The organism is Micromonospora sp. DT44 (assembly GCF_049841635.1).
GTDB lineage: Bacteria > Actinomycetota > Actinomycetes > Mycobacteriales > Micromonosporaceae > Micromonospora.
Window position 1 is genome coordinate 1 of record NZ_JBNCKS010000009.1, and the last position, 55,923, is coordinate 55,923.

55 protein-coding genes (1 of these 55 only partly in view) are annotated in these 55,923 nt (G+C 71.7%); 28 read left to right on the top strand and 27 right to left on the bottom strand.

Annotated elements, in window-relative coordinates; translation table 11 throughout:
- The first annotated feature begins 181 nt into the window (after nt 1–181).
- Nucleotides 182–1,735 carry an LPXTG cell wall anchor domain-containing protein gene (locus ACLQ25_RS07160; protein ID WP_425730105.1) on the top strand — a complete coding sequence of 518 codons (1,554 nt, stop codon included), beginning with the start codon at nt 182–184 and terminating at the stop codon, nt 1,733–1,735.
- Between the two features lie 58 nt (nt 1,736–1,793).
- Here the strand turns inward: ACLQ25_RS07160 and ACLQ25_RS07165 are convergent, their stop codons facing one another.
- The gene (locus ACLQ25_RS07165; protein WP_425730106.1) at nt 1,794–2,858 is read right to left on the bottom strand and encodes an LCP family protein; all 1,065 of its coding nucleotides are present in this window, start codon (nt 2,856–2,858) and stop codon (nt 1,794–1,796) included.
- A complete protein-coding gene (locus tag ACLQ25_RS07170) occupies nt 2,855–3,340 on the bottom strand; it encodes a SigE family RNA polymerase sigma factor (protein ID WP_357129616.1) in 486 nt (161 codons plus the stop codon). Before ACLQ25_RS07170 ends, ACLQ25_RS07165 begins: the two co-directional genes overlap by 4 nt.
- A gap of 181 nt (nt 3,341–3,521) precedes the next feature.
- On the opposite strand from ACLQ25_RS07170, the gene ACLQ25_RS07175 reads away from it, so the two are divergent.
- Both ACLQ25_RS07175 and ACLQ25_RS07180 read left to right on the top strand, forming a co-directional pair.
- Nucleotides 3,522–5,072, top strand: a complete 1,551-nt coding sequence (locus ACLQ25_RS07175) for an LPXTG cell wall anchor domain-containing protein (protein ID WP_425730107.1) — start codon at nt 3,522–3,524, stop codon at nt 5,070–5,072.
- Between the two features lie 121 nt (nt 5,073–5,193).
- Complete coding sequence (locus ACLQ25_RS07180; protein ID WP_425730108.1) at nt 5,194–6,009, top strand: DedA family protein; 816 nt, start codon at nt 5,194–5,196, stop codon at nt 6,007–6,009.
- 171 nt (nt 6,010–6,180) lie between these two features.
- Here ACLQ25_RS07180 and ACLQ25_RS07185 read toward each other — a convergent pair whose 3' ends face one another.
- From ACLQ25_RS07185 to ACLQ25_RS07225, 9 genes are all read right to left on the bottom strand, one after another.
- On the bottom strand, nt 6,181–6,558 hold the full coding sequence (locus ACLQ25_RS07185) for an ArsR/SmtB family transcription factor (protein ID WP_425730109.1): 378 nt from the start codon (nt 6,556–6,558) through the stop codon (nt 6,181–6,183).
- Nucleotides 6,559–6,615: 57 nt separating this feature from the next.
- Nucleotides 6,616–7,155, bottom strand: coding sequence for an orotate phosphoribosyltransferase (pyrE, locus tag ACLQ25_RS07190; RefSeq protein ID WP_425730110.1), 540 nt, complete (start codon nt 7,153–7,155; stop codon nt 6,616–6,618).
- Between the two features lie 168 nt (nt 7,156–7,323).
- Nucleotides 7,324–8,133 carry an SDR family NAD(P)-dependent oxidoreductase gene (locus ACLQ25_RS07195; protein WP_425730111.1) on the bottom strand — a complete coding sequence of 270 codons (810 nt, stop codon included), beginning with the start codon at nt 8,131–8,133 and terminating at the stop codon, nt 7,324–7,326.
- A gap of 9 nt (nt 8,134–8,142) precedes the next feature.
- On the bottom strand, nt 8,143–8,799 hold the full coding sequence (locus ACLQ25_RS07200) for a hypothetical protein (protein WP_425730112.1): 657 nt from the start codon (nt 8,797–8,799) through the stop codon (nt 8,143–8,145).
- 72 nt (nt 8,800–8,871) lie between these two features.
- A complete protein-coding gene (locus tag ACLQ25_RS07205; RefSeq protein ID WP_425730113.1) occupies nt 8,872–9,669 on the bottom strand; it encodes a hypothetical protein in 798 nt (265 codons plus the stop codon).
- 90 nt (nt 9,670–9,759) lie between these two features.
- A complete protein-coding gene (locus ACLQ25_RS07210; protein ID WP_425730114.1) occupies nt 9,760–10,338 on the bottom strand; it encodes a DUF4178 domain-containing protein in 579 nt (192 codons plus the stop codon).
- Between the two features lie 138 nt (nt 10,339–10,476).
- Nucleotides 10,477–10,854, bottom strand: coding sequence for a hypothetical protein (locus ACLQ25_RS07215; protein ID WP_425730115.1), 378 nt, complete (start codon nt 10,852–10,854; stop codon nt 10,477–10,479).
- Between the two features lie 101 nt (nt 10,855–10,955).
- Nucleotides 10,956–13,544: an ATP-dependent chaperone ClpB gene (clpB, locus tag ACLQ25_RS07220; RefSeq protein ID WP_425730116.1), complete on the bottom strand. Its 2,589-nt coding sequence runs from the start codon at nt 13,542–13,544 to the stop codon at nt 10,956–10,958.
- A gap of 85 nt (nt 13,545–13,629) precedes the next feature.
- Nucleotides 13,630–14,274, bottom strand: a complete 645-nt coding sequence (locus ACLQ25_RS07225) for a TetR/AcrR family transcriptional regulator (protein WP_425730117.1) — start codon at nt 14,272–14,274, stop codon at nt 13,630–13,632.
- Between the two features lie 84 nt (nt 14,275–14,358).
- Here ACLQ25_RS07225 and ACLQ25_RS07230 point away from each other — a divergent pair, with 84 nt between their 5' ends.
- Nucleotides 14,359–15,495 (top strand): epoxide hydrolase family protein, encoded by a 1,137-nt coding sequence (locus ACLQ25_RS07230; protein WP_425730118.1) that lies wholly within the window; start codon nt 14,359–14,361, stop codon nt 15,493–15,495.
- Between the two features lie 99 nt (nt 15,496–15,594).
- Here the strand turns inward: ACLQ25_RS07230 and ACLQ25_RS07235 are convergent, their stop codons facing one another.
- Nucleotides 15,595–16,671 carry a hypothetical protein gene (locus ACLQ25_RS07235; protein ID WP_425730119.1) on the bottom strand — a complete coding sequence of 359 codons (1,077 nt, stop codon included), beginning with the start codon at nt 16,669–16,671 and terminating at the stop codon, nt 15,595–15,597.
- A 42-nt stretch (nt 16,672–16,713) separates the two neighbouring features.
- Here ACLQ25_RS07235 and ACLQ25_RS07240 point away from each other — a divergent pair, with 42 nt between their 5' ends.
- The 3 genes from ACLQ25_RS07240 to ACLQ25_RS07250 all read left to right on the top strand — a co-directional run bounded on the left by ACLQ25_RS07240 (nt 16,714) and on the right by ACLQ25_RS07250 (nt 19,066).
- Nucleotides 16,714–17,214 (top strand): cation:proton antiporter regulatory subunit, encoded by a 501-nt coding sequence (locus ACLQ25_RS07240; RefSeq protein ID WP_425730120.1) that lies wholly within the window; start codon nt 16,714–16,716, stop codon nt 17,212–17,214.
- 5 nt (nt 17,215–17,219) lie between these two features.
- The gene (locus tag ACLQ25_RS07245) at nt 17,220–18,425 is read left to right on the top strand and encodes a cation:proton antiporter (RefSeq protein ID WP_425730121.1); all 1,206 of its coding nucleotides are present in this window, start codon (nt 17,220–17,222) and stop codon (nt 18,423–18,425) included.
- A 209-nt stretch (nt 18,426–18,634) separates the two neighbouring features.
- The gene (locus ACLQ25_RS07250) at nt 18,635–19,066 is read left to right on the top strand and encodes a hypothetical protein (protein ID WP_425730122.1); all 432 of its coding nucleotides are present in this window, start codon (nt 18,635–18,637) and stop codon (nt 19,064–19,066) included.
- Between the two features lie 72 nt (nt 19,067–19,138).
- Here the strand turns inward: ACLQ25_RS07250 and ACLQ25_RS07255 are convergent, their stop codons facing one another.
- The 5 genes from ACLQ25_RS07255 to dnaK all read right to left on the bottom strand — a co-directional run bounded on the left by ACLQ25_RS07255 (nt 19,139) and on the right by dnaK (nt 23,870).
- The gene (locus tag ACLQ25_RS07255; RefSeq protein ID WP_425730123.1) at nt 19,139–19,321 is read right to left on the bottom strand and encodes a hypothetical protein; all 183 of its coding nucleotides are present in this window, start codon (nt 19,319–19,321) and stop codon (nt 19,139–19,141) included.
- Nucleotides 19,322–19,451: 130 nt separating this feature from the next.
- Nucleotides 19,452–19,892: a heat shock protein transcriptional repressor HspR gene (locus tag ACLQ25_RS07260; RefSeq protein ID WP_425730214.1), complete on the bottom strand. Its 441-nt coding sequence runs from the start codon at nt 19,890–19,892 to the stop codon at nt 19,452–19,454.
- A gap of 30 nt (nt 19,893–19,922) precedes the next feature.
- Entirely contained in the window at nt 19,923–21,110 is a 1,188-nt protein-coding gene (gene dnaJ / locus ACLQ25_RS07265) for a molecular chaperone DnaJ (protein WP_425730124.1), read from the bottom strand.
- An 85-nt stretch (nt 21,111–21,195) separates the two neighbouring features.
- Nucleotides 21,196–21,954 carry a nucleotide exchange factor GrpE gene (gene grpE / locus ACLQ25_RS07270; RefSeq protein WP_425730125.1) on the bottom strand — a complete coding sequence of 253 codons (759 nt, stop codon included), beginning with the start codon at nt 21,952–21,954 and terminating at the stop codon, nt 21,196–21,198.
- Nucleotides 21,955–22,001: 47 nt separating this feature from the next.
- Nucleotides 22,002–23,870: a molecular chaperone DnaK gene (dnaK, locus tag ACLQ25_RS07275; RefSeq protein ID WP_425730126.1), complete on the bottom strand. Its 1,869-nt coding sequence runs from the start codon at nt 23,868–23,870 to the stop codon at nt 22,002–22,004.
- Nucleotides 23,871–24,090: 220 nt separating this feature from the next.
- Here dnaK and ACLQ25_RS07280 point away from each other — a divergent pair, with 220 nt between their 5' ends.
- The 3 genes from ACLQ25_RS07280 to ACLQ25_RS07290 are packed head-to-tail and all read left to right on the top strand — an operon-like array spanning nt 24,091 to nt 28,852.
- Nucleotides 24,091–25,908, top strand: a complete 1,818-nt coding sequence (locus ACLQ25_RS07280) for an ABC transporter (protein WP_425730127.1) — start codon at nt 24,091–24,093, stop codon at nt 25,906–25,908.
- The gene (locus ACLQ25_RS07285; protein ID WP_425730128.1) at nt 25,905–27,590 is read left to right on the top strand and encodes a GTPase; all 1,686 of its coding nucleotides are present in this window, start codon (nt 25,905–25,907) and stop codon (nt 27,588–27,590) included. Before ACLQ25_RS07280 ends, ACLQ25_RS07285 begins: the two co-directional genes overlap by 4 nt.
- 38 nt (nt 27,591–27,628) lie before the next feature.
- Nucleotides 27,629–28,852, top strand: a complete 1,224-nt coding sequence (locus ACLQ25_RS07290) for a hypothetical protein (protein ID WP_425730129.1) — start codon at nt 27,629–27,631, stop codon at nt 28,850–28,852.
- Nucleotides 28,853–28,957: 105 nt separating this feature from the next.
- On the opposite strand, the gene ACLQ25_RS07295 is transcribed toward ACLQ25_RS07290, so the two are convergent.
- Nucleotides 28,958–29,581 carry a phosphoesterase PA-phosphatase gene (locus ACLQ25_RS07295; RefSeq protein ID WP_355048472.1) on the bottom strand — a complete coding sequence of 208 codons (624 nt, stop codon included), beginning with the start codon at nt 29,579–29,581 and terminating at the stop codon, nt 28,958–28,960.
- 388 nt (nt 29,582–29,969) lie between these two features.
- On the opposite strand from ACLQ25_RS07295, the gene ACLQ25_RS07300 reads away from it, so the two are divergent.
- From ACLQ25_RS07300 to ACLQ25_RS07335, 8 genes are all read left to right on the top strand, one after another.
- Complete coding sequence (locus ACLQ25_RS07300) at nt 29,970–30,485, top strand: hypothetical protein (RefSeq protein WP_425730130.1); 516 nt, start codon at nt 29,970–29,972, stop codon at nt 30,483–30,485.
- Between the two features lie 18 nt (nt 30,486–30,503).
- Nucleotides 30,504–30,710, top strand: a complete 207-nt coding sequence (locus ACLQ25_RS07305; RefSeq protein WP_425730131.1) for a hypothetical protein — start codon at nt 30,504–30,506, stop codon at nt 30,708–30,710.
- A gap of 588 nt (nt 30,711–31,298) precedes the next feature.
- Nucleotides 31,299–32,474, top strand: coding sequence for a pyruvate dehydrogenase (acetyl-transferring) E1 component subunit alpha (gene pdhA / locus ACLQ25_RS07310; protein ID WP_355048474.1), 1,176 nt, complete (start codon nt 31,299–31,301; stop codon nt 32,472–32,474).
- On the top strand, nt 32,474–33,463 hold the full coding sequence (locus tag ACLQ25_RS07315) for an alpha-ketoacid dehydrogenase subunit beta (RefSeq protein ID WP_425730132.1): 990 nt from the start codon (nt 32,474–32,476) through the stop codon (nt 33,461–33,463). Before pdhA ends, ACLQ25_RS07315 begins: the two co-directional genes overlap by 1 nt.
- A 5-nt stretch (nt 33,464–33,468) precedes the next feature.
- Nucleotides 33,469–35,022 carry a dihydrolipoamide acetyltransferase family protein gene (locus ACLQ25_RS07320; RefSeq protein WP_425730215.1) on the top strand — a complete coding sequence of 518 codons (1,554 nt, stop codon included), beginning with the start codon at nt 33,469–33,471 and terminating at the stop codon, nt 35,020–35,022.
- A gap of 218 nt (nt 35,023–35,240) precedes the next feature.
- A complete protein-coding gene (locus ACLQ25_RS07325) occupies nt 35,241–35,381 on the top strand; it encodes a hypothetical protein (RefSeq protein ID WP_425730133.1) in 141 nt (46 codons plus the stop codon).
- A gap of 370 nt (nt 35,382–35,751) precedes the next feature.
- Nucleotides 35,752–38,304 (top strand): LppU/SCO3897 family protein, encoded by a 2,553-nt coding sequence (locus tag ACLQ25_RS07330; protein ID WP_425730134.1) that lies wholly within the window; start codon nt 35,752–35,754, stop codon nt 38,302–38,304.
- A gap of 122 nt (nt 38,305–38,426) precedes the next feature.
- Nucleotides 38,427–40,265 carry an NHL domain-containing thioredoxin family protein gene (locus tag ACLQ25_RS07335; RefSeq protein WP_425730135.1) on the top strand — a complete coding sequence of 613 codons (1,839 nt, stop codon included), beginning with the start codon at nt 38,427–38,429 and terminating at the stop codon, nt 40,263–40,265.
- 60 nt (nt 40,266–40,325) lie between these two features.
- On the opposite strand, the gene ACLQ25_RS07340 is transcribed toward ACLQ25_RS07335, so the two are convergent.
- The 3 genes from ACLQ25_RS07340 to ACLQ25_RS07350 are packed head-to-tail and all read right to left on the bottom strand — an operon-like array spanning nt 40,326 to nt 42,647.
- Nucleotides 40,326–41,075, bottom strand: coding sequence for a LamB/YcsF family protein (locus tag ACLQ25_RS07340; RefSeq protein WP_425730136.1), 750 nt, complete (start codon nt 41,073–41,075; stop codon nt 40,326–40,328).
- Nucleotides 41,059–41,922: a biotin-dependent carboxyltransferase family protein gene (locus ACLQ25_RS07345; protein ID WP_425730137.1), complete on the bottom strand. Its 864-nt coding sequence runs from the start codon at nt 41,920–41,922 to the stop codon at nt 41,059–41,061. The genes ACLQ25_RS07340 and ACLQ25_RS07345 overlap by 17 nt, the downstream gene beginning before the upstream one ends.
- Nucleotides 41,919–42,647 (bottom strand): 5-oxoprolinase subunit B family protein, encoded by a 729-nt coding sequence (locus ACLQ25_RS07350; RefSeq protein ID WP_425730138.1) that lies wholly within the window; start codon nt 42,645–42,647, stop codon nt 41,919–41,921. The genes ACLQ25_RS07345 and ACLQ25_RS07350 overlap by 4 nt, the downstream gene beginning before the upstream one ends.
- A gap of 172 nt (nt 42,648–42,819) precedes the next feature.
- Between ACLQ25_RS07350 and trhA the strand changes: the two genes are divergently transcribed.
- Nucleotides 42,820–43,497: a PAQR family membrane homeostasis protein TrhA gene (gene trhA, locus ACLQ25_RS07355; RefSeq protein WP_425730139.1), complete on the top strand. Its 678-nt coding sequence runs from the start codon at nt 42,820–42,822 to the stop codon at nt 43,495–43,497.
- 69 nt (nt 43,498–43,566) lie between these two features.
- Here the strand turns inward: trhA and ACLQ25_RS07360 are convergent, their stop codons facing one another.
- Entirely contained in the window at nt 43,567–43,851 is a 285-nt protein-coding gene (locus tag ACLQ25_RS07360) for a DUF6458 family protein (protein ID WP_357129517.1), read from the bottom strand.
- A gap of 113 nt (nt 43,852–43,964) precedes the next feature.
- Between ACLQ25_RS07360 and ACLQ25_RS07365 the strand changes: the two genes are divergently transcribed.
- Complete coding sequence (locus ACLQ25_RS07365) at nt 43,965–44,504, top strand: SixA phosphatase family protein (RefSeq protein ID WP_425730140.1); 540 nt, start codon at nt 43,965–43,967, stop codon at nt 44,502–44,504.
- A gap of 46 nt (nt 44,505–44,550) precedes the next feature.
- On the opposite strand, the gene ACLQ25_RS07370 is transcribed toward ACLQ25_RS07365, so the two are convergent.
- From ACLQ25_RS07370 to ACLQ25_RS07385, 4 genes are all read right to left on the bottom strand, one after another.
- A complete protein-coding gene (locus ACLQ25_RS07370) occupies nt 44,551–44,820 on the bottom strand; it encodes a DUF6458 family protein (RefSeq protein ID WP_007454197.1) in 270 nt (89 codons plus the stop codon).
- 231 nt (nt 44,821–45,051) lie between these two features.
- Nucleotides 45,052–46,908, bottom strand: a complete 1,857-nt coding sequence (locus ACLQ25_RS07375; RefSeq protein WP_425730141.1) for an acyl-CoA dehydrogenase — start codon at nt 46,906–46,908, stop codon at nt 45,052–45,054.
- Nucleotides 46,909–47,036: 128 nt separating this feature from the next.
- Nucleotides 47,037–48,164 carry a PP2C family protein-serine/threonine phosphatase gene (locus ACLQ25_RS07380; RefSeq protein ID WP_425730142.1) on the bottom strand — a complete coding sequence of 376 codons (1,128 nt, stop codon included), beginning with the start codon at nt 48,162–48,164 and terminating at the stop codon, nt 47,037–47,039.
- A 101-nt stretch (nt 48,165–48,265) separates the two neighbouring features.
- The gene (locus tag ACLQ25_RS07385; protein ID WP_425730143.1) at nt 48,266–48,901 is read right to left on the bottom strand and encodes a septal ring lytic transglycosylase RlpA family protein; all 636 of its coding nucleotides are present in this window, start codon (nt 48,899–48,901) and stop codon (nt 48,266–48,268) included.
- Nucleotides 48,902–49,088: 187 nt separating this feature from the next.
- Between ACLQ25_RS07385 and ACLQ25_RS07390 the strand changes: the two genes are divergently transcribed.
- Genes ACLQ25_RS07390 through ACLQ25_RS07400 form a run of 3 tightly spaced genes read left to right on the top strand, consistent with a single transcriptional unit; the run spans nt 49,089 to nt 51,224 of the window.
- The gene (locus ACLQ25_RS07390) at nt 49,089–49,640 is read left to right on the top strand and encodes a phosphoribosyltransferase family protein (protein ID WP_425730144.1); all 552 of its coding nucleotides are present in this window, start codon (nt 49,089–49,091) and stop codon (nt 49,638–49,640) included.
- Nucleotides 49,641–49,673: 33 nt separating this feature from the next.
- Nucleotides 49,674–50,735, top strand: a complete 1,062-nt coding sequence (locus ACLQ25_RS07395; RefSeq protein ID WP_425730145.1) for a questin oxidase family protein — start codon at nt 49,674–49,676, stop codon at nt 50,733–50,735.
- A 57-nt stretch (nt 50,736–50,792) separates the two neighbouring features.
- Nucleotides 50,793–51,224 (top strand): ASCH domain-containing protein, encoded by a 432-nt coding sequence (locus ACLQ25_RS07400; RefSeq protein WP_425730146.1) that lies wholly within the window; start codon nt 50,793–50,795, stop codon nt 51,222–51,224.
- Between the two features lie 7 nt (nt 51,225–51,231).
- Here the strand turns inward: ACLQ25_RS07400 and ACLQ25_RS07405 are convergent, their stop codons facing one another.
- A complete protein-coding gene (locus tag ACLQ25_RS07405) occupies nt 51,232–52,137 on the bottom strand; it encodes an LLM class flavin-dependent oxidoreductase (RefSeq protein WP_425730147.1) in 906 nt (301 codons plus the stop codon).
- 107 nt (nt 52,138–52,244) lie between these two features.
- Between ACLQ25_RS07405 and ACLQ25_RS07410 the strand changes: the two genes are divergently transcribed.
- From ACLQ25_RS07410 to ACLQ25_RS07430, 5 genes are all read left to right on the top strand, one after another.
- On the top strand, nt 52,245–52,949 hold the full coding sequence (locus tag ACLQ25_RS07410; protein ID WP_396800809.1) for a dihydrofolate reductase family protein: 705 nt from the start codon (nt 52,245–52,247) through the stop codon (nt 52,947–52,949).
- Nucleotides 52,950–52,968: 19 nt separating this feature from the next.
- Complete coding sequence (locus tag ACLQ25_RS07415; protein WP_425730148.1) at nt 52,969–53,613, top strand: dihydrofolate reductase family protein; 645 nt, start codon at nt 52,969–52,971, stop codon at nt 53,611–53,613.
- Between the two features lie 166 nt (nt 53,614–53,779).
- On the top strand, nt 53,780–55,408 hold the full coding sequence (locus tag ACLQ25_RS07420; RefSeq protein WP_425730149.1) for a hypothetical protein: 1,629 nt from the start codon (nt 53,780–53,782) through the stop codon (nt 55,406–55,408).
- Nucleotides 55,409–55,515: 107 nt separating this feature from the next.
- Nucleotides 55,516–55,827, top strand: coding sequence for a hypothetical protein (locus ACLQ25_RS07425; protein WP_425730150.1), 312 nt, complete (start codon nt 55,516–55,518; stop codon nt 55,825–55,827).
- A gap of 13 nt (nt 55,828–55,840) precedes the next feature.
- A protein-coding gene (locus ACLQ25_RS07430) for a phosphotransferase family protein (protein ID WP_425730151.1) crosses the window boundary here: on the top strand, nt 55,841–55,923 show its beginning. 742 nt of this gene lie beyond the right edge of the window; 83 of the gene's 825 nt are visible here — the first part of the coding sequence; it begins with the start codon at nt 55,841–55,843; the stop codon falls past the right edge of the window.

Sequence of the window (55,923 nt, forward strand, 5' to 3'; positions counted from 1 at the left end):
GTCGATTCTGACGTAGAGTGCGGTCGCGAGGGTGTCCAGATCGGTGTGCACGGGGCCTCCATGGTCTCGTTGCCTAGGCAACGCCGATCATGGACGCCCTCGCGTCTACTTGCGGTCCCACATCCCTTGGAATCGATCATCTAGGTTGTACGAGCGTCGTCTACTCCCCGGGAGGGCCCTCGTGCTCAAGCACTCGATCCGCTGGCTGGTCGGGCTGGGTGCCGTGGGCGCCGTGGTCGCCACATCCGCAGCCCCCGCCGTCGCCGCGGCCACCATCGAGCCGTACTTCCAGGACTCCACCCTGGCCGTCGGCTCGGAGAAGGTCAGAAGCCTGTTTCTGTACGCCGACGAGCCGGCGAACCTCGACGACGTCTCCGTGCGGTACGACTACCGCTCTCTCGCCAACAAAATCAGCCTCGCGCCGGCCGACCAGCAGGCGTGCACGACTCCGGAACCGGGCGTTCTCGTCTGCGCGGAGGAGTTCGGTGTCGCCCTCAATGAGCTACCGCCGCTCGGCAGCGGGATCTACCGCGGCGTTACCAAACGGGTGAAGATGGCCGCCACCGAGGAGGCGCAACTCGGCGACTCTGGCGACCTCGTGGTCAGCTTCGAGGCGGCCGGTGGGAAGCGGGGCAGCTACACCTCGCGGGTCCGCGTTGGCGAGGGCGTCGACCTGGCCGGCGGGCCGTTCACCGAACATTCCTCGAAGCCGGGCGGGAAGGTTTCGGTGCCGCTCGCCGTGTCCAACGTCGGCGACAAGACGATCACCGGATTCGTCGCGGTCTTCGACCTTCCCTATCCGATCCGGACCAAGGATCGGTTCAGCAACTGCGTCTACTCCGACGACCACCTGATCTCCTGCCAGTTTGACGAGGAGATCCCGGTGGGCGAAGGCCTCACCGGCACACTGAACCTCGAGCTCGCCAGGGATGCCTACGCCCCGACCAACCTCTCCGGCTATGCCCAGTTCATGACCGTTGCCGACTTCGAGGACCTGACCCGGGTGCGCGAAGCCGTCGGCGCTCGCGGAGGCGCGCGTGGCAGCGGTCCCAAGCTGACCCTGACCTCGGCACCCAGCAGGATGCGGCAGGCCGATCAGACCGACGTCGGCCCGGGCTACGACTACACCGGCTGGATCATCAAGGTCACCGGCAGGAACGGCACCGACCTCGCGGCGATCGGCGCCACGCTCAAGGGCAGGGCTGGCGCTGTCGTCACGGCCACCGTCGGTTTCCGGAACAACGGCCCGGCGACGCTCGACGCGACGAACGCCGACTGGGAGGCCGCCACCCACACGGACGTCGAGCTGCCGCCCGGCACCACCGCCGTCGAGGTTCCCGACAGTTGCTGGCTGCGCCAGGGCACCCGGACGTACCTGTGCGCCTCGGAGATGCTCCTGGTGGCGGGCGAGAGCTACACCGTGGAGTTCCGGCTGCGCATCGACAAGGTCATCCGCAACGCCACGGGCGCGGTGCGGGTCAACGCGTCGTGCGAATGTCCCGCCGGCGGAAGCTTCAAGGACGACATCAAGCCGGCCAACGACCGGGCCACGATCCTGGTCAACCCGGGCCAGATCGGCGGCAGCGGTGACGGTGGAGGCAGCGGTGGCGGTGGTTCGCTGCCCATCACCGGCACCCCCACGAGCCTGCTCGCAGGCCTCGGTGGCCTACTGCTCGCCGCCGGCCTCGGCGCTTATCTGCTCGCCCGACGTCGCAGCAGCCACTTCGTCGCCTGACCGGCACCCCGCTGCCGTTCGCTCCCTGGGCGGCGGGGTGCCGTCGCAGTCCACCGAGTCACCGGGCTTGGTCGATAAGCTTCGGGTGACGGGCCGCCCAGTCGCCGAGGCGGTCCTCCCGCAGCGCGGTCAGGAACTCCGGCGCGAGCTTCGGGTCGGTACGCAGGTAGCGGTTCTTCCCGCTCGGCCCGACGACCGGCAGGCCGATCCCGGCCGGCTCGACCGACCGCAGCGTGGGCACGAGCCGCATCAGCTCCAGCACGGCCGCCCGGTCGGGTGACACCACGAGGTCGGGGCCGACGGTGGCCAGCAGTCTGGCGAGGCGTACCGGATCGGTGAGCACGCCTTGGTCGGTGGTCTGGCGGACGAGACCGGCGGCGAAGAGCCGGGCGTTGCGGTCCCGGTCCTGGCTCCCCCCGGGCAGCGTGTAGCGCTGCCGGAGCAGGTCGATCGAAGCGGCACCGTCGAGACGTTGGCAGCCGGCCGGGAAGACCCGCCTCGTGTGGACGGAACGCACCTGGTCAGGCAGGCAGACCGGCACGCCGCCCACGGTGTCCGTCACCGTGCTCACGGCGCGGTACGTCAGCACCACGCCGGCATCCACCCGTACCCCGGTCAGCTCGGCCACCGTGCGCCGGGTCAACTCGTACCCCTTGGTCATTTCCGGCCGGGTCGATCCGACGCCGAGCGGGAACGCGGCGTTCAGCTTGTCGCTCTCGTGGCCGGGGACCGGCACCCTCAGATCGCGCGGCAACGACACCAGGTAGGGCCGACTGCGGTCGGCCGGGATGTGCACCAACAGCACCGCGTCGGCCCGCGGCGCCGGCGACCCGTCGCCGTCGATGCCGAGCAGCAGGATGTTCAGAGCGCCGGTTGGCACCGGCCGGGCGGACTCACCGAGCAGTTCGGCGGCCGGCGGCGGCCCCGCGCGCTCCGGAGTCAGCAGCGGCACGCCGATCCCCAGCACCCCGAGCAGGGCCAACGCCATGCCACCGGCCTGCCAGCGGCGACGCCGCCGGCGACGGCGGATGGTCAGGCGGTCGATCGCGGCGCGCAGCGGGCCGGTCGGCGGGGTCAGCGGCTCGTGCCGGGCGAAGGCGGCACGCAGGTCATCCTCGATCATGAGGGAACCTCCACGTACTCGGCCCGGAGCGTGGCAAGGGCCCGGGAGATGGACGAACGGACGGTCCCGACGGCACAGCCGAGGATGTCGGCGATCTCGGCGTCGGGCAGATCCTCGTAGTAGCGCAGCACGAGGGTGGCGCGCTGCCGGCGGGGCAGCCGGGACAGCCAGGTCCAGATCTGGTCCCGGTCCACGGCGGACTGGGCGTGGTCGGCGGACGCCGGGAGGGATTCGTCGGGCTCCCCGCGCAGCAGCACCCGACGCATCCACGAGCCGCGCTTCCAGTCGACGTACTGGTTGGTGAGCATGCGGCGCACGTACCGCTCGGGCGAGTCCGCGCGGGCGACCCGCCGCCAGTTCAGTTGGACCCGGACCATCGTCTCCTGCACCAGATCCTGTGCCTGGTGCGGATCACCGGTGAGCATCACCGCGTACCGCAGCAGCGGGGCAAGTCGCGTGTCCGCGAACTCCTCGTACGTCACTGCACCTCCCGGGGTCCTGCTTCAGATGACGGGAGCGGACGCGCTGAACATTGCGGTAGCGGTGATCAACCTTTCGGTTCGTCCTGCTCACCAGGCGGTGAGTAGGGGCGACGCCGAACCTTAGCGGTTCCTTAAGATCCACGGGCTGCACCTGAATCCCCCAACTGGAGGAATCCCCCTCATGCTCACGCACTCCACCCGGCGCTGGCTCGCCGGGCTGGGCGTCGCAGGCGCGTTCGTCGCCGCCTCCGCCAGCCCGGCCCTCGCCGCTCCGGCTGCCCAGTTCGACATGTACTTCGAGAACGTCACCGTCGCCGCAGACTCACCCGGCGTCGTGCGGTCGCCGTCGCTGTACAGCAGCGAGTCCACCGTTCTCAACGACGTCTCGGTCCGTTACGACTACCGCAGCCTCGGCGGCAAGGTGACCCTGGCTGGCGAGCGCGCGGACGACTGCGCGGCCGACGGTGAGGGCGTGTTGCTCTGCCATGAGCCCTTCCCCATCGCTGTCGATGAGGCCTTTGGCGGCTACCTGCGCGCGGTCGTCATCGCTCCGACCGACAAGGCAGCCCTGGGAGACTCCGGTGAGCTGAAGATCAGCCTTCGGGCCGGCGGCAAGGAGGTCGCGGGCTATACCTCTCGGATCCGGATCGCCGAAGGCGTCGACGTCGCGGGCGGCCCCGACGTCGAGGTGAAGGCGGCACCCGGTGGCGCGTTCGAGGCCCCGCTGTCGGTCTACAACGTCGGCAAGACCGAGGTCGACGGCCTGGTGGCCCTCTTCGACACCGACTACGGGATCCAGACCAAGGAGCGGTTCGACAACTGCTACTACGACGAGGACTACCTCATCGCCTGTGAGTTCGCCGAGTTGATTCCGGCGGGCGAGGGACGCAGCGCGACCTTCAACTACGAGCTCGCCAAGGACACGTACGCACCGGGTGAGCAGGAGAGCAACGTCCGCTGGGTGGTCCCGGGAGACTTCGAGACCCTCATCGGCGTGCGTAAGAAGGCCGGCGCCACGGAGGCCCGGCGCGGCACCGGAAAGACGCTGTCCCTGAAGGCGGTTCCCTCCAAGCAGCGGCGCGCCCTGCAGACCGACACTGAGCCCGACAACAACTGGAGCTCCCTGAATGTCCAGGTGACCGGCAAGAACGGGGCTGACCTGGAGGCCATCGGCGCCACGCTCACCGGCCAGAAGGGTGCCGTGCTGACCGTCCCGCTGGGCTTCAAGAACAACGGTCCGGCGACGCTGGACCACATCCGTAGCGGCGCCGACGTGACGTTCATCGACGTGACGGTCCCGAAGGGCATCACCGCCGTCGAGGTGCCGTTCGAGTGCGCCCCGCGTACCGGTGACGACGCCGAGTGGGCGGATGCGGGTACCCCGGGTGCCGCCGCCTACCGCTGCTACCCGGGTCCGTTCGCGCCGGCCGGCGAGGAGTTGACCGGCGAGTTCAAGTTCCGGATCGACAAGGTCGTCGCGGACGCTACCGGCTCGGTCAAGGTCAACGTGCCGTGCGAGTGCCAAGGCGGCTTCTACGAGGACCTGAAGCCCGCCAACGACACCGCGAAGATCCTGGTGAACGCGGGCGGCCAGGGTGGCGGTGACGGTGGAACGCTGCCGATCACCGGTCAGTCGACCGGCCTGCTCGCCGGCCTCGGCGCGCTGCTGCTCGCTGCGGGCGTCGGCGGCTACCTGGTGGCCAAGCGCCGCCGGACCCGCTTCGTCGCCTGATCCATCCCGGCAGTACCGGTGCCCCGTCGACCACGCTGGTCGGCGGGGCACCGTCGTATCCGGCAACCGGGTGGTGAGCACCGGTCCGGCGCGGCCCGGACTGCGGGCTTCGGTACCCTTTGTGGCCGTGGACACAGCTGAGAAGACCCGCGCTCTCACGGAGAGCGTCGCCCTGAACCCGCTCGATCCCAAGGACCTGTTGCAGACCTTCGGGCTGGTCGGCGTCTGGGTGATCCTCTTCGCCGAGACCGGCCTACTGGTGGGCTTCTTCTTCCCCGGCGACTCACTGCTGTTCCTCGCCGGTGTGGCCGCCTCGCCGGTGGCGGACGCCATCTTCGGCGACGGCACCCGGCTCTCGCTGGCCGGTCTGCTGATCGGGGGACCGATTTGCGCGATCGTCGGCGCGCAGTTGGGGCACTTGCTCGGTGCGCGGTACGGCCGACGGATGTTCGAGCGGCCCAACTCGCGGCTCTTCAAGAAGGAGTACGTGGAGAAGGCCGAGTACTACTTCCAGAAGTTCGGCCCGGCCAAGGCCGTGGTGCTGGCGCGTTTCATCCCGATCGTGCGGACGTTCCTCAACCCGGTCGCCGGGGCGCTGGGCATGCCGGCTCGGCAGTTCCTGCTGTGGAACATCGTCGGCGGGGTGCTCTGGGTGGACGGCATCCTTCTGATCGGCTACCTGCTGGCCGACCGGATCTACAAGACGATCGGCGACAAGATCGACCACTACATCCTGCCGGTGGTCGCACTGATCGTCCTGATCTCGGTGCTGCCGATCTTCTTCGAGTTCCTCCGCGACCGGCGGGCGCGCAAGCGTGGCGAGGCGGTCGCGGTCGTCGCGGCGGCCAGCGCCGCGGGCGCCGTCGACGCGGTGCGCGAGAAGTTCGACCACGACGAGCACCCGCACGACCGTCGCGGGCACGGTAACGAGCGCTGACCTGAGATACGACGACGGCCGGCCCCCTGGTGCGGGGGTCGGCCGTCGGCATGTCGGACCCGGCCTCCGGCGGTGCGGCCGGGGACGAGCAGGTATCAGCTACCGGTGGCGCCACCCCTGGTTCGCCACCGGACACCGCCCCGGGTACGAGACGGTGCGCAGCGCCTTACGTCAGCGGGCCTTCTTGGTGGCCCGCTTACGCGGCGGGGTCAGCAGGTCGGCGATCGTCGCGATCGCACTCGGGACCAGCCGGTAGTACGCCCAGACACCGCGCTTCTCCCGCTCCAGCAAGCCGGCCTCGGTGAGGATACGCAGGTGGTGACTGACCGTCGGCTGGGAGAGGCCGAGCGGCGCGGTCAGGTCACAGACGCACGCCTCGCCCTCGGGGGCCGACTGGATCAGGCTGAGCAGCCGCAACCGGGCGGGATCCGCAAGGGCCTTGAGGACCCCCGCGAGACGCTCGGCATCGGCACGTTCGATCGGCTCACCGGCAAGCGGCGAGATCTGAGGCATAGTCATTTCGGCCAACGCAGTTCCCACGTATTTCATCCTTCCACCAGCAGCATCGATCCGCCTGCATATCAGCAGATACGAATCGGCAGACTTTTACGCCACAAGGCCGAGGTCAGCCAACGTATAGGCCGCCCGGTACGGCAATCCGGCGGCTCGCACCGCGTCGCCGGCGCCTCGATCAACAATAACCGCCACGCCCACGACTTCGGCTCCGGCCTCGCGAAGAGCCTCGACGGCGGTCAACACACTTCCGCCCGTTGTGGACGTGTCCTCCACCGCCAACACCCGGCGGCCGGCCACCTCCGGTCCCTCGATCCGTCGCTGTAGACCGTGTGCCTTGCCCGCCTTGCGCACCACGAAGGCGTCCAAGGCGCGGCCGGTTCCTGCGGCGGCGTGCAGCATCGAGAGCGCGACAGGGTCCGCGCCCAGGGTGAGGCCACCGACCGCTTCGTACTCCCAGTCGGCGGTGAGGTCGAGCAGCGCCCGACCGACCAACGGAGCGGCCTGGTGATGGAGCGTGACGCGTCGCAGATCGACGTACCAGTCGGCCTCACGCCCCGATGACAACGTGACCCGTCCGTGGACCACAGCCAGGTCGGTAATGAATTTGCGCAGGTCGTCGTGGTCCCCCATGGCGATAGAGGTTACTGCGCGACTCTGAACGCCGTGTGGACGGGCCCGGCGAATCAGGGCGGTCAGACACCGATGACTGGCGATGCCTGACTACGCTCAGCGACCGGCTCGGTCGCGGTGCGCCAACCACCGACGGCGGCGTCTCCGGCGCGACGACGCGCCGGCGGCTCAGCGTTCCTCGCGACCGATCCGGCCGCGGGTGTCGCGGGAGACCACCTCCAGCAGCCGGCGCGGCGCGTGCCGCAGACCGGCGACGGCCACCTTGTACTTCCACGCCGGAACACTCACCAACTTGCCTTTGCGCAGGTCACGCAGGCCCTCTTCGACGACGTCCTCGGCTCGCAGCCACATCCAGTTCGGTGTTTTGGACATGTTGATGCCGGCCCGCTCGTGGAATTCGGTACGGGTGTAGCCGGGGCACAGAGCCATCACCCGGACACCGAAAGGGCGGGCTGACTGGCCCACGGACTCACTGAAATTGGTGACCCACGCCTTGCTGGCCGAGTAGGTCGATCCGGGCATCACCGCGCCGAACCCTGCAACTGAAGAGACATTTATCACTGCCCCGTCGCGCCGTTCGGTCATCGGACGGAGCGCCGCCAGTGTCAATCGCATGACGGCGTGCACATTGAGGCGGAGCAGCCGCGCCTCGTCCTCCGCTGTGGAGCGCAGGAACGGCTTGTTCAGGCTGATGCCGGCGTTGTTGACCAGGAGGTGAACGGGGCTGTCGGACGCCAGCCGCTGTTCGACGGTGGCGCAGCCGTCATCGGTGGACAGGTCCGCCGGCAGCGTCTGGACGTCGTGACCGTGTCGGGCGCCCAACTCCGTGGCCATCGCGGCCAGTCGATCCGCGTCCCGGGCGACCAGCACCAGGTGCCAGCCGTCGGCCGCCAGGCGCCGGGCGAACGCCGCGCCGATGCCGGCGGTGGCACCGGTGATCAGGGCCCGTCGCTCGGGGGTCGTGGATTCGAGCGTCACGGGCGGTCCTCACCTGGGCGGGTACGGGGGCGTGGCCGGCGCCTGCGGGGGTTGGTGCGACGCGGGCGGGAACACGGGCGGCGCGGTCGCTGCCGTGCGGCGGTGTCGACCGAACCAGGCGTTCGCCGCCGGCAGGGCCAGCAGCGCGGCTACCACAAGGTAACCGAGGGCCTGCCCGACGGAAAGCCCGGCATTGAGCGGAATCCACCAGGACGGGTACGCGTCCGCAATCAGGCCCAACAGCTCGGCGGTGGCCCGCTCGTCCGCCCCCAGCCGCAGCGGCGCGGCGCGTTCGCCGACGAGCACCGCCACGCTGCAACAGGCCGAGAGCAGGCCGAGCCCGCAGACCACCCAGGTGGCCACGCGTACGCCTCGCCGACCCGTCAACAGTCCGAGGGCCAGTCCGGCGAGCACGAGCGCGGACAGCCCGGCGACCACCGCGGTCAGCGCCGCCGACGCGCGCAGCAGGGCAACCAGGCCGTCGATCTGCTGCGGGCTGGCCGAGGTGTTCCGCGCCGCGGCGCGGAACGCGTCCACCGTCCGGCCCAGCACCGCCAGGTCGACGACGGCGTACGCGAGCGCGCCGACCGCCATCAGGAGCAGCACGGCCGTGGCCACCGGGACCACGGCGGGCCGGCGGGGCGGTGCCGGTTCGGGGTACGACACGACGGATCCCTCCGGTAGGCGTCGGGTTGCAACCTACTCGGAGGGATCGTCGGCGTCGTGCCTATCCGTGGATCAACTCGTCGACGGCGGGGTCGTGCCGGGGCGGTCCGTCGACGGCGTGTCGTCCGGACGGTCCGAGCTGGACGGGTTGGCCGGCGGGGCGGTCGGCTGCTCCGGCCCGGACGCCTGGCCGGGAGTCGACGGGTAGCCCGGCTGGCCGGACGCCTGCGGATAGCCCGGCTGGCCGGACGCCTGCGGATAGCCCGGGTAGCTGGCGCCCGGGGTCGGCGGCTCCCACGCGGCGGCGGGCTTGCGGAAGAACTCGTTGGACTTCGGCAGGGCCAGCAGGATCAGTGCCGCCAGCAGAGCGAGCAGGCTGACCACGCCGAGCAGGAGGCTGACCGGGGTGATCCAGGACGGCAGCGCCTCGTCGAGGCGGCGTCGGACCTCTTCGGGGCTCGGCATGTCGCCGCTGCCGCTCCCACCGGTGTTGAAACCGCCGGCCGCCCCGCTGAGCAGGGTGCCACCCGTGCAGCAGACCATGATGCCGCCGACGATCCAGGTGGTGATCCGGGCGCCGTTACGACCCTGGTTGTTGAAGATGGCCAGCACGCCCAGCACGACGGCCAGCAGGAGCACGAGGATCGCGCTGCCGAGGCCGAAGGCGAAGAAGAAGTCCGCGACCTGCTCCGCGCCGTCGGCGGAACTGCCCGCGTACGCCTCGCGGAGCACGTCCCGGGTCTTGCCGATGGTGGAGAGGGTGATGATGAGACTGATCACCTGGCACGCCAGGAACAGGTAGAGCAGGTAGCTGGAAATCGTCACGGTGGAGGGCCGTTGGCGGGTCGGCGTGCTCGGGGAGTCGACCACGATTCTCCTTTCCTAGATTGGGCCCACACCGTATCGGCAACCGGCCACTGCGGCATGCCGTGACGAAAACGGCGCGCCCGGCGAGGTCGCTCAGCGCGCGTCGTCGACGGGTCGGATCGTCAGGTCGGCCGGATCGAGCAGGTCACCGCGCGCGACCCGCCAGCCCTCTTCGCCGTACGCCTCGAAGGAGAGCCGGTCACGCCCACCCGACTCGTAGTCGTGGTAGCGCATCGTCCCCGCCGCCGGCAGGCCGGTCTCCCCGGTGGAGGTGTAGCGCGCCTGCCCGGTCTCGCTCCAGGTGTACCGCCGCCCGCCGAGGTCGATCTGCGGGGCACCGGGGGTGACGGTCGCGCCGGGCTCGGCGGTCCAGAGCACGAGCTCCAGCTCGGGACCACCGTCACCCTCCACGGAGAGCCGGTGCGGCGTGCCGGAGGCGTCGTCGAGGAGGTGCTGCACCCACGTCCAGCCACCCTCGACCAGTCGGATGGTGCCGCTCACGACGTACTCCCTCTGGCGGATCCGCACGCGGTCACCCGGGGCCAGCCGGCGGGTCGGCGGGAGGCCGGTGGGCCGGGCCGCGGCCCGGCGCCGGGCGCGCACGACGGCCACGAGCACGACCGTCATGAGTACGACTACGGCCCCCACCAGGGACGCCAGCGACCCGTCCACCCGACCACCTCCCCAGGTACGTCGGCGCAGACGGTAACAACCTGGCGCACCGAAATGAGTCGCGTCGTGACCGAAAGCTCAACTAGCACGGCGGGCCACTGGAACGGGCCCTGGACGAGTGGAGGTGTGCGGCGATTGTCAGGCCGCCGCGAGTCGCTGCGTGGCGTAGTCGCCGAGGGTGGAGCGACCCATGACGCAGCCGACGAAGGTGGTGAACTCGGTGGAGTCGCCGCGCAGCGACGTCCAGGTGTCCTGGGCGGCCGCCGGGTCGGCTCGTTCCAGCAGCGTCGCCGCGTACGCGCGGCCGGCGGGCGAGCCCTCGGCCAGGAGATGGTCGAGTTGCCGGCGTACCTCCTCGGGGTGCTCGTCGAGTGCTGCCTCGACGCGGTGGTACGCCTCGGTCACCGGCAGCACCTCACCGGCGAACCCGACACCGCCGAAGGCCAGCGTGTCGGCGGTCGTCAACTCGTCGACCGCCGCCCGAAGGTCCCGCTCCCACCTACTCATCCCGAACATGCCCCACTCCTTTCCCCGCTGGCCCGCCTCTCACCCTGTTGATCGAGAGGTTTGCGTCATGAGAAGACGTCCCGATGACGCAAACCTCTTGATCGCGGGGCTCAGGCGGGGGTGACCGTCAGAGAGGTGGGGGTGTCCAGGTCGACCTTGACCGTGTTGCCGTCTCGGATGGTTCCGCTCAGCAAGGCTTTGGCCAACTGGTCGCCGATGGCGGTCTGCACCAGGCGGCGCAGCGGTCGGGCGCCGTAGATCGGGTCGTAGCCGTGCTCGGCGAGCCAGCCCCGCGCCGCCTCGGTGATCTCCAGGCCGAGTCGCCGGTCGGCCAGACGGCGTCGCATCCGGTCGAGCTGGATGTCCACGATGGAGCGCAGATCGTCCCCGCGCAACGCCGCGAACACCACGATGTCGTCGAGCCGGTTGAGAAACTCGGGCTTGAAGTGCGACCGGACGACGGCGAGGACGCCTTCGCGGCGCTGCTCCTCGGCCAGCGTCAGGTCGCTGATCACCGACGACCCGAGGTTGGAGGTGAGGATCAGGATGGCGTTGCGGAAGTCCACCGTCCGGCCCTGGCCATCGGTGAGCCGACCGTCGTCCAGCACCTGGAGCAGCACGTCGAAGACGTCCGGGTGCGCCTTCTCCACCTCGTCGAGCAGGATCACCGAGTACGGCCGGCGGCGGACGGCCTCGGTGAGCTGGCCGCCCTCCTCGTAGCCGACGTAGCCGGGCGGGGCGCCGACGAGGCGGGCGACGGTGTGTTTCTCGCCGTACTCGCTCATGTCGATACGGACCATCGCCCGCTCGTCGTCGAAGAGGAACTCGGCGAGCGCCTTGGCCAGCTCGGTCTTGCCGACGCCGGTCGGGCCGAGGAAGAGGAAGCTGCCCGTCGGGCGGTCCGGGTCGGCGACACCGGCCCGGGCCCGGCGTACGGCGTCGGAGACCGCGCCGACGGCCTCGGCCTGGCCGACCACCCGGCTGCCGAGCGACTCCTCCATCCGCAGCAGCTTGGCCGTCTCGCCCTCCAGCAGGCGGCCCGCCGGGATGCCCGTCCAGGCGGCGACGACCGCGGCGATGTCGTCCGAGCCGACCTCCTCCTTGAGCATCGCGCCGTCGGCCTGGAGCCGGGCCAGCTCCTCCTCGGCCTGCGTCAGCTCGACCTTGAGGGCCGGGATACGGCCGTACCGCAGCTCGGCGGCGCGCTCCAGCTCGCCGTCGCGCTCGGCCCGCTCGGCCTCGCCGCCCAGGCGCTCCAACTCCTCCTTGGCGGTGGAGAGCTTGGTGATGTGGCTCTTCTCGGTCTGCCAGCGCTCGGAGAGCACGGTGAGCTGCTCGCGCTTGTCGGCCAACTCCTGGCGCAACCGGGCCAGCCGCTCGGCGGAGGCGGCGTCGGGCTCCTTGGCCAACGCCATCTCCTCGATCTCCAGCCGGCGCACGGCCCGCTCGATCTCGTCCACCTCGACCGGCCGGGAGTCGATCTCCATCCGGAGCCGGGACGCGGACTCGTCGACCAGGTCGATCGCCTTGTCCGGCAGGAACCGATCGGTGATGTACCGGTCGGAGAGCGTGGCGGCGGCGACCAGCGCGGCGTCGGTGATCCGTACGCCGTGGTGCACCTCGTAGCGCTCCTTGAGCCCGCGCAGGATGCCGATCGTGTCCTCGATCGTCGGCTCGCCGACCAGCACCGGCTGGAAGCGCCGCTCCAACGCCGGGTCCTTCTCGATGTGCTCGCGGTACTCGTCAAGCGTGGTGGCGCCGACCATCCGCAGCTCACCACGGGCCAGCATCGGCTTGAGCATGTTGCCGGCGTCCATCGAGCCCTCGCCCTTGCCGGCGCCGACGACGGTGTGCAGCTCGTCGAGGAACGTGATGACCTGCCCGTTGGAGTTCTTGATCTCCTCCAGGACGGACTTCAGCCGCTCCTCGAACTGGCCCCGGTACTGCGCCCCGGCGACCATCGCGCCGAGATCCAGCGAGACCAGCTTCTTGTCGCGCAGCGACTCCGGCACGTCGCCGGCCACGATCCGCTGGGCGAGACCCTCGACGATGGCCGTCTTGCCGACGCCGGGCTCGCCGATCAGCACGGGGTTGTTCTTCGTACGCCGGGAGAGCACCTGGATGACCCGGCGGATCTCGGAGTCCCGGCCGATGACCGGGTCGATCTTGCCGTCGCGGGCGCTGGCGGTGAGGTCGACGCCGTACTTGCTGAGCGCCTGGTAGGTCTGCTCGGGGTCGGCGGTGGTGACCCGCCGGTCCCCGCCCCGAACGGTCGGGAAGGCCGCGATCAGGGCCTCCTCGGTGGCACCGGCCGACTTGAGCGCGGCCGACACGGCACCGCCCACGCGGGCCAGACCGGCGAGCAGGTGCTCGGTGGAGGTGTATTCGTCACCCAGCGGGCGGGCGATCTGCTCGGCGGCCCCGATGGCGTTGACGAACTCGCGGGCCAGGGTGGGCTCGGCGATGCTGGAGCCCCGCGCGGCCGGCAGGGCGTCGACCGCACGCTCGGTGGCCCGGCGCAGCTCGGCGGGGTCGGCCCCGACGGCGCGCAGCAGACCGGCGGCGGTTGAGCCTTCGGTGTCGAGCAGGGACAGCAGCAGGTGCCAGGGCTCCACGGTGGCGTGGCCACGCTGGTTGGCCAGGGAGACGGCGCCGGTGATGGTCTCGCGGCTCTTGGTGGTGAGTTTCTCGGTGTTCATGGGCTCCCCCGGATCGGCGTTGTCCATTGTCTTGGACGCAACCAAAGTTGAGCGTATTCCACTCAACCTTAGCGTGTGACGCCCATCACTCGCGGTGTCGCCACCGCCAGTCGAACTCCCCGGCGGCCGGCGCCGGGCCGGGCAGCTCGCCCGCCTCCGGCACCGTCGAGAGGCCACCCAGCAGCACCGCGAGCTGCCGGCGGCGCAGCTCACGGGTGCGCTCCACGTCGGGTACGCGCACGGCCGCGCACCCCTCCAACACCAGCCCCAGATCCTGTACGACCACGTCGGCGCGCAGCCGCCCACTGGCGTGCGCCCGCTCGACGAGCACCGAGGCCAGCTCGCCCGCGCGTACCGCGTCCCGACCCATCTCCTCAGTCGGCGTGAAGGTGCCGGCCAGGTGGACGGTGAGCGAGTGCACGTCGGCGTCGACCACCCGGGCCAGGAACCCGGCGAACGCCGCCCAGTCGTCCGGCTCGGCGAGCGCCTCCTCGGCCACGGCGATGTAGCGGCGCAGCCCGTCGTGGCAGAGCTGGCGCAGCAGGGCCTCCTTGCCCGCGTACCGCCGGTAGAGCGCGCTGATCCCGACGCCGGCGCGGTCCGCGACGGCGGCGATCGGGGCCTTCGGGTCGTCGAGGAAGACGGCACGGGCGGCTTCGAGGATCACCTCGTCGTTGCGGGCGGCCTGGGCGCGGCGGCCGGCCAGGGGCTTCGGGGAGGTCGTCGGCATGACCTGAGACTAACACTGGAACGGATCGTTCCGGTCTGTTATCGTGATTGCAGAACGAAACATTCCGTTCCGAAGGAGCCTGAGATGACCGGCACCGCGATCCGCCCGTTCCGCGCCGAGATCCCGCAGACCGCCCTCGACGACCTGGCCGCCCGCCTGGGCCGCACGATCTGGCCCGCCGAGCTGCCCGGTGTCGGCGACGCGTACGGGATGAGCGGCGACCGGGTCCGCGCGCTCGCCAACCGCTGGCGCGACGGGTTCGACTGGCGAACGGTCGAGGCTCGGCTCAACGCCCACCCGCAGTTCGTCACCGAGATCGACGGCGAGCAGATCCACTTCCTGCACGTCCGGTCGTCCCGGCCGGACGCCACCGCCCTGGTGCTCACCCACGGCTGGCCGGGCTCGGTGCTCGAATACCTGGACGTCATCGGCCCGCTCACCGAGCCGAGCGACCCGGCCGCGCCGGCCTTCCACCTGGTCATCCCGTCGCTGCCGGGTTACGGCTTCTCCGGGCCCACGCGCAGCGCCGGTTGGAACCGGCACCGCACGGCCCGCGCCTGGGCCGAGCTGATGAACCGCCTGGGGTACGACAGCTACGGCGCGGTCGGCAACGACGCCGGCTCGATGATCTCGCCCGAGCTGGGCCGGATCGACCGCAAACACGTGCTCGGCGTACACGTCACCCAACTCTTCTCGTTCCCCGCCGGCGACCCGGCCGAGTTCACCGACCTCTCCGAGGCGGACCGGGCGGCGCTGGGGCACCTCCAGTGGTTCTACGAGAACAAGTTCTCCTTCAACCAGGTGCACAGCCAGCAGCCGCAGACCCTGGCGTACGCGCTGGCCGACTCGCCCATCGGGCTGCTGGCCTGGAACGCGCAACTCTTCGACGAGAGCCTGGACGTCGACTTCGTCCTGGCCAACGTGGCCCTCTACTGGTTCACCGGTACGGCCGCCCCGGCGATCCGCTTCTACTGGGAGGACGCCCACGCCGACGAGCAGCCGGCCGAGCCGACCACGGCGCCCACCGCGGTGGCCATGTTCCCCGGCGACTTCCAGTCCATCCGCCGCTTCGCCGATCGCGACCACGCGAACATCGTCCGCTGGACGGCCTACGGGACGGATGTCGAGGGGCGCGGTGACGTCGGCGGCCACTACGCCGCCCACCAGGCGACCAACGTCCTGGTCGACGACATCCGCGAGTTCTTCGCCAGCCTCCGCTGACCTCGCTCGACCTTGATCGACTCGGCTTTCAGGAAGTCGGGCTGTCCGGACCGCCGGGACACCGCGACATCACGGAAGTCGAGTCGATCAAGGTCGGCGTCAGGCGTTGTCGAGGATGATCTTCGTCCAGCGACGCTCGGCCACCCTGCCGACGCCGAGCAGAATCCCGCCGTCCCCACCGACGGCCACGATGGTGCCGTCGGTCAGCACGGACAGGCTGTGGTCGGGGCCGATCGGCCAGGGCAACCCGGTGTAGCGGCCGTCCTCCCCGACAGCCCCAGCGCCCGCCGGGCCGGTCACCGCGAGCAGCCCGCCGCCGATCGGTGCGACGGATTGGATCTGTGGCGGAGCGCCGTCGACGCGGATCGGATCCCACCCTCGGCGCAGTCGCCAGAGCGCCGGGAAGGATCTGCGGTCCGGCCGCTCCCCGACCAGCCAGGCCGTCCCGTCCCGCTCGAACACCACGTGCAGGGCAGCGATCTGCCCGTCGGGTGCCGGCACCGGGGTCTGCTGCCAGCTCCGCCCCCGGTCGAATGAGGCAGCCGCGTACCGCTTCCCGTCCTTCTCCCCGGTCGCGACCACCAGCGGCCCGTCGCCCGCGTCGACCGCGTTCAATCCGGGTACGCCGGGCCGCGCGGCCAGCGGGCGCAGCCGTTCGCCGTCCCACTCGCCGATCTGATCACTGGCCTCGATCACCTGAAATCGACTTCGGGCACCGACCCACTGCGGCGGCGGCCCGTTCAGCGCGTACGTGAACGAGGTGCCACCGTCGGTCGAGGTCCACCAGCCGTGCGGCTCACCCCACAGCGTCAGAACCCCCGGCGCGGCGTAGAGCTGGTGGTTCTCCGCCGCCGGGTGGGGATGTCGCAACTCCCGCCAGGACCGTCCGCCGTCAAGGGTGGTGAACAGTCGCGCCGGACAGTCGTCGCCGGGCGGCGGCTCGCCGCAGTTGGCGAAGAGGGCGTAGCCGTGCTCGGCGTCGACGAACTCGACGTACGGCGGGTCGTACCGCTGGGGAACGGCGACCCGGACGCGGCGCTCCTGCGCGACGGCGGCCGTTGGAGACGGCGCGGTGGTCGCCCGGGACGACGCGGTCGGCGATTTACGGCGGACATCGCCGATCGAACACCCAGCCAACAGAGGTACGAGCAGCAGCATCCCTGCCCGACTCGACATCCGTCCGATCATCGCCGTCTCCGAAGCGGTAGCCTTGCCCGGGTGCGAGTACGTGTGGAACAGACTGCCTTACCGGGCATCGGAATGCGTCACGATCTGGTGACCGAATCCGGCCGGCGGCTCGGCGTGGTTTCCCACCGCAACGGCCGACGTGATCTTGTCCTCTACGACCCTGACGATCCCGACGCCTGCCAGGCGGACATCCCGCTGACCGACGACGAGGCCGAGGCTCTGGCCGACATCCTCGGCGCGTCGCTCATGCTCGGTCAGCTCTCCGGGCTGCGCGAGCAGGCCGCCGGGCTGCTCACCGAGCAGATCGCCATTCCGGCAGGGTCGCGGTACGTCAACCGTCCGCTCGCGGACACCAAGGCGCGTACCCGCACCAGCGCCTCCATCGTGGCGGTGCTGCGTGACGGCGAGGTCATCGTCTCGCCGCTCCCCTCGTTCCGCTTCGCCGCCGGTGACGTGGTGGTCGTCGTCGGGACCCGCAGAGGTCTCGACGGTGTGTCCGCCATCCTCGCCGACAGTGACCCGGACGGCTGAGGCGGATGCACGATTTCACCACGCTGCTCATCGAAGTCGGTGCGCTCCTGCTTCTGCTCGGGCTCCTGAGCCGGCTCAGCCGGCGCTTCGGCCTCTCTCCCATCCCCCTCTACCTGCTCGCCGGGCTCGCGTTCGGGCACGGCGGGCTGCTGCCGCTGGACGCCAGCGAGGAGTTCTTCGCGGTCGGCGCCGAGATCGGCGTCATCCTCCTGCTCGTGATGCTCGGCCTGGAGTACTCGGCCAACGAGCTCGTCGGCAACCTGCGCTCGGCGGCACCCGCCGGTCTGATCGACGGGGTGCTCAACGCGCTGCCCGGCGCGGGATTCGCGCTGCTGCTCGGCTGGGACTGGGTGGCCGCCCTCGTACTCGGCGGCATCACCTGGGTCTCCTCGTCCGGCGTGATCGCCAAGGTCCTCGCCGACCTGGGTCGGCTCGGTAACCGCGAGACCCCCGTGATCCTCTCGGTGCTCGTCATCGAGGACCTGGCGATGGCGCTCTACCTGCCGCTGGTCACCGCCGTACTGGCCGGCACCGGCCTGCTCGGCGGCGGGATCGCGCTCACCGTCGCGGTGGGCACGGTGCTGATCGTGCTGGTGGTCGCCATCCGGTACGGCCACCTGATCTCGTCCGCCCTGTCGGCGAAGGACCCGGAGGCGCTGCTGCTCGGCGTACTCGGCCTGACGTTGCTGATCGCGGGCATCGCGGCGTCGCTCCAGGTGTCGGCGGCCGTCGGCGCGTTCCTGGTCGGCATCGCCCTCTCCGGCCCGGTGGCCCACCACGCCACCGAGCTGCTCTCCCCACTGCGGGACCTGTTCGCGGCCGTGTTCTTCGTGTTCTTCGGCCTGACCACCAGCCCGCAGGACATCCCGCCGGTGCTGCTGCCGGCGCTCGCGCTGGCCGTGGTCACCATGGGCACGAAGACGCTCACCGGCTACCTGGCGGCCCGCCGGGTCGGCATCGCCGAACCCGGACGCTGGCGGACCGGTCTCGCACTCGTACCCCGAGGTGAGTTCTCCATCGTCATCGCCGGCCTCGCGGTCGCGGCCGGCAGCGTCGAGCCACGGCTGGCCGCGCTCGCCGCGACGTACGTCCTCATCACCGTGGTGACCGGACCGATCCTGGCCCGGCTGCCCGACTTCCCGTGGTTCAAGCGGTGGTTGCGCAACCGAGCCCTGGCCCAGCGGCGCCAACCGGTTCCCGTCCACGACTGACGTCGACCGCCGCTGTCGTACCTCACGAGGTACGACAGCGGCGCTGGCCAGGGCACCCGAACGGCCGTTCGGGCCGGGCCGGCCAACGGTTGCCGAATTGCGCCTTACGGGTACTACCGCAGTAACCGACGGCGGGTTACCGTTTCGCCCCAGCAGCCAGGGTCCGCAGGCAGCGTTGCCACCCGCGGGCGAGAGCGGAAGGTTGGCCGGTGAGCGTGCAGGAGTCGACGTTCCACGGCTTCGTGAATCCCGTCGATCCGAGCCCGGCGGAGTTGCGAGCTTGGGCGTACCAGCCGGATTCGGTCCCGTTGGCGTCCATGCCGCCCGACTGGGACCTCCTGGTCTCGGGTGACCGGCTGGTGTTGACGCTCTTCGAGCTGGCCATGGACCCGACGTGCCCGGCCCGGCGCTTCGCGCTGCACTGCCTCTACATCTACGCCGCCGACGGCATCCGGACGAACTTCCGGGCCCACCCCAAGCGCCGTTTCCGCAAACTCGTGGAGCAGGCCGAGCGCGACGGCGACGAGCTGATGAGGATCTGGGCGCACAATGGCCGCGTACTGCTGGCCCGGCCGGATCTCTTCGTCTACCGGGACTGGTGCGAGGGCGGCCTGGTCCGCGAGAACCGCCGCCTCGGCTGAGCCCTCACCGCATCCAGCATGACGAACGGGCCGGGACCCCCCGTGGGTCCCGGCCCGTACGTCGGTCGCCGGTCAGTCGCGCTTGCGGTCCGTTTCTGGTCGGGTCGGCTCGCCCTGCTCGGCGAATCGTCCCTCCTTGATCCGGTCGCGGAACGTTCCCTCGGTGACCTTGTCGAACTTCTCGCGGACGGTGGCGGCCAAGCCTTCCAACCGCTCCTCCGTCTGCTGAGCGACTTTCTTCGCCGGCTCCGCCATCGCTTCCCCTCGCCATGCCGGTAGGCCCGAATTAAGCCGTTTGGACCCCGTATCGACAGGTTAACGGAAGCGGCCCGGTCCGCGCCGGAAAATCGGAGCGCGGGCCGGGCCGAGGAAGCGGTACGTGGGGTCAGCGGTCGGTGTTGCGGCGAGGACGCCAGACCACCAACGCGGTGGACGTGCGGTTGGTCGGCACCAGATCCCGACCCGGGAAGCGCGCCAGCGACTCCAACTCGGCCACCCGGCGGTAGGCGGCGTCCAACTCCGCCTCCAACCGCGCGACCCGCTGCTCCGCCTGCTCCAGCAGCCGTTCCAAGCCGATGATCCGCTTGACGCCGGCGAGGTTGATCCCGTCGTCCTGACTGAGCCGCTGCACCTCGCGCAGCAGCACCACGTCCCGGACGCTGTAGCGACGACCACCGCCAGCCGCCCGGCCAGGCTGCACCAGCCCCAGCCGGTCGTACTGGCGCAGAGTCTGCGGGTGCATCCCCGCCATCCGCGCCGCCACCGAGATCATGAGCACCTTGGCCTCGTAGGCAGGGTCACCCGAACCGAGGAACTCGCCCGACATCCCGCTCACCTCCGCGTCCATCCCACCGGACTATCCGACCCGACGCACACGCGCGTCGAGATGTTCCCGCGCCGCCGGAGGACTCTGCTCGGCGAACGCCTCCAGCGCGGCCCGCGCCTCGTCCGTCAGTCGGGCGGGCACCACCACGTCCAGGGTGACCAGCAGATCGCCGGCCTGCCCGTCGCGGCGGACCACGCCCTTGCCCCGGGCCCGCAGCACACGCCCGCTGGGCGTGCCCGGCGGCACCCGCAGCGTCACCGCGCCGTCGAGCGTGGGCACCCGCAGGTCCGTGCCGAGCACGGCCTCCGGGAAGGTCACCGGCACCGTCAACGTCAGGTCGTCGCCGGTACGCCCGAACAACTCGTCCGGTCGAACCTTCACGTGCACGAACAGGTCGCCGGCCGGGCCACCGCGCTCACCCGGCTCACCGCGCCCGGCCAGCCGGATGCGTTGGCCGTCGGCCACCCCGGCCGGGAAGCGCACGTTCATCGTGCGGGTCTTGGTGACCCCGCCGCTGCCGTGGCACTCCGGGCACTTCTCCTCCACCACGGTGCCGACGCCCTGGCAGTTGCCGCACGGCTCGGAGAAGCTGAACGACCCCTGGTTGCGGGTCGTCACCCCGGCCCCGTGGCAGACCGGGCAGGTACGCGGTTGGGTGCCGGGCTTGGCGCCGTTGCCGTGACAGGTGTCGCAGACACCGGGGGCGCGCAACGTCAGCGGCAGGGTCACGCCGCGCACCGCGTCGCCGAAGTCGAGCGCCACTTCGGTCTCGACGTCCCGGCCCCGGGCCGGACCACGCGCCGCGGCCTGCCCACCGGCCTGCCCGCCCGAGAAGATCGAGCTGAACAGGTCCTGGAAACCGGCGCCACCGCCGAAACGGCGATCGCCGCCGCCCGCTCCGCCGCCGAACAGGTCGGAGACGTCGAACGGCATCCCGCCCGGCTGGCTGCCGGCGCGGGCGTTGCGCCGGAACGCGCCCGAACCGAACAGCGAGCGCATCTCGTCGTACTCCCGGCGACGGCCGGCGTCCGACAGCACGTTGTACGCCTCGGAGACGGCCTTGAACCGCTCCTCGGCCTTCGGGTCGCCCGGATTGTGATCCGGGTGCGATTCCCGGGCCAGCTTGCGGTACGTCTTCTTGATGTCATCCGCGGAGGCGGCCTTGTCCACGCCGAGCACGGCGTAGAAGTCCTTCTCGAGCCAGTCCTTCGAACTCACCGGTCCACCCCCTTCCGACCGTCGTGGCCCGGCCGTCCCGCCCACCGCAGCGCGGCGGACGGGACGGCCCGGTCACCGTCTCGCACTATTCCGGATCCGCGACCGCGACCAGCGCGGGGCGCAGCAGCCGCTCACCGAGCTGGTAGCCGCGCCGCATGACCTGCACGCAGGTCGGCTCACTGACCTCGGCCGAGGTCTGGTGCGCGACGGCCTCGTGCCGGGTCGGGTCGAACGGGTCGCCCTGCTCGCCGAACGCGGTCAGGCCGAACTTGCCCAGCGCGGCGGTGAGCTGGTCCGCCACCGTTCCGAACGGTCCGACCAGGTCGCCGTGTTCCCGTGCCCGGTCCAGGTCGTCGAGGATCGGCAGCAGCGCGGCCAGCACCGAGCCGGTCGCCTGCTCCTGCACCAGGGCACGGTCGCGGTCGACCCGCTTGCGGTAGTTGGCGTACTCCGCCGACACCCGCTGCAGGTCCCTGGTCCGCTCGTCGAGGTCGGCGCGGAGCGCCTCCAGCTCGGCGCCGAGCGTGGTCCCCGTGCCGCCGCCGTCCACCGGCTGCGCCGGGGCGTCCACCACCGCCGGACCGGAGGGTTCCGGCCCGTCGGTGGCGTTGACCTCGACCTCAATCTCGTCGACCACTACCTCGGCGTCCTCGACCAGACCCTCGGCCGGTACGCCGGTCTCCGCGTCGGCGGCGGTGCCCTCCGGCTCCGTCGCGTCACTGAGCTTGCGGTTGTTGCGGATGACGACCCGCTCCTCGGCGCCGGTGGCCGGCTCCGTGGGCGCGGAGCCACCCGGCGTCGACCCGGTGTTGTCCGAGTCGGCGGCTCGTGGCTTCTGCGTCATGGGGCTACCTCATCCCTTCGCCGTGGATACGTCTCGGAGGTGGGCAGTCACTTCTTGCCGTCCTCGTCCACGATCTCCGCGTCGACCACGTCGTCCGCCCCACCGGTCTGGGCGCCACCCGGGGCACCGGTCGCGCCGGTCGCACCCGGGCCGGCCTCGCCACCGGGCTGGCCCTGCTCGGCCTGCTGGGCGTAGAGCAGCGAACCCGCCTGCTGGGAGACCTGCGCCAGCTTCTCGTGCGCCGACTTGATCTTCTCGATGTCCTGGCCGCCCAGGGCGCCCCGCAGCTCGCCGAGCGCCTCGTTGAGCTGCTCCCGGTTCTCACCGGGCAGCTTGTCGCCGCTCTCGGCGAGGAACTTCTCGGTCTGCCACTGCAGCGCCTCGGCCACGTTGCGGGTCTCGGCGTCGTCGCGGCGACGCTTGTCCTCCTCCGCGTGCTCCTCGGCGTCCCGGCGCATGCGCTCGATGTCGTCCTTCGGCAGCGAGGAGCCGCCGGTGATCGTCATCTTCTGTTCCTTGCCGGTGCCCAGGTCCTTGGCGTGCACGTTGACGATGCCGTTGGCGTCGATGTCGAAGGCGACCTCGATCTGCGGCACGCCGCGCGGCGCCGGCGGGAGGCCGGTCAGCTCGAAGGTGCCGAGCTTCTTGTTGTAGGCCGCGATCTCCCGCTCGCCCTGGAACACCTGGATCAGCACCGACGGCTGGTTGTCGTCAGCGGTGGTGAACACCTCGGAGCGCTTGGTCGGGATGGTGGTGTTGCGCTCGATGAGCTTGGTGAAGATGCCGCCCTTGGTCTCGATGCCCAGGCTCAGCGGGGTCACGTCGAGCAGCAGGACGTCCTTGACCTCACCCTTGAGCACACCGGCCTGCAGGGCGGCGCCGACGGCGACGACCTCGTCCGGGTTGACGCCCTTGTTCGGGTCGCGGCCGGTGAGCTGCTTGACCAGGTCGGTCACGGCGGGCATCCGGGTCGAACCACCGACGAGGATGACGTGCTCGACGTCCGAGATCTTGATCCCGGCGTCCTTCACGGCCTGCTCGAACGGGCCCTTGCAGCGGTCCAGCAGGTCCTGCGTCATCCGCTGGAACTCGGCGCGGCTGAGCGTCACGTCGAGGTGCAGCGGGCCGGCGGAGCCGGCGGTGATGTACGGCAGGTTGATGTTGGTGGTGGTGGCGGCGGACAGCTCGATCTTGGCCTTCTCGGCGGCCTCACGGAGGCGCTGGAGGGCCATCTTGTCCTGACCGAGGTCGATGCCGTGCTCACCGCGGAACGTCTTGACCAGGTGGTCGATGATCCGCTGGTCCCAGTCGTCGCCACCGAGGTGGTTGTCACCGCTCGTCGACTTGACCTCGATGACGCCCTCGGCCAACTCCAGCAGCGACACGTCGAAGGTGCCGCCACCGAGGTCGAAGACCAGGACGGTCTGCTCCTTGGAGCCCTTGTCCAGCCCGTACGCCAGGGCGGCCGCGGTCGGCTCGTTGACGATCCGCAGCACGTTGAAGCCGGCGATCTCACCGGCCTCCTTGGTGGCCTGCCGCTGGCTGTCGTTGAAGTAGGCCGGGACGGTGATCACCGCGTCGGTGATCTGCTCGCCCAGGTACGCCTCGGCGTCCCGCTTGAGCTTCATCAGGGTCCGGGCCGAGATCTCCTGCGGGGTGTACTTCTTGCCGTCGATGTCGACGGACCAGTTCGTGCCCACCTCACGCTTGACCGAACGGATCGTCCGGTCCGGGTTGGTCACCGCCTGGCGCTTCGCGACCTCACCGACGAGCACCTCGCCGTTGCGGGCGAACGCGACGATCGACGGGGTCGTCCGCGAGCCCTCAGCGTTGGCGATGACGGTGGGCTCACCGCCCTCGAGAACGCTGACGCAGGAGTTCGTCGTGCCGAGGTCGATACCGACCGCACGTGCCATCTTCGCTTCCTCGCTTCGTAAGGTTGTGCAGGTGACGGGCACCGCCCGCGACTGCTTGGCGGGCGCCGCCCGCAGCGGGCCCCACCACAAGTTGAGTGAACTTGACTCAATAGTGCCACGCGCCCGCGAATCGTCAAGTCGACTTGAGCCGACCCGGCGCAACCCAGACGTTATTACCGTCCGGTTGTCTTCCCTTGCATCGGTCGGGCACGCTTTAGCGGTGACGACGCCCGGCGATTCCGCCACCCGTTCCGGCGCGCCCGCCGTCGCCGCCCGCACCGGCCCGCCGGACGCCGCGGAGGAGCCGTCCGTCACCCCCGGGGACGACAGCCTCCCCGGCGCGCTGTCGGGCCTGAGGGCCGCGATCGGCGCGACCCGCTATCCGCTCGCCCTGCCCTCTGCCAGCTCCGCCCGGCACGCCGCCGGTGCCCTCACCGACCAACTCGACGACTACCTGCTGCCCCGACTGGCCCGGCTGGACGCCCCACTGCTCGTGGTCGTCGGCGGCTCTACCGGCGCGGGCAAGTCGACCCTGGTCAACAGCCTGGTCAAGGCCCGGGTCAGCGCCGCCGGTGTGCTGCGACCCACCACTCGCTCCCCGGTGCTGGTGTGCAACCCGGCCGACGCGGCCTGGTTCCGGCAGGGCGACCTGCTGCCCGGGTTGACGCGTACGACCGAGCCGAGCGGCGACCCGCGCTCCCTGCACCTGGTGACCGCTCCGGCCCTCCCCCCGGGCCTCGCGTTCCTCGACGCGCCGGACATCGACTCGGTGGTCGACGCCAACCGCGCGCTCGCGAGTCAACTGCTCGCCGCCGCCGACCTGTGGTTGTTCGTCACCACCGCCGCCCGGTACGCCGACGCGGTGCCGTGGGAGCTGCTGCGCAGCGCGCGGGCCCGGGGTGCCGTGATCGCCATGGTGCTCGACCGCGTACCCGCCGAGGCCAGCGACGAGATCGCCGCCCACCTCGCCGAGATGCTCGCCGCCCAGGATCTGGGCCGCGCCCCGCTGTTCGTGCTGCCGGAGACCTGGGTCGACGGTCAGGGGCTGCTGCCCGAGGGCGTCACGGCGCCGCTGGCCGAGTGGTTCGCCCGCCTCGCCGCCGACGCCGACGCCCGCGCCGCGGTGGTCCGGCAGACGCTCGACGGCGCGCTGGCCGCCCTGCACCCCGCCGTCGAGGAGCTGGCCGACGCCGCCGACGAGCAGGTCACCGCCGCCGACGCGCTGGACGAGAGGGTACGGGCGGCGTACCGCAGTGCCGAACGGACCGTCGAGCAGGGTCTGCGGGACGGTCGACTGCTCCGCGGCGAGGTGCTGGCCCGCTGGCAGGAATTCGTCGGGACGGGCGAGTTCTTCCGCACACTGGAGGCCCGCATTGGGCGTCTACGGGACCGGATGGTGGCCGCCGTCACCGGCCGTCCCGCACCCTCCGCCGAACTGCGCAACGCCATCGAGTCGCAACTCGTCACCCTGCTGCGCGGGGTGGCGTCCGAAGCCGCCGAATCCGCGTACACCGGGTGGAAGGCGCACCCGGCCGGCGCGGACCTGCTCGATCCGGCGCTCGCCCACCCGAGTGGCGACCTGCCCGAACGCGCCGAGCGGATGGTCCGGGACTGGCAACGCGGAGTGCTGGAGCTGGTCCGCGTCGAGGGCGGCGACAAGCGCTTCGTGGCCCGCACTGCCGCGTACGCGGTGAACGCCACCGGGCTGGCCGTCATGATCGCCGTATTCGCCTCGACCGCGTTCATCCCCACCGGGTTGGAGGTGGCGACGGGGGCCGGCACAACGGTCGCCGCACAGGCCGTACTCCAGGCGATCTTCGGTGACCAGGCGGTGCGTACCCTCGCCGCCAAGGCCCGGGTCGACCTCCTGGCGCGGGTGCGGACGCTGCTGGACGCGGAGGCCGACCGCTTCCTCACCCGCACCGCCGACGCCCGGCCCGCCGAGGCGGCCGGCGACACGCTGCGCCAGGCTGCCGGGCGGGTCGAACTGGCCCGGCACCGCAGTGGCCTGGCCAGCGACGAGGAGAGTTCGCGATGAGCAACATCGCCGGCCGGGTACGCGAGGCCCTCCGCGGCAACCAGCGGATCGACGCAGACGGGCTGATCGCCCGCCTGGACGCCGTACGCCGCCTCCTGACCGCCGTCGACGGTCTGCTGCCCGACGCCGAACTGGTGCCCGCGCACACCCTGGTCGAACGGGCCGGCACCCGGCTCGCGCTGTCCCGCGACCACACCGTCGTCGCCCTCGCCGGCGCGACCGGAAGCGGCAAGTCCAGCCTGTTCAACGCGCTGGCCCAGCTCGAACTCTCACCGGTCGGCGTCCGCCGACCCACCACCGGCGTGACGCACGCGTGCGTGTGGGGGCCACTGGAGGACGCCAACCGGCTGCTCGACTGGATCGGGGTGCTGCCCCGACACCGCTTCGTCCGCGAGAGCGCGCTCGACGGCGACGACGAGACGCCCTTGCACGGCCTGATCCTGCTCGACCTGCCCGACTTCGACTCGGTCCAGCGGTCCCACCGCCTCGAGGTGGACCGGTTGCTCGGCCTCGTCGACCAAGTGGTCTGGGTGGTCGACCCGCAGAAGTACGCCGACCGGGTCATCCACGACAGCTACCTGCGCGAGTTCCACCGGCACCGGGACGTCACCCTGGTCGTGCTCAACCAGGCCGACCGGCTGCCGGTGGCCGAGCTGCCGCGCGTCCTGGACGACCTGCGCCGACTGCTCGACTCCGACGGGCTGACCGGCGTACCCCTGCTCGCCACCACCGCCATCGACCCGGACGGGATAGTCGGGCTGCGCACCGCGCTGGAGCGTACGGTCGCCGAGCGGCAGGCCGCCCTGCGTCGACTGGCCGGCGACGTCGACAGCGTCGTCGCCGGGCTGGACGAGATGATCGGCTCGGCCCGGCCGGGAGGCGGTCTGGACGACGCGACCGTCGCCGGGTTGAACCGGGCACTGGCCGGCGCCGCCGGAGTACCGGCGGTGAGCGAGGCGGTGGAGCGGGCGTACCGACATCGGGCCGGCGCGGCCACCGGCTGGCCGGTGGTCCGGGGCTGGCGGCGACTGCGGCCCGACCCGCTTCGCCGGCTGCACCTGCCCGGCCCGGCCGGCGCGGACGCCGACCCCGCCGAGAGCCTGGTGGCGGCCACCTCGGTGCCCGATCCGACGGCCGCCCAACGATCGGCACTCGGTCTGGCGATCCGTGCGGTGGCCGACCGGACCGGCGGCGACCTGCCCGCCGCCTGGCCGACGGCGGTGACCTCCGCCGCCCGGTCCCGCCTCGACGACCTGCCGGACGCGCTGGACCGCGCGATCGCCGGCACGGACCTCGGCCTCGCCCATCAGCCGGTGTGGTGGCGGGTCGTCGGTGGCGTGCAGTGGCTGGTCACCCTGGCCGCCGCGGTCGGTCTGGGCTGGTTGGCGCTCGGCTACGCGCTGCGGGCGCTCGGCCTTCCCGCGCTGGACAACCCCATGGTCGGCCAGGTGCCGATGCCGACCGTGTTGCTGCTCGGCGGCCTGCTGGCCGGGCTACTGACGGCGGCGCTGACCCGACCGGTCGTGCGCTGGGCGGCCCAACGGGCGCGGGCCCGCGCCCGGCAGCGGCTGACGGTCCGGGTCGCCGAGGTCGGCGAGGAGTACGTGCTCGCCCCGGTAAGGATCGTGCTCGCCTCGTACGCGCAGGCGCGCGACGCGCTCAGTGAGGCTGCCCGCCGCTGACGCCTCTGCGTACGCCCCGAGCGGCGTAGGGTCGAAGCATGGCCACGCCTCAGACCCCTTACGACGCGGTGCTGCACGCCGCACGCGACGTGACCAAGCTGGAGTCCGCCCTCGACGCCGAGATGCTCGGCAGCGCACTGCTGGGCAGTATCTACGCAATCGCGGAGACCGACCGCGACACCGCCGTGCGGGAGTTCGTCACCGGTTTCCTCGCCGCCACCGCCCGCCGCCGGATCGCGGCGGCGACCACCATCCGCCAGGTCTTCGCCGCGCTCGTTCCGACCGCCGAAGGCGTCGAGCGGGTACGCCCCGGCAGCCAGGCCCCCGCCTGGTCCAGCCAGCTCACCCGGGTGCACCTCACCGGCAGCTGGGCGTACGGCGACGTCTACGGCGACCAGACCTCCTACCTCGCCACCTTCGCGTACGACGACGCGGCCGGAGGCCCGGAGCACGCGCTGGTGGCCCTCGTCGACCACAACATCGGGATCACCAAGGACATCTTCGTGGGCGGGCCCGCCGAACGGATCCTCGACCAGGTCCGGCAGATGTGCGCGGACGACGAGCTGACCTGGTTCCGCACCGAGGACCCGTCCCGGCTGCGGGGCGAGGTGGCCCGTCACCTCTCGGTCACCGACGACCTGGGCGAGCTGCCCGGCGAGGGCTCGCTCGCCACCGACCGCGCGCTCGTGGGCGCCCGGCTCGCGGTGCTGCCCATGGCCGCCGTGCCGACCGGCCCGGCCGAGGTCGAACCGCTGTCCGCCGCCGAGCGCACCGACCTGGTCCGGCGGTTCCTCGCGTCGCCAGAGGCCGCCCGGTTAGGGCTCGACAGCGTCGACGGTCCCGAGCTCGCCTCGCTGCACTTCTGCCTGAGCCTGCTGCTGGACCACGCGGCGTCCTTCCCCGACTCCGACCCGATGCGGTGGAGTCCGGCGGTGTCCGGGCTCTTCCTGCTCGACTGGGTGCACCGCCGTGCCGTGCTCGACATGGACGACGCTGCGATGCTGCCCCGGGTGCTGCGCGCCTGGGCCCGGTACGCGTCACAGCAGCGCGGGCTGCCCGAGGCCGCCGCCGAGCGGACCGACGAGGCGATCGAGGAGATGGTGCCGGAGTTCGCGCGGCTCTACTCGACCGGCGAGCGGCGTAGCCCGGCCACGGCGGCCGTCGCGCAACTCATGGCCGACGGCGTGGACCCGGACGACCCGGCCGCGCTCGACGCCTGGATCGAGGCGAACCGGCACCGACTCGCCGACGACGGCGCCTGACGGACCCATCGGGCGGGTGGCAGCACCAGGCCACCCGCCCGATGGGGTCCGCTCGGCCGCTTGGGTTGCCCGCTCAGCTCCGCTCGGCCGCTTGGGTTCGCCCGCTCAGCGCAGGGCACCGAAGACGACGGCGGCGATCAGCGCGCCGAGTACCCCGCCGGCGAGCACCTGCGCGACGGTGTGGTCCCGCAGGCGTACCCGGGCCCAGCCGACCACGCCCAACAGCGGCGCGGCGACCAGGAGCCCGCGTCCGAAGGTCAACGCCAGAATGACCAGGGTGCCGGCGGAGACCGCCGAGTGGATCGACATCTTCCACCAGTGGCTCACCGACACGGCGACCACCAGTCCGACCAGCCCCGCCACCGCCAGCGCCAGCAGGGGCCGTGGCGCGCCGAGGACGACGAGCAGGGCGAGCCCGGCGGTGACCGAGCCGAGTCCGACCAGCAGGGGCACCCGGCGCTGCTCCCGACGGCCGATGTGGTGGTCGGTGAGTCGCCCCCGGCGGACCCCACCGACGATGTAGGCGAACGGGATGCCGGTGACGAATACCGTCGCGAGCAGGCCCCACACCAGCCCTCGAACGCTGTCCCGACTGCTGTGCCAGCTCACGGTGATGATCAGCAGCGATACCAGCACGGCCGGCGCGGTCAGCTCGGTGACGAGCCGGGCGACCCGCAGCCCCGGACCGGGACGAGGGGCGACCGGGCGGGGTTCCGCACCGCCGCCCACGCCACCCCCCGGCTACTCGCCACCGCTGACCAGCGCCGTCTCGGCGGCACCTGCCCGTCACCGTACCGCCGAGACGGCCTTCGGATGCACGGGTCCGGCCGCCGACGGACGCGCCCGCCCGCCCCCTCCCCCGAACGGCCCCCGCGGTCGCCCGTGGTGATCAAGAAGTTTGCGTCACCGCGACCGCGATCCTTGACGCAAAGCTCTTGATCACCGGGAGGGACCGCAGGGGTGGGCTGCGCCTGCCCGAGGGCCTTGAGGTTGGCGGGGTCCGGGCGCGGGCCTCCACGATTGCGGCGATCTTGCGGTTTCTGTTGTCGTTATGGGCGGTATCGAGTCTTATGTCGCGACAGAAAGTGCAAGATCGCGGCGGTCTGCGGGCGCGGCGGTGGGACTGGGCGCGAGCGTCGGTGACGGCGCGGTGGTGGACTCGGGTGGGGTGGCGGACGGGCGGGGGGTGGGGGACGGGCGGGGGGTGGGGGACGGGCGGGGGGTGGGCGACGGCGGGGGTGTGGTCGCCGGGGCGGAGAGGGTGCTGGTGGGGACGGGGGTGGGGGTCGTCGGATCGGTCGTGGCGGGTGTCCCCGGGTCGGTTGCGGTGGGTGTCGTCGGATCGGTCGGCGACGGGCTCGGGGTGGACGTCCCGGTCGGGTCCGGATCCGGGGGCGCGGTCGGCGACGGCACCGGCGACGGGCTGGCCGGTGGCCCGGCCGGCGGGGCGCTGCGGGTGGGCCGGGATGCCGGCGGCGCGGACACCACCCGGCGGGTGGGCACCCGGTCGTCGACGTGCGGGCCGTACCACGAGTCGTCCGGCACACGCCGGGGCGCGCCGGGCAGCCAGCCGGTGGTCGCGGTCGGGCCGGCGCTGGGCGTGCCGGGGGACGGGAGCACGAGCGGCGGCTGACTGGTCACCGGCATCGGGATGACCACCGGTCCGACCGACGGGGTCGGGATGAACGGCGTGCTGGTGTCCGGCAACGCGGAGGTGCCGGGAGTGGCCGAGCCCGCACTGATCGCCGCGAGCACGGGCATCGACGCGGTGCCGGCCAGAAGTGCGACGGTGAGCAGGTATCCCCGGGAGGGGCCACCCGCGCCGGTTGCCCGGTGCGCTCCGATCACCCGGCGGTAGCCGCCCGGCGAACGGTGGCGGCCGAGCACGGGTGTGCCGGGCCCGTCACCTGACTCGTCCACCGCACACCCCTCGTCGTCGGACCCTGCGGGTCGCTGCTGTGGGCACCGCGCGAGGGTGTTAATCCGACTAATCACCCGATCGGCGCGATCCTGCGGAATCAGCCTCGCCCAGTTACGGTCCGTCAGCCAACACCCACCGCGTGTCGACACGCGGCACCGACAGAACGGTGACGAATCAGCACCGGATCACCCGGTGGACGCGCAGCGTCATGATGACGACAAAGGGTGGCAAACCGTGGGCGGTCGGAATGCGACCTGGGCGTACTGTGGGCACGCTCACCTGCTCTGCGAATATGGAGCACGACGGCAACGCAGCCGCGACCTCCGCGCACCCCCGCGGCAGACGCGGCCCGGCGCCGGCGCTCCCGATCCGGGTTCGGCCAGAACTCGGCTCACGCCGCGCGGCAACCCCCACCCGGGCTAGGCGCGGCCGCCAGGAACCGGTCCGGCAGCAGCCGGACAGGCGCACGAGTTGCGTGGCCGGGTGACCCCCCGGTGCCGACGCAGACACGACAGGGAGAGACCGATGGCAAAGGGCGACCCCGGGGGCACCACCCGCAGCAGGCGGGCAGCTCCCCGCTCCAGAAAGGGCGCGGCCGGCAATCCCGAGCTGGTGCAGCTGCTCACCCCCGAAGGCGAGCGGATCGACAGCGCCACCGGACCGGACGGCACCGAGTACCGCGTCGACTTCACCGACGAGGAGTACCGCGGGCTCTACCGCGACCTGGTGCTGGTCCGCAAGCTGGACGCCGAGGCGACCGCGTTGCAGCGGCAGGGCGAGCTGGGCCTCTGGGCCAGCCTGCTGGGCCAGGAGGCGGCGCAGGTCGGCTCGGGGCGTGCCCTGCGTACCCAGGACATGGCCTTCCCGACCTACCGGGAGCACGGCGTCCTCTACTGCCGGGGCATCGACCCGATCATGCCGCTCGGCCTGTTCCGTGGGGTCGACCAGGGCGGCTGGGACCCGAACGAGTTCAAGTTCAACATGTACACGATCGTCATCGGGGCGCAGACCCTGCACGCGACCGGGTACGCCATGGGCATCACCATGGACGGGAAGGTCGGCACCGACGACGGCGAGGCCGCGATCGCCTACTTCGGTGACGGGGCCACCAGCCAGGGCGACGTCAACGAGGCATTCGTCTGGGCCAGCGTGTTCAACGCGCCGCTGGTCTTCTTCTGCCAAAACAACCAGTACGCCATCTCCGAGCCGCTGGAGCGGCAGACCCGTGTCCCGCTCTACCAGCGGGCCGCCGGCTTCGGTTTCCCCGGCGTACGGGTGGACGGCAACGACGTGCTGGCGTCGTACGCGGTGACCCGCACGGCGCTGGACAACGCGCGGCACGGGCAGGGCCCGAGCCTGATCGAGGCGTACACCTACCGGATGGGCGCGCACACCACCTCCGACGATCCGACCCGCTACCGGATCGCCAGCGAGGTGGAGTCGTGGCAGGCGAAGGACCCGATCCTGCGGGTCAAGACCTTCCTGGAGAAGCAGCAGATCGCCGACGCGGCCTTCTTCGCCGAGGTCGACGAGCAGGCCCGCCGCGAGTCGGTGCACCTGCGCGAGCGGGTGCTCAGCATGCCCAACCCGGAGCCGGTGACGATGTTCGACCACGTCTACCCCAACGGCTCCCCGCTGCTCGACGAGCAGCGTGCGCAGTTCAACCGCTACATGGAGTCGTTCGAGGGGAGCGCCCACTGATGGCCACGGAGACGCTCACCCTCGGCAAGGCCCTCAACACCGGTCTGCGCCGCGCCCTAGAGAACGACAACAAGGTCGTCATCATGGGCGAGGACGTCGGCAAGCTCGGCGGCGTCTTCCGGATCACCGACGGACTACAGAAGGACTTCGGCGACCAACGGGTGATCGACACCCCGCTCGCCGAGTCCGGCATCATCGGCACCGCCGTCGGCCTGGCCATCCGTGGCTACCGACCGGTCTGCGAGATCCAGTTCGACGGCTTCGTCTACCCCGCGTACGACCAGATCGTGTCGCAGGTGGCCAAGATGCACTACCGCTCGGGCGGCAAGCTCACAATCCCGATGGTGATCCGCATTCCGTTCGGCGGCGGCATCGGCGCGGTCGAGCACCACTCCGAGTCGCCGGAGGCGTACTTCGCGCACACCGCCGGTCTGAAGGTCGTGACCTGCTCCAACCCGCAGGACGCGTACGTGATGATCCAGCAGGCCATCGCCTCGGACGACCCGATCGTCTTCCTGGAGCCCAAGCGGCGCTACTGGGAGAAGGGCCCGGTGGACCTGGACGCGCCGCTGTCCGACGCGTACCCCCTGCACTCGGCGCGCGTGGTGCGGCCCGGCACGGACGCGACCGTGCTGGCGTACGGCCCGATGGTGCGCACGTGCCTGGAGGCCGCGACGGCCGCCGCCGAGGACGGCCGGGAGCTGGAGGTCATCGACCTGCGCACGCTGTCCCCGCTGGACCTGGGCGCGGTCTACGAGTCGGTGAAGCGCACCGGCCGCGCGGTCGTGGTGCACGAGGCGCCGTCCAACATCGGGCTTGGCGCCGAACTGGCCGCCCGCATCACCGAGGAGTGCTTCTACTCCCTGGAGTCGCCCGTGCTGCGGGTGACCGGCTTCGACACCCCCTACCCGGCGGCCCGGGTGGAGGAGGAGTACCTGCCCGACCTCGACCGGGTGCTCGACGCCGTCGACCGCTCCTTCGGCTGGTGAGCGCCATGTCCCGGATCAAGACGTTCAACCTGCCCGACCTGGGCGAAGGGCTGACCGAGGGCGAGATCCTTGCCTGGCTGGTCAAGGTCGGCGACACCATCGAGCTGAACCAACCGATCGTCGAGGTCGAGACGGCCAAGGCAGCGGTGGAGATCCCGGCGAAGTGGGCCGGACAGGTGCAGGCGATCCACCACCCGGAGGGCACCACGGTCGAGGTCGGTACGCCGATCATCGCGATCGACACCGACCCGGGCGCGGGTCCGCTGGACGTTCCGTCCACCACGGCCACGCCCGCCGGTGACCTGCCCACTCCGTCGGCGGCGTCGCTGGCGGCCGTGGAGGTGGCCCCGGCCGAGGGCATGGTCGAGCCCGGTCTCATCGGCGGCCCCGCCCCGGGCGGCCGCACGGCGGTCCTGGTCGGCTACGGCCCCCGTACGACCAGCGCGAAGCGCCGCCCCCGCAAGGGTGCCGTCCCGGCGCAGGCCGCGACCACCGCAGCCCCCGCGTCGGTCGATCATGGAGTTGTGGTGGGTGACAAAACCGCCCCAGCCCCCACAAGTCCGGCACCACACGTCCATGATCGACCCGGCGGGGCAAGGCCCGGCGGGGCAAGGCCCGGCGGGGCAAGGCCCGGCGGGGCGGGGTTCGGCGGGGCGGGGTTCGGCGGGGCGGGGGTTTTGGCGAAGCCGCCGGTTCGGAAGCTTGCCAAGGATCTTGGGGTTGACCTGGGGACGCTTTCCGGGTCGGGGCCGCTGGGTTCGATCACGCGGGAGGACGTACAGCAGGCGTCCCGCGGGGCCGTGGCGGCCGAGCCGGTCGCGACCACCTCGACCGCGACGAGCGCCGCGAGCTTCGGCGCGGACCGTGAGCAGCGCATCCCGGTCAAGGGGGTGCGCAAGCTCACCGCCGAGAACATGTCCCGCTCGGCGTTCACGGCCCCGCACGTGACGGAGTTCCTGACCGTCGACGTGACGCGGGCGATGAGGGCGCTGGAGCGCCTGCGGGGCCGGCGCGAGTGGCGCGACGTACGGGTCTCGCCCCTGCTGCTGGTGGCGAAGGCCGTGCTGCTGGCCGTCAAGCGTCATCCCATGGTCAATTCGACCTGGGCGGGTGACGAGATCGTGGTCAAGGAGTACGTCAACCTTGGTATCGCGGCGGCGACCGAACGCGGCCTGATCGTGCCCAACGTCAAGGACGCCGGTCGGCTCTCGCTGCGCGAGTTGGCGGACGCGCTGAACGGCCTGGTGCAGACGGCGAAGTCCGGCCGCACCTCGCCCGCCGACATGTCCGGCGGCACCCTGACCATCACCAACGTCGGGGTGTTCGGCGTGGACACCGGAACGCCGATCCTGCCGCCGGGTGAGTCGGCGATCCTCGCCTTCGGCGCGGTGCGGGAGATGCCCTGGGTGCACAAGGGCAAGGTCAAGGTTCGCCAGGTGACCACCCTGGGGTTGAGCTTCGACCACCGGATCATCGACGGTGAGCTGGGCTCGAAGTTCCTGCGCGACATCGGCGACTTCCTCGCCGACCCCGAGGCGGCGCTGCTCGCCTGGACCTGACGGTTCGAGACGCCAGCCACGGCCGGTGTGCCACGGGTTAACGCCCGGCACACCGGCCGTGTCCGTTGGACGAAGGAACCGTCGGCGACAGGCCCTGTTGACCTTTGATTGTTAGGCAGGTGTCTCAGCTCACCTAATAATCGATGGAAGTTGGCCGGCTTCTGCGGTTGAATAGACACATCAGGGGCCGACAACCGAATAGCCAGGGGGACCCAGCAATGAGCAGCATGATCGAGCGATTCCGCAACCACCGCGACGCCAACCGCCGCGCCCGTGCCATCGAGCACGCGTTGCGCTCGGCGAACTCGCCGGCCGTTCGCGAGGAGCTTCTCGTCATCGCCCAGCGTCACATGAGCTGACGCTCCACAACTTTCCTCACCTCCTCCAGATCGATGGCCCACCCGACCCACCGGGTGGGCCATCGGCGTTTCGCCCGTGCGTCACACCGGGACGCCCGCACGTGACACCGGGATTCCGCACTGCCGCAGCGCCCGGTACGGTGGGCTTCGCCCGCCCGCCCGCCCGCCGGCCCGGCCGACGCCGAGCCGATAGAAGCTGCTCGACACCACCCGGCGACGGGCAGTGACGACCGGTGCTCCTTTGGACGCCCCATGGGGCCACCGGATACGGTGCGGGGAGCCGGCACGGCGGTACGCCGGTGACGCCGGCAGCCATGCCGAGGAGACCGATCGGCACCGGCGGCCGACATGTGATGGAGGAGGCGCACCCATGACGTCCGAGGGCCCGCACCGTCCCGGCCAGGAGCCGGACGAGGTGTCACCGGGCGCCGGCGGACCGGCGCCGTACGGCGACCGCCCGGCGCAGCCGGACAACGGCAACAACGCCGCCGGCCCCGACCTGGGCTGGGCACCACCCCCGCCGCCCGCGCGGCCGAACCCGTCCTGGGCGACCCAGGTGGAGCAGCAACCGAACCCCGCGTGGGGCGCTGCCGCCGCGCCGCAGCCCAGCGATCCGGCACAGCCCGCCTGGGCCGCCGGAGGCCCTCCGGAGCCGGCCCCGACCGCCCAGTGGACTCCCGCGCAGCAGTCCTGGACGCCACCCGAGCAGCCGGCCCCCGCCTGGCCCGCCGCCTCCACCGAGCAGCAGCCCGACTGGGGGCAGGCCCAACCGGCCGCGCGTGGCGCCGCCCAGGTGCCCCCGGCCACCGCCGCCTGGCCCGCCCAGGACGACCCGTCCCGCTCCGGCGGATGGGCCGGCGGGGCGGCCCCGGTCAGCCCGTCAGCCCCGGAGTGGCACGCCGAGCCGGCGCAGCACGCCGGCCGCGCTGGCGTACCCGCGCAGCAGGACGACCCGTCGGGATCGGGCGGATGGCCCGTCGGGGCCGCCGCCGACCGGGAAGACCAGCCCGTGTGGACGCCGGCCGAGCAGCCGCCCCAGACCTGGGGCCAGCCGGCCGGGCAGGCCGAACAGGCATCCCCTGGCTGGGCGCCGGCCGAAGCGGCCGGAGCGCGCGGCGCGGCCCAGGTCCCGGCCGGTACCTGGCCCGCGCAGGACGACGCCCCGCAGCCCGCGGCCTGGGGTGCGGCAAAGAGCCGTCCGCAGCAGCCGGACTGGGTGCTTCCGTCCCAGGACCAGCCCGTCGAGCATCCGGAACCGACCGCATGGCCCCAAGCCGAGCAGGCCGGCCCCGCGTCCGCCCGGGCCAGCGTCAGCGTGCCCGGCAACGACGCGACGCCCGGCTGGGCCGCCGCCGGCCCGGACAACCAGGCGCCGGCCGCTCCCGGCGTCGCCCAGGCCGTGCCGTGGGCAGCGGGCGAGGTGTGGGGCCGCGCCGAGGCGGAGGCATCCGCACAGGCCCGCGGCGGTTGGGAGGCCGACCGGGGCGACGAGCCGCCGGTGTACCAGCCCGCGCCCGCGCCCGGCATCTCACCCGCCAACGCCGTGCCGCTGCCACCGCAGGAGCAGCGCGTACCGGGTGCGAGCCTCGCCGCCGCCCCGCCGGCCGACTACGTGCCCCCGACGCCGTTCGCCGCGCTCCCCGAGCAGCCGGCGTACCCCGAGCGGGACACCCCGGACGTGCAGCACGACGCCGAGCCGGTCGGTTGGGGCCGGGGCGAGGAGGCCTCGGCGGGTGCCGCCGTCGTGCCCGCTCCGCGTACCTCGCCGGAGTCCGGGGCGGGCCGCGCGGTCGTACCGGTAGCGGACGCCGACTCGGCCGCCGCAGCGGCGGGCCGCGCCTCCGCGAGCGCCTCGGTGCCGCTGGCCAGCCGCGTGATGCCCCCGGCCGACCAGGCGATGCGGCCGGCCAGCGCGGCCGCGCCCCAACCCCGGGTGTACGGCCGTCCGTCCCGGCCCGAGGAGGACGAGCCGCAGCAGGCGGGTCCCGAGGCGTTCCAGGCCAACCCGAGCCCCGAGCACCCGGGCGCGCCCGACTGGCAGCAGGACGCCGACCGCCCCAGCGCTCCCGACTGGCAGCAGGCACCCGAGCGCCCGGCCGTACCGGACTGGCAGCAGGACGCCGGCCGTCCCGGCGTGCCCGACTGGCAGCAGGCACCCGAGCGCCAGAGCCCGCCGGACTGGCAGAACGGGCCGGAACGGCAGGGCTTCCCCGGTTGGGGCGAGGAGGCGCCGTCCGCGCCGAACGGTTTCGGTGAGCCGCCCGCAGTGGCCGCAGCCGCGCCGCCGGCCTTCCCGCCCGGTGTGCCGTCCTTCGTCGACGCGCCGGGCAACAACCGGCCGATGAACGGGGTTCGGCCGCAGTCCGGCGGCGAGCGTCCGGACGACCGATTCGGACCGGACGCGCCGGCCGCCGGCACCGCCACGGTGAACGGCGCTGGGGGCTTCGGACCAGCCGTCGAGCAGCCGCCGGCGGCGCAGTTCCCGGCCTTCCCGCCGCCGCTGCCCACGCCGTCCTGGGGCCAGGAGGCCAGCCAGTCGGACCAGGGCCGGTTCGACTCGTTCAAGCCGGACGCGGACGAGCCCAAGGTGGAACCGCCCACGCCAAAGGTGCGCAACGGGCGGGTCCTGGCCGCGGTGCTGATCGCCGCCGTGCTCATCCTGGCGGTGCCGCTCGGCCTGCTCATGTTGCTCGGCAAGTTCGGTGGCGGGAACGACACGCCGGCCTTCGACCCGGCGGTCGGCACCTGCGTCAAGCAGGTTGGCCAGGGCGCCTCGGAGGTGAACTGCGCCGACGCGGGCGCGTTCACGATCGTCTCCAAGGTGGATGCGAAGGACAAGTGCGCCGACCCGGCGCAGCCCCACGTGGTGCTGCCCGGCGAGGGCACCAACCGGGTGCTCTGCCTCAAGCCGGCCACCAAGTAGGACCGACGACGGCGGGGTCACGGGCGACCGTGGCCCCGCCGCTTCGCGTCCGGGTGGTCCCGGCGCGTGATGTCGTCCGGGTCACGGCGGCCGCACCGACGCCGCGTGGCAGGCTGGCAGGCATGGGAACGACAGCGCGCGTACGGGCACCCGAGCTTCGGGGCCGGCAGTGGCTCAACACCGGCGGTAAGGATCTGACTCTCCAGGATCTGCGCGGCAAGATCGTTCTTGCCGACTTCTGGACCTTCTGCTGCATCAACTGCCTGCACGTGCTGGACGAGCTTCGGCCGCTGGAGGAGAAGTACGGCGACGTGCTCGTCGTGATCGGCGTGCACTCGCCGAAGTTCGAGCACGAGAAGGACGCCGACGCGCTGGTCGCCGCCGTCGAACGGTACGGGGTGCACCACCCCGTACTCGATGATCCTGAGCTGGACATGTGGCAGCAGTACGCGGCCCGCGCCTGGCCGACCCTGTCGGTGATCGACCCCGAGGGGTACGTGGTGGCCACCATGGCCGGGGAGGGTCACGCCGAAGGGCTGGCCCGGCTGATCGACGAGCTGATCGCCACCCACGAGGCGAAGGGCACCCTGCACCGGGGCGACGGGCCGTACGTTCCTCCGCCGGCGCCGGAGACGGCGCTGCGCTTCCCGGGCAAGGCGGTGCTGCTGCCGGACGGCAACCTGCTGGTCTCCGACTCTGCGCGGCACTCGCTGGTCGAGGTGGCCCCGGACGGCGAGACGCCGGTACGCCGGATCGGCTCGGGCGAGCGGGGTCGGGCCGACGGGCCGGTCGGCTCGGCGACCTTCTCCGAGCCGCAGGGCCTGTGCCTGCTGCCCACGCACGTCGCCGAGGTGGCCGGTTACGACCTGGTGGTCGCCGACACCGTCAACCACCTCCTGCGCGGCGTACGGCTGGAGTCCGGCGAGGTGGTCACCGTCGCCGGAAGCGGGCGGCAGTGGCGTGCCTCGGTCGACGATCACGCCCACGACGCGCTCGCCGTGGACCTCTCCTCCCCGTGGGACCTGGCCTGGTACGACGACAAGCTGATCATCGCGATGGCGGGTATTCACCAGCTCTGGTGGTTCGACCCGATCAAGCGGACCGCCGGCATGTACGCGGGCACCACCGTGGAGGCGCTGCGGGACGGGCCGCTGGCCGAGGCGTGGATGGCGCAGCCGTCGGGGCTGTCCGTCTCGGCCGACGGCGTCCGGCTCTGGGTGGCCGACAGCGAGACCAGCGCCGTCCGGTACGTCGAGAACGGGGTGCTGGGCACCGCCGTCGGCCAGGGGCTGTTCGACTTCGGGCACGTGGACGGGCCGGCCGAGTCGGCGCTGCTGCAACACCCGCTGGGCGTGTGCGCCCTGCCGGACGGCTCGGTGCTGATCGCCGACACCTACAACGGCGCGGTGCGCCGCTTCGACCCGGCCAGCAACCAGGTCTCCACGGTGGCGGACGGGTTGGCCGAGCCGAGCGACCTGGTGCTCACCCCGCCCGGTGAGGTGCTGGTGGTGGAGTCCGCCGCGCACCGGCTGACCCGGCTCGCTCCGGGCGCCCTGTCGGCGGCGGGCGCGAGCACGGTGGACGGCCCTCGCCACCGCACCGAGCGCAAGCCGACCGACGTCGCGGCCGGCGAGGTCGCCCTGGACATCGTCTTCACCCCGGCGCCGGGGCAGAAGCTGGACGAGACGTACGGGCCGTCCACCCGTCTGGTCGTCTCGGCGTCCCCGCCGGAGCTGCTGGTCGACGGCGGCGGTACGGGCACCGAGCTGTCCCGCCGGCTGGTGCTCAACGGCGACGTGACCGGCGGGGTGCTCCAGGTGACCGCGCAGGCGGCGACCTGCGACGCGGACGTCGAGCACGCGGCCTGCCACCTGACCCGGCAGGACTGGGGGGTCCCGGTGCGCGTGGTCGACGGTGCCGCGACCCGGCTACCCCTGGTGCTGCGCGGCCTCGACGCGTAGCGCAGCGGGCTCGACGCGTATCGCAGCGGCCTCGACGCCAGCGCAATGGGACGCCAGCACTCAGGCGAACGGCGCCACCGTGACGCCGGCGTCGATCAGGCTGGCGCGTACCAGCTCGGTGGCGGAGACCGCGCCCGGAGTGTCGCCGTGGACGCAGATCGACTCGACTGGGCAGGGGATCACGGTGCCGTCCACCGCCACGACGGTCCGTTCGGTGGCCATCCGTACCGCCCGGGTGGCCACCTCCTCCGGGTCGCTGATCAGCGCGCCGGGCGTGCCGCGCGGCACCAGCGACCCGTTGGGCAGGTAGCCGCGGTCGGCGAAGGCTTCGGCGACCACCGGTAGGCCCGCGCCGACGGCGAGTTGGGCGAGCGTTGAGCCGGGCAGACAGAGCACAGGCAGGTCCGGGTTGTGGTCGCTGACGGCGGCGACCACGGCCGCCGCCTGGGACTCGTCGGTGGCTGCGGCGTGGTACAGCGCGCCGTGCGGCTTGAGGTAGCGCACCCGGGTCCGAAAGATCCGGCAGAACGCGTCCAGGGCGCCCAACTGGTAGGTGATCTCGTCGCGCAGCTCGGCGAAGTCGTACGCGATCCGCCGCCGGCCGAAGCCGGCCAGGTCCCGGTAGCCGACCTGCGCGCCCACCGCCACCCCGTGCCGTACGGCGCCCTCGCAGACCCGTCGCATCGTGGACGGGTCGCCGCCGTGGAAGCCGCAGGCCACGTTGGCGCTGGTCACCAGGGCCAGCAGGGCGTCGTCGTCGCCGAGCCGCCAGATGCCGAATCCTTCGCCCAGGTCAGCGTTGAGGTCCATGAAATCTGACGGTAGTACCTGGGCGGGCCTGCGCGAGCGGGGTCACGTCGGTGACCACCCCGATGACCGGGTAACCGCCGGTGGTCGGATGGTCCGCGAGGAAGATCAGGGGTTGGCCGTCCGCCGGCACCTGCACCGCGCCGAGCACGATGCCCTCGCTGGGCAGTTCGCCGGCCACCGCGCGGGGCAGCGGCGCGCCGGCGAGCCGCGCGCCGACCCGGTTGCTGACCGGGCTCACGGTGTACGCGCTGCCGAACAGCCGGTCGAGAGCGGTCGGGGTGAACCAGTCGTCACGGGGGCCGAGGCGTACGCCCAGACGCAGTTCCGGCGCGGGGGTCGTACCGATGGTCACGTCCACCGGCGCGGGCTCGCCGGTCGGTACGCCGAGCGGCAGCCGGTCACCGTCGCGCAGTGGGGCCGGGCCGAGCCCTGCGAGGGTGTCGGTGGCGCGGCTGCCCAGCACCGCCGGCACGTCGATGCCCCCGGCCACGGCCAGCCAGCTCCGTACGCCCTGACGGGCCGGGCCGACGCGCAGCACCGTACCGGCGGGCAGGCTGAGCGGGCGTCCGGTGTCGCCCGCCCGGTCCCCGGCCCGGACGGTCACCTGCGCGCCGGTGATGGCCACGGTGGTGGCGCGGGTCAGCCGCAGCGCGCAGCCGGTCAGGGTGATCTCCAGGCCGGCGGCCTCCTCGGCGTTGCCGACCAGCCGGTTGGCGAGCCGCAGGGCGGCCGGGTCGAGAGCGCCGGAGCGGGGTACGCCGAGGTGCGCCCAGCCGGGCCGGCCGAGGTCCTGCACGGTGGTGAGCGCCCCGGCGCGCAGCACCTCGATCTCGGCGGGACCTGTCACGCCGTCACCATCCGTACGCGGGTGCCGGGACCGAGCCGGGCGGGCGGGTCGCTGTCGACGTCGAAGAGGGTCAGGTCGGTCCGGCCGACCAGCAGCCAACCGCCGGGGGACGCGCTGGGATAGATCCCGGCGTACGGGCCGGCCAGGGCGACCGAGCCGGCCGGTACCCGTGGGCGTGGGGTGGGCAGCCGGGGCAACGCCAGCTCGGCGGGGAGCCCGGTCAGGTAGGGAAAGCCGGGGGCGAAGCCGCAGAAGGCGACGAGAAAAGGCGTGCCGGTGAGGCGACGCCGCACCGCCGGCACGTCGACGCCCCAGTGCTCGGCGACGACCGGCAGGTCCGGCCCGTCGAACAGGACCGGAACGACGACCTCCGCGCCGTGGGCCTCGCGCGTCGATCTTGCAGTTTCTGTTGTCGACATGACCTGATCAGGCCGTTTCGTCGGCACCGAAAGTGCAAGATCGACGGGAGGTAAGGGGGCGCTCACGGCGGCGGTGACTTCGGGTGTCCAGCGGGACAGTAGGGCGGCGGTCGCGGTGGGGTTTGGTAGGCCGTCCAGCAGGACCGTGGTGGCCGCGGGGACGATCTCCGTGGCGGTCAGGTCCCCGCGTTCGCGGCGCTGCCACAACTCGGCCCGCCACGCCTCGACCAGGTGAGCCGCAGGCAGGCCGGCACGTGCGCCGAACTCGATCAGAAGGGCGTGCGCCCCAACGGGCCGAATCCGCATCGCCCCATCTTCACCGACGCGCGTCGTTTCCATCCCTCGCGATCTTGCACTTTCTGTGGCGACAAAAGGAGCTGTCCACTCATTCCAACCACCGAAACCGCAAGATCGGCGCGTGCCACGCGTCACCGGTCGGACTACTTGAAAGTAACCTACGGTGCCGTAACCTGAGGGCGTGAGCACCTCCGCCCCGCTTCGCCTGAAGCCGGTCGACATCGGTAAGCCCCGGATGCGCGGCTGGCTACACACGTACGCCTTCTTCGTCGCGCTGGTCGCCGGCATCGTGCTCTGTTCGATCGCCGCCAGCCGCCCGGGCTGGGCGCCCCTCGTGAGCTGCGCCATCTACAGCCTGACGGTCGGCGGGCTGTTCGGCACCAGCGCCCTCTACCACCGTCGCGTGTGGTCGGAGCGCGGCTACCAGGTGATGCGCCGGCTGGACCACTGCATGATCTTCGTGTTCATCGCCGGCACGTACACCCCGCTCTGCGCCATGCTTCTCTCGACCCGACAGGCCACCATCATGCTGGCCCTGGTCTGGGGTGGGGCTCTCGGCGGCGTGGCGCTGAAGCTCGTCTGGCCGCACGCGCCGCGCTGGGTGTCCGCGCCGCTCTACCTGGCGCTCGGCTGGGTCGCGGTCGCCATGCTGCCGGACATCCTGCACGGCGGCGGTGTCACGGCGTTGGTGCTGCTGATCGTCGGCGGTGCCATCTACAGCGTCGGCGCGGTGTTCTACGCCCTGCGCCGGCCCAACCCGTGGCCGACGGTCTTCGGCCACCACGAGTTCTTCCACGCGTGCACGCTGGTGGCCGCGCTGTGCCACCACGTCGCGATCTACTTCGCGCTGTTCGCCTGAGCTGCCGACAACCCAGACGCGAGCCGGGGCCCCGCCACGCTGCGGGACCCCGGCTGACGCGGTTGCGGGTCAGACCGGACGGCCCGGCCGACGCACCTCGCGGTACTCCCGCATGACCTGGTCGTCCTGGACCGGCACCACCCGGTCGACCACCACGTCCTCGCGGACCGGCGCGGCGACCACGGTACGACGGCGGCCGTTCCAGAAGTAGAGGGTGACGAGCAGGCCGGCGACACCGGCGAGCATCAACACCCAGCCGACCACGGACAGGTTCAGCCACCCGAGGTCGGCCTCCACGGCGAATGCGAAGATCGCGCCCAGCGCGATCAGGAAGATGCTGCCACCAATGCCCATGTCTCGCTCCTCGGCTCTAACCTGGCGTACGACCCGCCGCGGCCGTTGGTAGGGGGTGCGGCATCCGTGGACTTACCCCGGCAGGAAGATCGCCAATCGGGCAAGCTGAGGGCATGACGGACAGGCCCGCCGAGGCGCGGACACTGGTGTTGCTCCGGCACGCGAAGGCCGAGCCGGGCAGCGAGGGTACGGACGACGCCCAGCGCCCGCTGAGCGCCCGTGGGGAGGCCGACGCGGCGGCGGCCGGGGCATGGTTAGCCCACCACGACCTGCTGCCCGACGTGGTGATCTGCTCGACCGCCCTGCGGACCCGGCAGACCTGGCACGGCGTGGCGATGGGAATGACGGGTTCACCACCGGAGGGCGGACCGGCCGGTCCCCGCCCGAGCGTGCGGTACGAGCCCGGCGCGTACGACGCCCACCCCGAGGAGCTGTTGTCGCTGGCCCGGACGGCTGATCCGGCGGCTCGGGTGGTGCTGTTGATCGCCCACAATCCGGGCGTCTCGCTGCTCTCCGCGTTTCTCGACCCGGAGACGGCGGACGAGGAGGGACTGCGGACCGCCGAACTGGCGGTACACCGCAGCGCGGCCACCTGGACGAAGTGGGACCGGGGCGGAGCGCCGATCGCCCAGCGGCACACGGCACGCGGCTGAGCCACCTGCCGTTCGGCGGGTGGCTCAGGCGTACGCGCTCAGGGGGTCAGGACGGTGGAGCGGTCGGCGGAGGCGGGTCCGGCGGCGGCGGCATCATCGCCGTGGGATGGGACAGCCGGTTCTCCTCCACGATGAGGGTCCGGGCCCGTTTGCGCCGGTCCTGCCAGAACCAGAGGGTGGTCAGTAGCACGGCGAGCCCGGCCAGGATGAACACCCAGCCGACCGCGCGCAGATCGATCCACCAGACGTTGGCCCGGATCGCGAAGGTCATGATCGCGCCGAGCGCGATGAGAAAGATGCCGCTTCCTACACCCATGTGCGCTGCACTCCCCCGTGCGGTGGCTCTGGGCGTTCCCGTGGTCGAGGCGGGTTACCCGCCACGGCAGCGGCATACCCGACCGCGCCTGGCCAACACGCGCCGCAGGTCGTGCCGCTCGGCTGGTGGCCCCGGAGACGGCGACGGCCGGCGGGGCGCGAGGCCCCACCGGCCGTCGGGAGGGGTGCCGGGTGGTGCGACCCGGAACCGCTCACGCGTGCCGTGGCGCGGTCAGAAGGCCTCCTCCGGGAGGTCCATGACGTCGAGGTCGGTGCCCTCGATGATGCGCCGGTCGGCGCCGATTCGCGGCAGCACCTCACGGGCGAAGAACCGGGCGGCGGCCACCTTGCCGGTGTAGAACGCTTTGTCGGTGGCGGAGACCTCGCCGGCGAGGGCCTTGAGCGCGACGTCGGCCTGCTTCTGGAGCAGCCAACCGACGACCAGGTCACCGATCGCCAGCAGGAACCGCCGGCTGCTCAGGCCGACCTTGTAGAGCGCGCGGGGGTCGCCGGCCTGCGCCTCACCCAGCCAGCCGGTCAGCACACCGAGGATGTTCTGGATCTCGGCCAGCGCCTTGCCCAGCGCCTGCCGCTCCTCCTTGAGCTGGCCGTTGCCCGCCTCGGTGGAGATGAACTCCTGGATCTCGCCGGACACCGCCAGCAGCGCCTTGCCGTTGTCCCGAACGATCTTGCGGAAGATCAGGTCGAGGCTCTGGATGGCGGTGGTGCCCTCGTACAGGGTGTCGATCTTGGCGTCCCGGACGTACTGCTCCAGCGGGTAGTCCTGGAGGAAGCCGGAGCCACCGAAGGTCTGCAGGGACTCGTGGCCGAGCATCTCGTACGCCCGCTCCGAACCGACGCCCTTCACCAGCGGCAGCAGCAGGTCGTTGACCCGCTTGGCCAGCTTGGTGGCCTTCTCGTCGCCGGACGCCTCGGCGAGCGCGACCTTGTCCTGCCAGGTGGCGGTGTAGAGGACCAGGGCCCGCAGACCCTCGGCGTACGACTTCTGCAGCAGCAGCGAGCGCCGCACGTCCGGGTGGTGGGTGATGGTGACGCGAGGGGCGGTCTTGTCGGCCTGCTGGACCAGGTCGGCGCCCTGCACCCGGTTCTTCGCGTACTCCAGGGCGTTCAGGTAGCCGGTGGAGAGCGTGGCGATCGCCTTGGTGCCGACCATCATCCGGGCATACTCGATGATCATGAACATCTGCCGGATGCCGTCGTGCTTGTCGCCCAGCAGCCAGCCCTTGGCCGGTACGCCGTGCTCGCCGAAGGTCATCTCGCAGGTGTTCGAGACCTTCAGGCCCATCTTGTGCTCGACGTTGGTGGCGTAGACGCCGTTGCGCTCGCCCAGCTCGCCGGTGGTCTCGTCGAAGTGGAACTTCGGCACGACGAACAGGGACAGGCCCTTGGTGCCGGGGCCGCCGACGCCCTCCACACCGACCGGGCGGGCCAGCACGTAGTGCACGATGTTGTCGCTCAGGTCGTGCTCGCCCGAGGTGATGAAGCGCTTCACGCCCTCGATGTGCCAGCTGCCGTCGGGCTGCTGGATCGCCCGCGTACGACCCGCGCCCACGTCCGAACCGGCGTCCGGCTCGGTGAGCACCATCGTGGAGCCCCACTGCTTGTCGATGAAGAGCTTGGCCCAGCCCTTCTGCCGCTCGGTGCCCTCGACGTGCAGCACGTGCGCGAAGGAGGGGCCGGAGGAGTACATCCAGACCGGCGCGTTCGCTCCGAGCACCAGCTCGGCGAGGGCCCACCAGAGGGCACGCGGGGCGTTGGTGCCACCCAGGGCCGGCGGCAGGTCCAGCCGCCAGAACTCCGAGTCCATGAACGCCTGGTACGACTTCTTGAACGACTCCGGCAGCGGCGCGGTGTGCGCGGCCGGGTCGAAGACCGGTGGGTTGCGGTCGCTGTCCGTGTAGCTGGCGGCCAGGTCCTCGCGGGCCAGGCGGTCCACCTCGGCGAGGAAGCTCCGGGCGGTGTCGGTGTCCAGTTCCGAGTACGGCTCCTGGCCGAACGCCCGGTCCGCCCCGAAAACCTCGAACAGGTTGAACTCGAGGTCCCGAAGGTTGCTCTTGTAGTGGGTCATGCTCGCTGGCCCCGCTTCCGGACAGGTGTTACCGATCAGTAACCCCGACTGTATTACTCGCGGGTAGGCAGCGACAAGCCGATCACCTGAGTGACGGCGATTACACAGTGCCCGAGCGGTGGCCCCGTTCAGCTCTCGGCGGCGCCGACTTCCCAGCTCGGCACGGCCGACGTGCCCCCGGTTCGGGAACCCACGTACTCCATGAGGACCAGCGCGATGTCGTCGTCCAGGCGACCGTGCACCCACTCGACGAGGGCGGTCTCGAGCGACGCGAGCCCGTCGGCGACCGTGCCGTGTCCCAGCAGCCGCCACGCCCGGTCGGCGGTGGGGAAGAACTCGCCGTCCCGCCGGGCCTCACCGAGACCGTCGGTGAACAACAACAGCCGGTCGCCCGGCTCCAGGCGCTCCACCCGGGGCCGGACCGCCGGCATGAACCCGAGCGGCGGCGCGGGTGCCGGCGGCTCCAACGGGATCACCGCGCCGCGGCGCAGCAGCAGCGGAGAGGGGTGGCCGCAGTTGACGATCGTGAGCGTCCCGCCCCGCTCCTCGACCAGCGCTGCCGTCACGAAATCCTCGTCGCCGACGTTGCGGGCCACCGCGCGGTCCAGGTCGGCGACCACGGCACGCAGGTCGGCCCGCTCGTAGGCCACGTGCCGGTACGAACCCAGGACGATGCTGGCCAGGCGGACCGCGTCCAGGCCCTTGCCCCGTACGTCACCGATGATCATGCGGACGCCGTACGGGGTGTCGATCGCCTCGTACAGGTCTCCGCCGATCTCGGCGGTGGCGGTGGAGGAGATGTAGCGGCCGGCCACCGAGAGCATGCCGATCTGCGGTCCGAGCGGACGCAGCACGGCCTGCTGGGCCACCGACGCGAGCTTGGTCAGCTCGGCGATCTGCTCCGCCTGCCGCTGTCGTACCCAGGCCACCGCCACGGCCAGCCCGCTCGCGAGCCCTACCGCCACCATGTTGACCGAGGTCACCAACATCATCCTCGGGTCGGTCGCCGCGAAGGCGATCCCGATCAGGGTCGCCACGGCGCCCACGCCCAGCACCACCCGCCAGGCCGCCAGCGCGGCGGCCAGGATCGGGGCGGCGGCCAGGAGCGCGACGTAGTGGGCCCGGCGGCCGTCGGCCAGTTCCAGCACCGAGACGATCGCGAGCAGGACGACGGCCGCGCCGATGCCGGCGCGGGATCCGGGGCTCAGCGGGCTACGGCCCGACTGGAGGAGTCGCGTGGGTACGAGGGACAGCATGCCTGATCGACGTGAACCGGTGAATGAACCTGGCCCGTCGTCCGAGGATGTTCTGCCCGCCCGGCCGACGCTCGTGGCCGGATCGGCGTTCTCGAATACGCTCAGCCGAGAACCTCGTAGCGAACGGTGAGCGCGCCGACGTCGACCGAGGCGATGGTCGCGAAGGCGGCACGGGACAGGTCGAGGCAGCGGCCGTCGATGAACGGCCCACGGTCGTTGATCCGCACGACGACCGACTTGCCGTTGCTCGGGTTGGTCACCCGGACCTTGGTGTTGAACGGCAGGGTCTTGTGCGCCGCGGTCAGCTCGTTCGGGTTGAACGACTCACCGTTGGCCGTGAGCTGCCCGTCGGAGTAGAAGGACGCGCCACACGATCCGCTCTCCAGGACCTTCGCCGCCGCCGTGGTCTTCTTGGCCTTGGGGCTCGGCTTCGGGGAGGCGGTGCGGGGCTTGCCCCGGGAGGCGGCCTGCGGCGAGCGACTGGCGGACGGGCTGGCCGTCACGCTGGGTGTCGCGGTGGCACTGGCGCTCGGCGAGACGCTCGGGGAGGCGGGGGTGAGGCTGGCGGCGGTGGTCGGGGTGAAGTCCAGCGCCGCCTGCCCCGACTGGCCGGAGCCCGACGTGAGCTGGACGGCGCCGACCGTGCCGCCGACGGCCAGGGCGACGCCGACCGCCGCGGTGGCCGCGATGCCCGCCGGGGAGGAGAAGATGCGGGTACGGGAGTGCCTACCTGCCACCGGCCCGGTCCTTTCGTCGATTGAACAAACCGGGTCGGACCGTAACGAGAGAAGCACTTCCGAAGTCAACGTGATCATGGTGGTATGCCAGTATTTGCCCCAGTAGCTATAGCCGATCATCCGAGGCGGGGTGGGTCGAGCGGCCCAGGTGCGGACGCGCCGAGCGCCCGTGCCGCACGATGAACGAATGCCCACCGAGCTGACCGGACGTCTGGCCGCCCTGTTCCGCTGGATCGACCCAGGCCCGGACGTCAGCCACCTGGTCAGCGACATCTCCGGCTGGTGGCGCGACCCGACGGTGCTGGCCGAGCTGGGCCCCGCCCTGGTCGCCCCGTACCGGGAAGCCCGACCGACGGTGGTGCTCGCCCCGGCGGTCACCGGCCTGCTGCTCGGACCGCTGGCCGCGACCGCCCTCGGGGTCGGCTTCGTGGCCGCGCAGAAGCCCGGCGACGGCAGGTTGCCGGCCGGCCCGCTCACCTGGGCGCAGAGCCCGCCGGACTACCGGGGCCGGCAGGTCGACCTGGCCGTCCGGGAGCGACACCTCGGCCCCGACGACCGGGTGCTCGTGGTGGACGACTGGGTACGCACCGGCGCCCAGATCCGCGCCCTCTACGACATCTGCGCCCTGCGCGGCGCGCAGGTCCTCGGGGCGGCCGTGGTGGCCGTGGACTGCCCGCCGGAGACCGTCGCCGCGCTGCGGATCACCGGCCTGATCACCGGCGAGGAGTTGCCGGGTTGACCTGAAGCGCACTTCACCTTCGACGATCGACGGATGAGCGACGGAATCCTCGACGAGGCGTATGAACGGCTGCACCACACCGGTCCCGAATTCGAGGGCTGGCTCTCCAACCACGGCCCGATGGCCGTCGAGGCGCTGGCCCGGCACGGACACGAGCGGCAGGTGCACCGCTGGCTGGACGACTACCTCACCCGGCTGGACGAGCTGCCGCGCGGGCTGCGTCCGATCGACGACTGGCGGGCGGCGCTGGGCGACGCGAAGCGGACCGGCGACTGGCTGGCGTACTTCGACCGGCAGTTGCGCGAGGCGCCGTGGCGGGACGTGCTCGGCACCTGGTGGCCCCGACTGCTGCCCGGCATCGCCGCGGGCGCCACCCACGGGGTGATCCGGGTCGGGCACGCGGTACGCGCCCTGCACCTGCACGAGGCGACCCCGCCTCGGCTCACCGAACTGGGCCAGGCCCTCGGCTACTGGGCGGCCCGTTGGCAGCAGGTGCCCGGCGCCGACCGACTCCTCGCCCCGGTCCTGTCGCGTCCCGACGCCGAGCAGGCCGACGACGGCGGCCCGGAAGTGCCCGCCGCGCTGGCCGGGCTGCCCCGCATCGACGACCGGACCGGGGGCATCCGCGAGCGGTTGGGACGGCTGGTGAGCGTACCCCGGTGGGAACCGGCGCTCACGGCGCTGCGCCCCGCGCGGACGCCGGGCGAGGCGGAGCGAGGGCTCGGCACGCTCGTGTACCGCGCCGGCCTCGACTACCTGCGCTTCGGGCACGCGGAGCCGGTCATGCTGGTGCACGCGGTGACGGCGCCGACCGCCGTGCTGCGTACCCTGCCGGCACTGGACCGGGCGCTCTGGGCGCCGAGCTTCGCCGCGGCCTGGGCCGCGACGGCGGCCGTGACCTCGGTGTACGCCTCGAGCGACGCGGCCGCGCCGCCGTCGGTCGCCGCCGGGACCCCGGCGGAGGTCTTCGCCCGGGCGGTCCGGCACGGCGACGAGCACGTGGTCAAGCTGGCCGACGCGGTCCTCGATGCCCACACGGCCACCGGTGATCAGCGGCTGCTCGACGCCGCCGGCTACGCCGTGCAGTTGATCTGAGCCGCGCGGGACGGATTACGGCGGCGCGTCCGGCCGCGCTGGCCTAGCCTCGGCAGGATGTGGCCTCGGATCGGTGACCTGCGCACGCTCGCCCTCGGCACACCGGGCGAACTGCGGACGACCCTGAACACGTTGGTGCTCGCCGGAGTGAAGACCGCGACCGCCGGACGGCTGGCCGAGTACGCGCAGGAGGGCGAGGAGCTGGAGCAGGTCGGCGAACGGCTGGCGCTCGTCGACGACGACGACGCGTTGGCCGGCGTCGTCGAGATCACCGGTGTCGAGGTGGTCCGCTTCGGCGATGTGCCCTGGGAGTTCGCCCGCGCCGAGGGCGAGGGCGACCGCTCGATCGAGGAGTGGCGGGCGGGGCACGCCGCCTACTGGGCGCGGCTCGGCACACCCGTCGACGACGACACCCCGATCGTCTGCCTGCGCCTGCGGCTGGTCTCCGGCGGCGAGGGCGGCGTGGCCACCGGAGACCTGGGCACCTGAGCCGGCGCTATCCGCGCAGCTCGGGCAGCAGTCGGGTCGCCACGTCGACCAGGACGGCCTCGTCGCCGGCGTACCAACTGCTGGCGCGCGGCCAGTGCGTCACCACGTCGGTGAAGCCCAGCTCCGCGGCCCGGCCGACCTGCTCGGCGAAGAACTGCGCGCTGGTCAGCGAGAACACCGGCGCGGAGTCCAGCAGGAGGTAACGGTCCAGCGTCGCCGGGTCGCGGCCGGCCTCGGTGAGCGTCCGGTCCATCCGCGCGGACAGCGTCGAGACGCTGGTCCACCAGCTCGCCAGGTCGTTGTCCTCGCCGGTGCCGGTGGTCACCCACCCCTGCCCGAAGCGGGCCACCAGCCGCATCGAGCGCGGCCCGTTGGCGGCCACCACGAACGGCACCCGGGGCTGCTGCACGCAGCCGGGGTTGTTGCGGGCGTCCACCGCGGCGAACCAGTCACCCCGCCAGGTGGTGCCGTCCTCGCGCAGGATCAGGTCGAGTAGTTCGGTGAACTCGGCGAACCGGTCGACCCGCTGGCGCGGCGGCAGCGTCTCGCCACCCAGCACCGCCGAGTCGAACCCGATTCCGCCCGCGCCGAGACCGAGCAGCAGCCGACCGCCCGACACGTCGTCCACCGTGGTGATCTGGCGGACGAACGCGGCCGGATGGCGGAAGTTCGGCGACGCCACGAGCGTGCCCAGTCGAATCCGGGAGGTCACGGTGGCGGCGGCGGTCAGCGTGCTCATGGAGTCGAACCACGGGCCGTCGACCAGGTCCCGCCAGCCCAGGTGGTCGTACGTCCACGCGTGGTCGAAGCCCCACTCGTCGGCCTGCCGCCAGCGGTGCTGCGACTCCGTCCAGCGCTGGTCCGGCAGGATCACGATGCCAATCCGCATGATCGCCAGCCTACCGGGCCTCATCTGTGATCCAGGCCACAAGACGTTCCGGTAGGGGTGTCCCGATCGACTCCGACCTCGTTGCGAGCAGGCACCCGACGGGTGCCGCCCGAGCAGAGGAATCAAGCGAGATGACGAAGGTGACCGCCCAGCTGTCGGTGTCCTTGGACGGGTTCTACGCCGGTCCGCAGTTCGACGGCGACGGCAACTGGATCGACTCGGCCGAGGCCGCCGGCTTCTTCCGGATCACCCGCTGGGCCACCGAGGCAGCGGCCTGGCGCGAACGGCTGGGCTTCGCCGGTGGCGAGCGGGACGCCAACTCCGACGTGATGGCCGAGACGTTCGAGGCGGCCGGCGCGTACGTGATGGGTCGGCGGATGGCCGACGGCGGCGAGGTGCCGTGGGGTGAGGAGCCTCCGTTCCGCGCACCGGTCTTCGTCGTCACCCACCGACCCCGCGAAACCCTGCTGCGCGGCGGTGGCACGAGCTTCACCTACGTGACCGACGGAGTGGCCAGCGCGGTCGAGCAGGCGCGCGCCGTGGCCGGCGGCAAGAACGTGGCCGTGGCCGGCGGCGGCAGCCTCGTACGACAGGTACTCAAGGCCGGCCTGCTCGACGAGTTGGAGCTGCACGTCGTACCGGTCGTGCTCGGCACCGGCCTGCGACTCCTCGACGCCGACCTCGACCTCGGCGACAAGGAAGCGATCGAGCTGACGCCGACCCGGGTCATCCCTACGCCGCAGGTCACCCACATCCGGTACGTCGTGGACGGTCGCGCCCCGCTCGTGCTCGACGACCGGGGTCGGGGCGGCGGACCGACGACGACCACCAACTGACGTCACAACGGGAGTTCTCATGCCACAGCTACTGCGGGTGCAGTGCTTCAACGTCTCGCGCGACGGGTTCGGCACCGGGGAGGGGCAGAGCCTGGAGCGGCCCTTCGGTCACGCCGACCCCGCCCCGCTGTTCTCCTGGCGTGCCGCCACCGCCAGCTTCATCTACCGCACCGAGCCCGGCGGGACCCGTGGCCTGGACGACTACCTGACCCGCGACGCCGAGCACAACATCGGCGCAGAGATCATGGGCCGCAACAAGTTCGGCCCCCAGCGTGGACCGTGGGAGAACCACGAGTGGCAGGGTTGGTGGGGAGACAACCCGCCGTTCCACACGCCGGTCTTCGTGCTCACCCATCACGTACGGCCGTCGTTCACCCTCGCCGACACCACGTTCCACTTCCTCGACGCCAGCCCGGCGGAGGCGCTGGCCCGGGCGAAGGAGGCAGCCGACGGACGGGACGTACGCCTCGGCGGCGGGGTGGCGACCATCCGCGAGTTCCTCGACGCCGACCTGGTCGACACCCTGCACATCGCCGTCGCCCCCGTCGACCTGCACCGGGGCGAGCGACTGTGGGACAGCCACACCGACCTGCTCGACCGCTTCCACCTGGATTCGGTGCCCAGCTCCAGCGGCGTCACCCACCTACTGTTCTGGAGGCGGTGACGGCCGTCGACTCTCGGCCGGCTTGGACATTTCTCGTTCGGCGCTAACGAGAAATGTCCAAGATCTGCGCCTTTACTCAGTGCTACGGACCTCATCATGGCTGACCACTTGGTTAGCAGTCGGTTTTGGGGCAGCCTGAATCAACGCCTGCTGATAAGAAATCCTCATGTCTGTCACCTTCGCGCGCCGATTGGTCCACGGCGCGTTGACGTTTGCTGTCGCGATATCCGCGACCGTGCTCGGTGGCACCGCGGCTCACGCCGCGGTGCCACGACTGGCACTGACCGCCCTCACCTTCGAACAGCCCGTCGTCGACGTGACTGAGCAGTACGCCGCCAACAAGCTCACCTGGACCGTGACCAACACGGACCCGGACGCGACCTACATCCACGGCATCGTGACGATGCGCATGCGCAGCTCGGTGACCGGCGCGTTGGTCGGCCACGAGTGGACCGCGCATTACGGGTTCGAGGAGACCTGTTGCACCGACGCCACCTACGAGTCCGGCACTCCGCAGGAGTCCACCTACTCGTACCAGCTGCCGGTGCGCAGGTACTCCGACGCGACCACCGCAACCTGGGAGGTCACCAAGGTCACCATCAGTGCTGGTGACCGCACCGCGAACATCTCCGCCGCTGCGTTGCAGTCGTTCGGCTACCGGTTCACCGCTCGAACGCTCATCGACACGTCCGGCCCCTCGATCGAGTCGATCGGCCTGGGCGGGCAGTCGCGTAAGCCCTACTTCTACGTCGGGAACGGCCCGGCCACCGTCATGTACGACTTCACGGCGCAGGACAACGAGTCCGGTTTCTGGAAGGGCACCATCCGGCTCGCCGGGCCGGGCGGAGCGGGAGTCACCACACCGTTCACCTGGGAACGCGATCAGTACAGCACCGGCGTCCGCTGCGGCAGCGTCTACGGCGGTGACCGGGACGGCACCTACATGTCGTGCTCGATCGGGGTCACCCTGCCGGCGACCGCGGATCCGGGCAACTGGCGGTTGGCCGCGCTGATTCTGCACAACAACGCGGGCGGCATCACCACCTACAAGAATCCGACCGCCCCGTCGATCACCACGACGTTCAACTCGACGGTCCAGGCGAGCGGTTTCGCGATCAGCCCGAACCCGGTCAATAACTGGCGCAGTGAGGTGATGACGGAACTCACCATGTCGGTCACCGGCGCGACCAAGGGCATTTCGGCGGTCAACGTCGATATCGGTTTCGGTGGCTGCACCCAGTGGGGTGCCCCAACCGTCAAGTCGGACGGCCGGATCGCCGTGCCGGTGATGGTCTACCGGCAGACCGAAGAATGCGAGGTCGAGGGCATCTCGATCGTCGACGGCGCCGGCAAGGTCGCGCTGTACGGCAAGGCGTTCGGCGCACCCGATCCGGGCCTCAAGATCACCCGCGTCCCGAGCACCAACCCGCCGGTGGTCCTGGGCGCCAGCCTGGATCCGTCGTCGCTGCCCGCGAGTGAGGTGGGCCAGAGCTCCCCCAAGCTCACCATCGCGACGCAGGTGCAGGTAGCACCGATCAACAGCATCGGCGTATACCTGTACGACGCCGACGGCAACGTGGTGTCGCAGTCGTTCGGTGGCACGAGCGAGGCCGTCGACGGCACCGTGACGAGCTGGCTGTACCTGCCCTGGCAGGGCCTGGCACCGGGCGAGTACACGGTGGGCTTCACGTTGAGCGATGCCGCACGGGAGAGCAGCGCATGGAACATGCCGGACCGCTCGGACAGCCACACCCTGCCGGGTGGGCCGGTGGTACTCACCATCACTGAGGGCTGAGCACGAACGAGGCCCCAGCCAAGGAACTCTCCTTGGCTGGGGCCTTCGTGCTGAAGCGGGGTGACGGGAATCGCGGTCGCAGCAAACGAAAGGCGCACGCTGACAACGTGACGAACGAGGACTTCGGAATGCCCCTGCCGGACGGGTCGATCGGTCGCGTCGTGCCGACACTCCCGGTCGACGCGGTGTGGCACTCGGTGTTGCAGCACACCGTGCCGTATGACGCCGCGTGCGAGCAGGTCGCCGGAGGCTTCGTGCACCACATCCCCATCCTGACCGAGGGGATGATGGACGGGACCGCCGTGACCTTCACGCTCGCGGCGCTGCACCGGACCGGTTACCGCGTCGACATGGAATTCTGGTACGGCGAGGCCGAATCCTGCTGCCCGCCCAACCCGCCGCAGCCCGGCGGCAAGTGACCAAGGGGTAGCCATGCGCCGCGAATGGGCCGCCCTGCCCGGGGCAGTCGTGAAGGAGATTGCCGAGCGCGTCGGCGGAATCATCGACGTAAGCCC

Bases quoted from the DNA above. Each gene is read 5' to 3' on its own strand.
- ACLQ25_RS07325 (WP_425730133.1), top strand. From the start codon at position 35,241: ATGAGCAGCATGATCGAGCGATTCCGCAACCACCGCGACGCCAACCGC.
- ACLQ25_RS07400 (WP_425730146.1), top strand. From the start codon at position 50,793: ATGTGGCCTCGGATCGGTGACCTGCGCACGCTCGCCCTCGGCACACCG.
- ACLQ25_RS07185 (WP_425730109.1), bottom strand. From the start codon at position 6,558: ATGAAATACGTGGGAACTGCGTTGGCCGAAATGACTATGCCTCAGATC.
- ACLQ25_RS07320 (WP_425730215.1), top strand. From the start codon at position 33,469: ATGTCCCGGATCAAGACGTTCAACCTGCCCGACCTGGGCGAAGGGCTG.
- pyrE (WP_425730110.1), bottom strand. From the start codon at position 7,155: ATGGGGGACCACGACGACCTGCGCAAATTCATTACCGACCTGGCTGTG.
- clpB (WP_425730116.1), bottom strand. From the start codon at position 13,544: ATGAACACCGAGAAACTCACCACCAAGAGCCGCGAGACCATCACCGGC.
- ACLQ25_RS07165 (WP_425730106.1), bottom strand. From the start codon at position 2,858: ATGATCGAGGATGACCTGCGTGCCGCCTTCGCCCGGCACGAGCCGCTG.
- ACLQ25_RS07225 (WP_425730117.1), bottom strand. From the start codon at position 14,274: ATGCCGACGACCTCCCCGAAGCCCCTGGCCGGCCGCCGCGCCCAGGCC.
- ACLQ25_RS07330 (WP_425730134.1), top strand. From the start codon at position 35,752: ATGACGTCCGAGGGCCCGCACCGTCCCGGCCAGGAGCCGGACGAGGTG.
- dnaK (WP_425730126.1), bottom strand. From the start codon at position 23,870: ATGGCACGTGCGGTCGGTATCGACCTCGGCACGACGAACTCCTGCGTC.
- ACLQ25_RS07375 (WP_425730141.1), bottom strand. From the start codon at position 46,908: ATGACCCACTACAAGAGCAACCTTCGGGACCTCGAGTTCAACCTGTTC.
- ACLQ25_RS07260 (WP_425730214.1), bottom strand. From the start codon at position 19,892: ATGTCGGGCGAGTTCCTCGGTTCGGGTGACCCTGCCTACGAGGCCAAG.
- ACLQ25_RS07340 (WP_425730136.1), bottom strand. From the start codon at position 41,075: ATGGACCTCAACGCTGACCTGGGCGAAGGATTCGGCATCTGGCGGCTC.
- ACLQ25_RS07335 (WP_425730135.1), top strand. From the start codon at position 38,427: ATGGGAACGACAGCGCGCGTACGGGCACCCGAGCTTCGGGGCCGGCAG.
- ACLQ25_RS07315 (WP_425730132.1), top strand. From the start codon at position 32,474: ATGGCCACGGAGACGCTCACCCTCGGCAAGGCCCTCAACACCGGTCTG.
- ACLQ25_RS07350 (WP_425730138.1), bottom strand. From the start codon at position 42,647: ATGCGGATTCGGCCCGTTGGGGCGCACGCCCTTCTGATCGAGTTCGGC.
- ACLQ25_RS07365 (WP_425730140.1), top strand. From the start codon at position 43,965: ATGACGGACAGGCCCGCCGAGGCGCGGACACTGGTGTTGCTCCGGCAC.
- ACLQ25_RS07215 (WP_425730115.1), bottom strand. From the start codon at position 10,854: ATGTTCGGGATGAGTAGGTGGGAGCGGGACCTTCGGGCGGCGGTCGAC.
- ACLQ25_RS07415 (WP_425730148.1), top strand. From the start codon at position 52,969: ATGCCACAGCTACTGCGGGTGCAGTGCTTCAACGTCTCGCGCGACGGG.
- ACLQ25_RS07230 (WP_425730118.1), top strand. From the start codon at position 14,359: ATGACCGGCACCGCGATCCGCCCGTTCCGCGCCGAGATCCCGCAGACC.
- ACLQ25_RS07245 (WP_425730121.1), top strand. From the start codon at position 17,220: ATGCACGATTTCACCACGCTGCTCATCGAAGTCGGTGCGCTCCTGCTT.
- ACLQ25_RS07305 (WP_425730131.1), top strand. From the start codon at position 30,504: ATGACCACCGGTCCGACCGACGGGGTCGGGATGAACGGCGTGCTGGTG.
- ACLQ25_RS07395 (WP_425730145.1), top strand. From the start codon at position 49,674: ATGAGCGACGGAATCCTCGACGAGGCGTATGAACGGCTGCACCACACC.
- ACLQ25_RS07360 (WP_357129517.1), bottom strand. From the start codon at position 43,851: ATGGGCATTGGTGGCAGCATCTTCCTGATCGCGCTGGGCGCGATCTTC.
- ACLQ25_RS07285 (WP_425730128.1), top strand. From the start codon at position 25,905: ATGAGCAACATCGCCGGCCGGGTACGCGAGGCCCTCCGCGGCAACCAG.
- ACLQ25_RS07175 (WP_425730107.1), top strand. From the start codon at position 3,522: ATGCTCACGCACTCCACCCGGCGCTGGCTCGCCGGGCTGGGCGTCGCA.
- pdhA (WP_355048474.1), top strand. From the start codon at position 31,299: ATGGCAAAGGGCGACCCCGGGGGCACCACCCGCAGCAGGCGGGCAGCT.
- ACLQ25_RS07235 (WP_425730119.1), bottom strand. From the start codon at position 16,671: ATGTCGAGTCGGGCAGGGATGCTGCTGCTCGTACCTCTGTTGGCTGGG.
- ACLQ25_RS07410 (WP_396800809.1), top strand. From the start codon at position 52,245: ATGACGAAGGTGACCGCCCAGCTGTCGGTGTCCTTGGACGGGTTCTAC.
- ACLQ25_RS07405 (WP_425730147.1), bottom strand. From the start codon at position 52,137: ATGAGGCCCGGTAGGCTGGCGATCATGCGGATTGGCATCGTGATCCTG.
- ACLQ25_RS07290 (WP_425730129.1), top strand. From the start codon at position 27,629: ATGGCCACGCCTCAGACCCCTTACGACGCGGTGCTGCACGCCGCACGC.
- ACLQ25_RS07370 (WP_007454197.1), bottom strand. From the start codon at position 44,820: ATGGGTGTAGGAAGCGGCATCTTTCTCATCGCGCTCGGCGCGATCATG.
- ACLQ25_RS07420 (WP_425730149.1), top strand. From the start codon at position 53,780: ATGTCTGTCACCTTCGCGCGCCGATTGGTCCACGGCGCGTTGACGTTT.
- ACLQ25_RS07255 (WP_425730123.1), bottom strand. From the start codon at position 19,321: ATGGCGGAGCCGGCGAAGAAAGTCGCTCAGCAGACGGAGGAGCGGTTG.
- grpE (WP_425730125.1), bottom strand. From the start codon at position 21,954: ATGACGCAGAAGCCACGAGCCGCCGACTCGGACAACACCGGGTCGACG.
- ACLQ25_RS07390 (WP_425730144.1), top strand. From the start codon at position 49,089: ATGCCCACCGAGCTGACCGGACGTCTGGCCGCCCTGTTCCGCTGGATC.
- ACLQ25_RS07380 (WP_425730142.1), bottom strand. From the start codon at position 48,164: ATGCTGTCCCTCGTACCCACGCGACTCCTCCAGTCGGGCCGTAGCCCG.